Origin of the sequence: Hyphomonas pacifica, assembly GCF_000682675.1 — a bacterium.
In the GTDB taxonomy this organism is placed as follows: domain Bacteria; phylum Pseudomonadota; class Alphaproteobacteria; order Caulobacterales; family Hyphomonadaceae; genus Hyphomonas; species Hyphomonas pacifica.
In genome coordinates this window covers 1-54885 of record NZ_AWFA01000010.1, presented here as the reverse complement: position 1 = coordinate 54885, position 54885 = coordinate 1, and the positions used below count along the sequence as shown (strand labels likewise).

The 54885-nt window shown below is 56.7% G+C and carries 60 protein-coding genes, 2 tRNA genes and 1 other RNA gene (1 of these 63 only partly in view); 34 read left to right on the top strand and 29 right to left on the bottom strand.

The window, feature by feature from the left end:
* The 3 genes in view from thrC to HY2_RS04660 are tightly spaced (at most 3 nt apart) and all read left to right on the top strand, a layout consistent with a single transcriptional unit that may run on beyond the window.
* Positions 1-664, top strand: partial view of a threonine synthase gene (gene thrC, locus HY2_RS04670; RefSeq protein WP_034825176.1) — the 3' end only. 713 nt of this gene lie to the left of the window's left edge; 664 of the gene's 1377 nt are visible here — the last part of the coding sequence; the start codon falls outside the window, past its left edge; its stop codon occupies positions 662-664.
* 3 nt (positions 665-667) lie between these two features.
* Positions 668-1228, top strand: coding sequence for a GNAT family N-acetyltransferase (locus tag HY2_RS04665; RefSeq protein WP_034825174.1), 561 nt, complete (start codon positions 668-670; stop codon positions 1226-1228).
* Positions 1155-2276, top strand: a complete 1122-nt coding sequence (locus HY2_RS04660) for an EAL domain-containing protein (RefSeq protein ID WP_081814926.1) — start codon at positions 1155-1157, stop codon at positions 2274-2276. The genes HY2_RS04665 and HY2_RS04660 overlap by 74 nt, the downstream gene beginning before the upstream one ends.
* On the opposite strand, the gene HY2_RS04655 is transcribed toward HY2_RS04660, so the two are convergent.
* Positions 2277-2837 (bottom strand): YqgE/AlgH family protein, encoded by a 561-nt coding sequence (locus HY2_RS04655; RefSeq protein ID WP_034825172.1) that lies wholly within the window; start codon positions 2835-2837, stop codon positions 2277-2279.
* Between the two features lie 123 nt (positions 2838-2960).
* Between HY2_RS04655 and HY2_RS04650 the strand changes: the two genes are divergently transcribed.
* From HY2_RS04650 to HY2_RS04640, 3 genes are all read left to right on the top strand, one after another.
* Entirely contained in the window at positions 2961-3443 is a 483-nt protein-coding gene (locus HY2_RS04650) for a peroxiredoxin (RefSeq protein ID WP_034825222.1), read from the top strand.
* A 166-nt stretch (positions 3444-3609) separates the two neighbouring features.
* Complete coding sequence (locus HY2_RS04645; protein ID WP_407066578.1) at positions 3610-4503, top strand: SPFH domain-containing protein; 894 nt, start codon at positions 3610-3612, stop codon at positions 4501-4503.
* Between the two features lie 3 nt (positions 4504-4506).
* A complete protein-coding gene (locus HY2_RS04640; RefSeq protein WP_034825170.1) occupies positions 4507-4977 on the top strand; it encodes an NfeD family protein in 471 nt (156 codons plus the stop codon).
* Between the two features lie 6 nt (positions 4978-4983).
* Here the strand turns inward: HY2_RS04640 and HY2_RS04635 are convergent, their stop codons facing one another.
* The 4 genes from HY2_RS04635 to HY2_RS04620 form a co-directional block, all read right to left on the bottom strand.
* Positions 4984-6495 carry a S10 family peptidase gene (locus HY2_RS04635; protein WP_051594721.1) on the bottom strand — a complete coding sequence of 504 codons (1512 nt, stop codon included), beginning with the start codon at positions 6493-6495 and terminating at the stop codon, positions 4984-4986.
* Between the two features lie 149 nt (positions 6496-6644).
* A complete protein-coding gene (locus HY2_RS04630) occupies positions 6645-7118 on the bottom strand; it encodes a bactofilin family protein (RefSeq protein WP_241762390.1) in 474 nt (157 codons plus the stop codon).
* 34 nt (positions 7119-7152) lie between these two features.
* Positions 7153-8379 (bottom strand): peptidoglycan DD-metalloendopeptidase family protein, encoded by a 1227-nt coding sequence (locus HY2_RS04625; RefSeq protein ID WP_034825164.1) that lies wholly within the window; start codon positions 8377-8379, stop codon positions 7153-7155.
* 206 nt (positions 8380-8585) lie between these two features.
* A complete protein-coding gene (locus HY2_RS04620) occupies positions 8586-9050 on the bottom strand; it encodes a peroxiredoxin (RefSeq protein ID WP_034825162.1) in 465 nt (154 codons plus the stop codon).
* A gap of 99 nt (positions 9051-9149) precedes the next feature.
* On the opposite strand from HY2_RS04620, the gene HY2_RS04615 reads away from it, so the two are divergent.
* Positions 9150-12533, top strand: coding sequence for a YhdP family protein (locus tag HY2_RS04615; RefSeq protein ID WP_034825160.1), 3384 nt, complete (start codon positions 9150-9152; stop codon positions 12531-12533).
* Here the strand turns inward: HY2_RS04615 and tyrS are convergent.
* Positions 12530-13780 (bottom strand): tyrosine--tRNA ligase, encoded by a 1251-nt coding sequence (gene tyrS, locus HY2_RS04610; protein WP_034825158.1) that lies wholly within the window; start codon positions 13778-13780, stop codon positions 12530-12532. The genes HY2_RS04615 and tyrS overlap by 4 nt on opposite strands.
* Before the next feature lie 59 nt (positions 13781-13839).
* Between tyrS and HY2_RS04605 the strand changes: the two genes are divergently transcribed.
* Positions 13840-14958: an anhydro-N-acetylmuramic acid kinase gene (locus HY2_RS04605; RefSeq protein ID WP_233346716.1), complete on the top strand. Its 1119-nt coding sequence runs from the start codon at positions 13840-13842 to the stop codon at positions 14956-14958.
* On the opposite strand, the gene HY2_RS04600 is transcribed toward HY2_RS04605, so the two are convergent.
* Entirely contained in the window at positions 14955-15632 is a 678-nt protein-coding gene (locus tag HY2_RS04600) for an alpha/beta hydrolase (RefSeq protein ID WP_034794151.1), read from the bottom strand. The genes HY2_RS04605 and HY2_RS04600 overlap by 4 nt on opposite strands.
* Positions 15633-15741: 109 nt before the next feature.
* Between HY2_RS04600 and HY2_RS04595 the strand changes: the two genes are divergently transcribed.
* From HY2_RS04595 to HY2_RS04550, 10 genes are all read left to right on the top strand, one after another.
* A complete protein-coding gene (locus HY2_RS04595) occupies positions 15742-16887 on the top strand; it encodes a cysteine desulfurase family protein (RefSeq protein WP_034825157.1) in 1146 nt (381 codons plus the stop codon).
* A gap of 51 nt (positions 16888-16938) precedes the next feature.
* A complete protein-coding gene (sufB, locus tag HY2_RS04590) occupies positions 16939-18501 on the top strand; it encodes a Fe-S cluster assembly protein SufB (RefSeq protein WP_051594720.1) in 1563 nt (520 codons plus the stop codon).
* The gene (locus HY2_RS04585; protein WP_034825155.1) at positions 18494-18889 is read left to right on the top strand and encodes a nuclear transport factor 2 family protein; all 396 of its coding nucleotides are present in this window, start codon (positions 18494-18496) and stop codon (positions 18887-18889) included. The genes sufB and HY2_RS04585 overlap by 8 nt, the downstream gene beginning before the upstream one ends.
* Before the next feature lie 82 nt (positions 18890-18971).
* Complete coding sequence (gene sufC, locus HY2_RS04580) at positions 18972-19733, top strand: Fe-S cluster assembly ATPase SufC (RefSeq protein ID WP_034825214.1); 762 nt, start codon at positions 18972-18974, stop codon at positions 19731-19733.
* Complete coding sequence (locus HY2_RS04575; protein WP_034825154.1) at positions 19730-20956, top strand: SufB/SufD family protein; 1227 nt, start codon at positions 19730-19732, stop codon at positions 20954-20956. The genes sufC and HY2_RS04575 overlap by 4 nt, the downstream gene beginning before the upstream one ends.
* On the top strand, positions 20953-22176 hold the full coding sequence (locus HY2_RS04570; protein ID WP_034825152.1) for a cysteine desulfurase: 1224 nt from the start codon (positions 20953-20955) through the stop codon (positions 22174-22176). Before HY2_RS04575 ends, HY2_RS04570 begins: the two co-directional genes overlap by 4 nt.
* A gap of 8 nt (positions 22177-22184) precedes the next feature.
* Positions 22185-22568 (top strand): SUF system Fe-S cluster assembly protein, encoded by a 384-nt coding sequence (locus HY2_RS04565; protein ID WP_064773873.1) that lies wholly within the window; start codon positions 22185-22187, stop codon positions 22566-22568.
* Between the two features lie 35 nt (positions 22569-22603).
* On the top strand, positions 22604-22963 hold the full coding sequence (locus tag HY2_RS04560) for a HesB/IscA family protein (RefSeq protein ID WP_034825150.1): 360 nt from the start codon (positions 22604-22606) through the stop codon (positions 22961-22963).
* 28 nt (positions 22964-22991) lie between these two features.
* On the top strand, positions 22992-23486 hold the full coding sequence (locus HY2_RS04555) for a DNA-deoxyinosine glycosylase (RefSeq protein WP_034825148.1): 495 nt from the start codon (positions 22992-22994) through the stop codon (positions 23484-23486).
* 27 nt (positions 23487-23513) lie between these two features.
* Positions 23514-24119, top strand: coding sequence for an inorganic diphosphatase (locus HY2_RS04550; RefSeq protein ID WP_034825145.1), 606 nt, complete (start codon positions 23514-23516; stop codon positions 24117-24119).
* Positions 24120-24125: 6 nt separating this feature from the next.
* On the opposite strand, the gene HY2_RS04545 is transcribed toward HY2_RS04550, so the two are convergent.
* The 4 genes from HY2_RS04545 to purC form a co-directional block, all read right to left on the bottom strand.
* Positions 24126-24932, bottom strand: a complete 807-nt coding sequence (locus tag HY2_RS04545) for a lysophospholipid acyltransferase family protein (protein WP_034825143.1) — start codon at positions 24930-24932, stop codon at positions 24126-24128.
* Between the two features lie 23 nt (positions 24933-24955).
* Complete coding sequence (locus HY2_RS04540; RefSeq protein ID WP_051594719.1) at positions 24956-25564, bottom strand: TetR/AcrR family transcriptional regulator; 609 nt, start codon at positions 25562-25564, stop codon at positions 24956-24958.
* 183 nt (positions 25565-25747) lie between these two features.
* Positions 25748-25993 carry a phosphoribosylformylglycinamidine synthase subunit PurS gene (purS, locus tag HY2_RS04535; protein ID WP_034825141.1) on the bottom strand — a complete coding sequence of 82 codons (246 nt, stop codon included), beginning with the start codon at positions 25991-25993 and terminating at the stop codon, positions 25748-25750.
* A 113-nt stretch (positions 25994-26106) separates the two neighbouring features.
* Positions 26107-26880 (bottom strand): phosphoribosylaminoimidazolesuccinocarboxamide synthase, encoded by a 774-nt coding sequence (gene purC / locus HY2_RS04530; RefSeq protein WP_034825139.1) that lies wholly within the window; start codon positions 26878-26880, stop codon positions 26107-26109.
* Between the two features lie 174 nt (positions 26881-27054).
* Between purC and HY2_RS04525 the strand changes: the two genes are divergently transcribed.
* Entirely contained in the window at positions 27055-27378 is a 324-nt protein-coding gene (locus tag HY2_RS04525) for a DUF1476 domain-containing protein (RefSeq protein ID WP_034825137.1), read from the top strand.
* Between the two features lie 33 nt (positions 27379-27411).
* On the opposite strand, the gene HY2_RS16630 is transcribed toward HY2_RS04525, so the two are convergent.
* The 4 genes from HY2_RS16630 to HY2_RS04510 all read right to left on the bottom strand — a co-directional run bounded on the left by HY2_RS16630 (position 27412) and on the right by HY2_RS04510 (position 30466).
* Entirely contained in the window at positions 27412-28266 is an 855-nt protein-coding gene (locus HY2_RS16630; protein WP_206740993.1) for a family 16 glycosylhydrolase, read from the bottom strand.
* Positions 28267-28476: 210 nt separating this feature from the next.
* Complete coding sequence (locus HY2_RS04515; protein ID WP_034825135.1) at positions 28477-29079, bottom strand: 5-formyltetrahydrofolate cyclo-ligase; 603 nt, start codon at positions 29077-29079, stop codon at positions 28477-28479.
* 51 nt (positions 29080-29130) lie between these two features.
* Positions 29131-29290: non-coding RNA, 6S RNA (gene ssrS, locus HY2_RS17015), on the bottom strand.
* Positions 29291-29359: 69 nt separating this feature from the next.
* Positions 29360-30466, bottom strand: a complete 1107-nt coding sequence (locus HY2_RS04510; protein WP_034825133.1) for an esterase-like activity of phytase family protein — start codon at positions 30464-30466, stop codon at positions 29360-29362.
* 104 nt (positions 30467-30570) lie between these two features.
* Between HY2_RS04510 and HY2_RS04505 the strand changes: the two genes are divergently transcribed.
* Both HY2_RS04505 and HY2_RS04500 read left to right on the top strand, forming a co-directional pair.
* Complete coding sequence (locus HY2_RS04505) at positions 30571-31035, top strand: winged helix-turn-helix transcriptional regulator (protein ID WP_034825131.1); 465 nt, start codon at positions 30571-30573, stop codon at positions 31033-31035.
* A gap of 128 nt (positions 31036-31163) precedes the next feature.
* Positions 31164-31238, top strand: a tRNA-Gly gene (locus HY2_RS04500).
* 106 nt (positions 31239-31344) lie between these two features.
* On the opposite strand, the gene HY2_RS17840 is transcribed toward HY2_RS04500, so the two are convergent.
* The 3 genes from HY2_RS17840 to HY2_RS17010 all read right to left on the bottom strand — a co-directional run bounded on the left by HY2_RS17840 (position 31345) and on the right by HY2_RS17010 (position 32020).
* Positions 31345-31515 (bottom strand): integrase core domain-containing protein, encoded by a 171-nt coding sequence (locus tag HY2_RS17840; protein ID WP_407066577.1) that lies wholly within the window; start codon positions 31513-31515, stop codon positions 31345-31347.
* Between the two features lie 28 nt (positions 31516-31543).
* Positions 31544-31738 carry a hypothetical protein gene (locus tag HY2_RS17450; protein WP_034825129.1) on the bottom strand — a complete coding sequence of 65 codons (195 nt, stop codon included), beginning with the start codon at positions 31736-31738 and terminating at the stop codon, positions 31544-31546.
* 84 nt (positions 31739-31822) lie between these two features.
* Positions 31823-32020 carry a transposase gene (locus tag HY2_RS17010; RefSeq protein ID WP_081814921.1) on the bottom strand — a complete coding sequence of 66 codons (198 nt, stop codon included), beginning with the start codon at positions 32018-32020 and terminating at the stop codon, positions 31823-31825.
* Between the two features lie 238 nt (positions 32021-32258).
* Here HY2_RS17010 and pabB point away from each other — a divergent pair, with 238 nt between their 5' ends.
* Positions 32259-34406, top strand: coding sequence for an aminodeoxychorismate synthase component I (gene pabB, locus HY2_RS17005; protein ID WP_081814920.1), 2148 nt, complete (start codon positions 32259-32261; stop codon positions 34404-34406).
* Between the two features lie 19 nt (positions 34407-34425).
* On the opposite strand, the gene HY2_RS04480 is transcribed toward pabB, so the two are convergent.
* The 4 genes from HY2_RS04480 to rfbF all read right to left on the bottom strand — a co-directional run bounded on the left by HY2_RS04480 (position 34426) and on the right by rfbF (position 39164).
* Positions 34426-35760, bottom strand: coding sequence for a UDP-glucose dehydrogenase family protein (locus tag HY2_RS04480; RefSeq protein ID WP_034825127.1), 1335 nt, complete (start codon positions 35758-35760; stop codon positions 34426-34428).
* 1 nt (position 35761) lies between these two features.
* Complete coding sequence (locus HY2_RS04475; protein ID WP_034825125.1) at positions 35762-36871, bottom strand: NAD-dependent epimerase/dehydratase family protein; 1110 nt, start codon at positions 36869-36871, stop codon at positions 35762-35764.
* 29 nt (positions 36872-36900) lie between these two features.
* On the bottom strand, positions 36901-38193 hold the full coding sequence (locus HY2_RS04470) for an NAD(P)H-dependent oxidoreductase (RefSeq protein ID WP_034825123.1): 1293 nt from the start codon (positions 38191-38193) through the stop codon (positions 36901-36903).
* 194 nt (positions 38194-38387) lie between these two features.
* Complete coding sequence (gene rfbF / locus HY2_RS04465) at positions 38388-39164, bottom strand: glucose-1-phosphate cytidylyltransferase (protein ID WP_034825121.1); 777 nt, start codon at positions 39162-39164, stop codon at positions 38388-38390.
* Between the two features lie 111 nt (positions 39165-39275).
* Here rfbF and rfbC point away from each other — a divergent pair, with 111 nt between their 5' ends.
* Positions 39276-39821: a dTDP-4-dehydrorhamnose 3,5-epimerase gene (gene rfbC, locus HY2_RS04460; protein ID WP_034825119.1), complete on the top strand. Its 546-nt coding sequence runs from the start codon at positions 39276-39278 to the stop codon at positions 39819-39821.
* Between the two features lie 7 nt (positions 39822-39828).
* Here the strand turns inward: rfbC and HY2_RS04455 are convergent, their stop codons facing one another.
* From HY2_RS04455 to HY2_RS04445, 3 genes are read right to left on the bottom strand one after another with little or no spacing between them, the layout of a single operon-like run.
* Positions 39829-40062, bottom strand: a complete 234-nt coding sequence (locus HY2_RS04455) for an acyl carrier protein (protein ID WP_034825117.1) — start codon at positions 40060-40062, stop codon at positions 39829-39831.
* Between the two features lie 2 nt (positions 40063-40064).
* A complete protein-coding gene (locus tag HY2_RS04450; RefSeq protein ID WP_051594716.1) occupies positions 40065-42050 on the bottom strand; it encodes an HAD-IIIC family phosphatase in 1986 nt (661 codons plus the stop codon).
* A gap of 1 nt (position 42051) precedes the next feature.
* Positions 42052-42642: a serine O-acetyltransferase gene (locus HY2_RS04445; protein ID WP_081814929.1), complete on the bottom strand. Its 591-nt coding sequence runs from the start codon at positions 42640-42642 to the stop codon at positions 42052-42054.
* A 204-nt stretch (positions 42643-42846) separates the two neighbouring features.
* On the opposite strand from HY2_RS04445, the gene HY2_RS04440 reads away from it, so the two are divergent.
* The 3 genes from HY2_RS04440 to HY2_RS04430 all read left to right on the top strand — a co-directional run bounded on the left by HY2_RS04440 (position 42847) and on the right by HY2_RS04430 (position 45798).
* A complete protein-coding gene (locus HY2_RS04440) occupies positions 42847-43812 on the top strand; it encodes a glycosyltransferase family 2 protein (RefSeq protein ID WP_034825115.1) in 966 nt (321 codons plus the stop codon).
* 80 nt (positions 43813-43892) lie between these two features.
* Positions 43893-44492, top strand: a complete 600-nt coding sequence (locus HY2_RS04435; protein ID WP_034825113.1) for a hypothetical protein — start codon at positions 43893-43895, stop codon at positions 44490-44492.
* 139 nt (positions 44493-44631) lie between these two features.
* A complete protein-coding gene (locus HY2_RS04430) occupies positions 44632-45798 on the top strand; it encodes a CaiB/BaiF CoA transferase family protein (RefSeq protein WP_034825111.1) in 1167 nt (388 codons plus the stop codon).
* Here the strand turns inward: HY2_RS04430 and HY2_RS04425 are convergent.
* From HY2_RS04425 to HY2_RS04415, 3 genes are all read right to left on the bottom strand, one after another.
* Positions 45795-46751, bottom strand: coding sequence for an alpha/beta hydrolase (locus HY2_RS04425; protein WP_034825109.1), 957 nt, complete (start codon positions 46749-46751; stop codon positions 45795-45797). The genes HY2_RS04430 and HY2_RS04425 overlap by 4 nt on opposite strands.
* A 12-nt stretch (positions 46752-46763) precedes the next feature.
* A complete protein-coding gene (locus HY2_RS04420) occupies positions 46764-47504 on the bottom strand; it encodes an SDR family NAD(P)-dependent oxidoreductase (RefSeq protein ID WP_034825107.1) in 741 nt (246 codons plus the stop codon).
* 95 nt (positions 47505-47599) lie between these two features.
* Positions 47600-48466 (bottom strand): alpha/beta fold hydrolase, encoded by an 867-nt coding sequence (locus HY2_RS04415; RefSeq protein ID WP_034825105.1) that lies wholly within the window; start codon positions 48464-48466, stop codon positions 47600-47602.
* 143 nt (positions 48467-48609) lie between these two features.
* Here HY2_RS04415 and HY2_RS04410 point away from each other — a divergent pair, with 143 nt between their 5' ends.
* Together HY2_RS04410 and HY2_RS17285 are read left to right on the top strand one after the other, a co-directional pair.
* On the top strand, positions 48610-49836 hold the full coding sequence (locus HY2_RS04410) for an alpha/beta fold hydrolase (protein WP_034825103.1): 1227 nt from the start codon (positions 48610-48612) through the stop codon (positions 49834-49836).
* Positions 49837-50000: 164 nt separating this feature from the next.
* Positions 50001-50201 (top strand): NepR family anti-sigma factor, encoded by a 201-nt coding sequence (locus tag HY2_RS17285; RefSeq protein ID WP_146617163.1) that lies wholly within the window; start codon positions 50001-50003, stop codon positions 50199-50201.
* A gap of 440 nt (positions 50202-50641) precedes the next feature.
* On the opposite strand, the gene HY2_RS04400 is transcribed toward HY2_RS17285, so the two are convergent.
* Positions 50642-51118 (bottom strand): outer membrane protein assembly factor BamE, encoded by a 477-nt coding sequence (locus HY2_RS04400; protein ID WP_034825099.1) that lies wholly within the window; start codon positions 51116-51118, stop codon positions 50642-50644.
* Between the two features lie 67 nt (positions 51119-51185).
* Between HY2_RS04400 and HY2_RS04395 the strand changes: the two genes are divergently transcribed.
* The 6 genes from HY2_RS04395 to HY2_RS04370 all read left to right on the top strand — a co-directional run bounded on the left by HY2_RS04395 (position 51186) and on the right by HY2_RS04370 (position 54884).
* Entirely contained in the window at positions 51186-51743 is a 558-nt protein-coding gene (locus HY2_RS04395) for a ubiquinol-cytochrome C chaperone family protein (protein WP_081814919.1), read from the top strand.
* 97 nt (positions 51744-51840) lie between these two features.
* Entirely contained in the window at positions 51841-52875 is a 1035-nt protein-coding gene (plsX, locus tag HY2_RS04390; RefSeq protein ID WP_081814918.1) for a phosphate acyltransferase PlsX, read from the top strand.
* 22 nt (positions 52876-52897) lie between these two features.
* On the top strand, positions 52898-53869 hold the full coding sequence (locus tag HY2_RS04385) for a beta-ketoacyl-ACP synthase III (protein ID WP_034825093.1): 972 nt from the start codon (positions 52898-52900) through the stop codon (positions 53867-53869).
* A 103-nt stretch (positions 53870-53972) separates the two neighbouring features.
* A complete protein-coding gene (locus HY2_RS04380) occupies positions 53973-54266 on the top strand; it encodes an integration host factor subunit alpha (protein ID WP_034825090.1) in 294 nt (97 codons plus the stop codon).
* Between the two features lie 17 nt (positions 54267-54283).
* Positions 54284-54757 carry a MerR family transcriptional regulator gene (locus HY2_RS04375; RefSeq protein ID WP_034825089.1) on the top strand — a complete coding sequence of 158 codons (474 nt, stop codon included), beginning with the start codon at positions 54284-54286 and terminating at the stop codon, positions 54755-54757.
* 53 nt (positions 54758-54810) lie between these two features.
* A tRNA-Pro gene (locus tag HY2_RS04370) sits at positions 54811-54884 on the top strand.
* The last annotated feature ends 1 nt before the right edge of the window (position 54885 follow it).

Genomic DNA, 54885 nt, shown 5'->3' with positions numbered 1-54885 from the left:
CCAGCCCATCCGGTTCGTAGTGCCGAGCGGGAATATGGGCGATGCCCTCGCAGGTTACGTGGCCGCACGTTGCGGAATGCTGACAGGTGGCCTGGAAATCGTCTGTGCTGTGAACGAAAATGATTCCCTGGCACGCATTTTCAATACGGGCATCATGGCGAGGGAGGCTGCGGTTTCCACGCCCAGTCCCGCTATGGATATCTCCATCCCGTCCAATTTCGAGCGCCTGCTGTTTGAACTGTCCGGACGTGACAGCGATGTCGTGCGTGTGGCCTATAATACGTTTGCCCAGTCCGGAGAGGCCATGTTGCCGGAAAACGTGACCAGTAGGCTTGCCTGTTCCGGCATGAAGGCGGCGAGTGTCAGTAATCTGGACACAATGGCCGAGATGAAAAGAGTTGAAGCCGAAACCGGCTGGCTAATTTGTCCGCACACGGCCGTTGGAACGCATGTTGCGCGCTCCTTGCCGACGGCTGATGTGGCGACAGTTGTGTTGGCAACGGCATCTCCTGCGAAATTCCCTGAAACGGTTCTTGAGGCGACGGGCCGTGACTGTCCGTTGCCGGATCGTGTCAAAGGACTGCGCGATCAGGAAGAGGTGTTTGAGCGTATCGAAGCAAATCTTGGTGCGGTTCGCGCGCGCGTGGAAGAGATCACCGGGTAGGTCATGCCTCCGAGAAGAAAGGATACGGTCCTTGTTTCAGAACGTCTTGTGATCACACCGGCGCGGAAATCTGACTTTGAAGACTGGTCTGACTTACGCAAATCAAGCCGCAAGCATCTGGAGCGATGGGAGCCGCTATGGGCCAAGGATGCCAATTCCAAGGCAGACTGGACGCGGCGCACGCATGCCTGGAAAAATGGATGGAAGTCTGGCCGGGCTTTTGTATTCCTGATGCGGCGTCTGAAGGATGACCGTCTTGTGGGCGGAATCTCTCTCACCAATGTTCGCCCATGGCCCGCAAGCGCAGCCAGCATGGGCTATTGGCTCGGCAAAGACTTTCAGGGCCATGGTTATATGGCCGAAGGCGTAGGGGCCGTTTGCCGGTGGTCTTTCAGTGAATTGGGGCTTTATCGCATAGAGGCAGGCATTCTGGCATCAAACCTGCGTTCCCGGAAAGTATTGGAAACAAACGGATTTCAGGAAGAGGGACATGCAAAGGCTTATCTCGAAATCGCGGGCGAACGCCGCGATCATGTCCTTTTCGCCCTCGTCAGGCCGGAGTGATAGCGATACATATGGTTACATGACCCTGGCCCCGACCACTCAGCCCCAAGGCAGTTGGCATTGGTTTGCCCCTACGCGGCGGCTGGTCATTGAGGCGGGTAATGGCAGCGCATTGTCTGAATTGGCCGGGGACTGGACGCTGGATGCCATCGAGCAAATGTTTGAGGGCCTGAGCCGAGGACGTCTGGCCCAAGCCTTTGCGGATAATGACGGCCCCGTCAGATGCGCGCTGCGCCTGTCGCGTGGTGAGGACATTCATCTTGTTGGGGCGTTTATTGGCGATGTCGAGGCGCATGGCCTGCTGCTCAGCGGCTCTGAGTTTTCGGACATGGATCCGTCGGACCTGAAGCCTGGCCCGGATTTGCATCCCGTGTTCCAGCCCATTGTCTCGCTTGCCAATGGCAAGATCGCCGGGTTTGAGGCCTTGGCGCGCTGGGATGATGGTGACGTGAAAGCGCCCCCAAGTCGGTATGAGGATGAGGCACTTGCGTCCAACATGCTGATCCGCTCGGCGGAGACATTGTCAAACTTGCGCGAAGCCTCCGGACGCGATGATCTGTTCATGCATGTGAATTTGACGGCGCGGGATCTGGCGAGAAATGCCCTGCCTGCACTGGTTGAGGCATTGATGAATGGCTATGGCTTGCCTGAGCGCGCTATCCGTATCGAGCTGACGGAGCAGGCGGCGCTGCGCGACGAGAATCATGCCCTGGCCGCTGTCATGGCATTGAAGGCCGTGGGGGCGGGGTTGGTACTGGATGACTTTGGGACAGGGCATTCATCCTTTGCCTGGCTGGCGGATTTCCCGGCAGACAGTCTAAAAGTGGATCATGGCCTGACGCGCCGTCTCGGTCAGTATCGTACTGACACCATCCTTGGCGCAATCACTCTGCTGGCCAGCCGACTGGGCATGACGACAACGGCAGAGGGCGTTGAGAACAAGGAAGACGCGGCGCGCCTGCGCAGCCTTGGTTTTGACTATGCGCAAGGATTTGCGTTCGCGCGGCCAATGGATGAAGAGGCCGCCTTGAAGTTCCTCGTCAGCTAATCAGGCGCGGCCCGGATCGACCTGCAGGCGCCCCGTATCAATGCCCAGGCTGCTCAATGCCTTATGCCACTTTTCTTCATGGTTTTCGCCGAACACCAATTCAGGGTCCGGATCGGCGACGAGCCAGGCGTTTTCCGCCAGTTCATATTCCAGCTGTCCGGCACCCCAGCCGGAATAGCCTAGAGCGAGCACAGAGCGCCGCGGTGCTGCCTCAGACGCAATAGCGTGCAGGATGTCTCGTGTCGCGGTCATGCAGAGGTCGTCATTGACCTCCAGCGTTGCGCCTTCGCTCATCACGTCTTCAGTATGAAGGACGAAGCCGCGATCACTGCTGACCGGACCGCCATCGAGCACGTAGGTATCGGATACCTCGATCTCGAGGGGGACATCCAGTTGCTCAAGAAGCTGGGGCAGCTTCAGGCCGACCATTGGTTTATTGAGAACAATTCCCATCGCAAATTCCGGCGAGTGGGCACACAGCAGGATGACTGACCGGGCAAATCTCGGGTCCCCGATGCCCGGCAAGGCAATCAATACTTTTCCTGTCAGCTCAGCATCCATACGTCCGTATACCTTTATGCCATGATGCTGAGGCAAATGCAGGGCCTTGGCAAGGGATAGCGCGCTTGTCGCATGAGTGTGGAAGACCTATCTCAGCTACACGATGATCAAGGAGAGAAAGATATGAGCATCAAGGTCGGCGACAAGCTTCCCGAGGCTACCTTCATGGAAATGACGGCAGATGGCCCGCAACCCCGTACAACGGCGGACGTTTTTGGCGGCAAGACTGTCGCGCTGTTCGCGGTTCCGGGCGCTTACACACCGACTTGTTCGGCACGTCACCTGCCGGGCTTTGTCGACAAGGCCGGTGACCTGAAAGCCAAAGGCGTGGACGAGATTGTCTGTACCTCGGTCAACGATGTGTTCGTCATGGGCGCATGGGGCAAGGATGCCGACGCAAATGAAAGCGTGCGCATGCTGGCGGATGGCAATGGCGCCTTCGCAAAGGCTGTTGGCCTGGAAATGGACGCGACCGGCTTCGGCATGGGCCAGCGCTCCCAGCGTTACTCCATGATCGTGAAAGATGGCGTGGTGTCTGAGCTCAATGTGGAAGACGGCGGTGAGTTTAAGGTGTCCAGCGTGGATTACATGCTGAGCCAGCTCTAATTCCGGCGAGATTTTTCAAGCAAACTGAGACATAAAGGGTGCGTCTGGTGGGGCCGGGCGCACCTTTTTTTCGCTCAAAATTTATTGAATAACGGAAAACTCTCCCCACCTTAAATACAAGTAATAATAAAGGAGAGGGACCGTGGACCCGATTTTTGCTGTCGTTATTCTGGTTGCTATTGTCGGTCTGATCGGCCTGACATCTGCCTTTAAGTTTGTGCCACAGGGCTACAACTACACGGTTGAACGGTTTGGTCGTTACACGCGCACGCTCGGGCCGGGCATGTCCATCATCACGCCGTTCTTTGATCGTGTCGGTCGCAAGATGAACATGATGGAGACGGTTCTGGATGTGCCACAGCAGGAGGTGATCACCAAGGATAACGCCATGGTTTCCTGCGACGCGGTGGTCTTCATCCAGGTCGTGGATGCCGTGTCTGCGGCTTATGAAGTCAACAATTTGCATCACGCCATTACAAATCTGGCACTGACGAACATCCGTACGGTTGTCGGCTCAATGGATCTGGATGAAGTGCTGTCGAATCGCGACGACATCAATGCGCGCCTGCTGACGGTTATTGATGCGGCAACCAATCCGTGGGGCGTGAAGGTCACCCGTATAGAGATCGCAGACCTCAGCCCGCCGGCGGATATTACCGAGGCCATGGCTCGCCAGATGAAGGCAGAGCGCCTGAAGCGTGCGGAAATCCTCACCGCAGAAGGCGACAAGCAGTCTGCCATTCTGAAGGCTGAGGGTCAGAAACAGGCGCAAATTCTGGAGGCCGAAGGCCGCCGGGAAGCTGCCTTCCGGGACGCTGAAGCCCGCGAACGTGAAGCCGAAGCCGAAGCCAAGGCGACCGAAATGGTCAGCCAAGCCATAGCAGCCGGTGACGTAAACGCCATCAACTACTTCCTCGGCCAGGCCTATGTTCAGGCCTTTGAGAAACTGGCGTCCTCCAACCAGCAGAAGACGGTCATCATTCCGGCGGAGTTCTCCAGCATCATTGGCACAATTGAAGGCATAAAGGGACTGACGGACGCTAAGAAGAAGGAGGACTGACGCATGGAACAGATCTTCACTGAGCTGACATTCTGGCACTGGCTTGCGATTGGTCTACTGTTGTTTGGTATCGAGATGATGACCGGTACATTCGACCTGCTGATGGTCTCCATCGCAGCCTGGCTGACGGCCGCCTTTGCCTATTTCGCACCGGACAGCCTGTCGGCCTGGCAGGGCCAGCTTATTGTGTTCGGCATAGTGGCGTTCGCGCTTGTTATCTTGGGCCGCACTGTTCTCTCGGGCATGCGTAACACAGGGGAAGAACACCCCACACTCAATAAGCGTATGGCCAGCCTGGTTGGCCAGCGCGGCATTGCAACCTCTGACTTTTCTGCAGCCGGTAGCGGCCGCATCAAGATCGGCGATACTGTCTGGGGGGCAGAGACGTCAGACGGCTCCACCATCAGCGAAGGTGAAGCCGTGATTGTCGAGGGCGCGCGCATGAATACGGCCCTCGTTCGCAAGGCGGTCTAGGACTTATCAGTGCGCGGCTTCGATAAAGTCGCGCACATCCTGGGACAGCTTCTCACCATCCTTTTCCTTCAGATACATCATGTGGCCCGCATCGTAATAGTCGAACTGCACACGGTCCAGTACTACGCCATTCTTGTAGAGGGACATTTCTGCGCCAAAGAATGGCGTGGCCAGATCATACCAGCCTGAAGCCAGCAGAACCTTCAGATCAGGATTTTCCCGCATACCTTTGCCCAGCCATGGCGTGACATTCACATAGGATGGCCAGCCACGATTATTCATATCCCAGTTCCACTGGGACCCTGGCTCTCCGGTCAGAACCTTGTAAGGCCGAGTGAAATCAACTTTCAGCTCTCTCGTCAGATAGTCATTGATGGCAGCCACATAGGCGACATCCATTCCGTATCCGGATGGATCGTTTTCCGGCATGTCGCTGGTGCCTTCACTGTCAATGCCTTTGTAGCGTCCGTCGAAGCGACCAACCGTGTAGCCTTCGCGGCGCAGCAATTCCTTGCGAAAACGTGTTGGGTCCACACGCAGATTGGCCAGCTTGATCCACTCAGCCGAGACACCAAGATAGGCGCTCATCTCATTGGCGATTTGAGTTTCCTCTGCATCGGATAGAGTGGAGCCGCGGATCAGGGCAGGGGCCAGCGTCTCAATGGCATAGGTACGCGCATCGATGACGAAGGCGGCAAAATCATTGTTCCATTTCGCCTTGTCGGCCTTGCCGTGATACCAGGCGATGGCAGCTTCTGTCGGGAAGAAGGAGAGGTGAGCAGTGTCATTGCCTGGCGCGAAACGCGCAGTCTGGAAGTCCAGGATCGCGGAGATCAGGATAACGCCATTCAGGCCAATGCCATTCCAACCGCCTTGCAACTTTTCCGTCAGTGCCGCGGCGCGTGTTGTGCCATAGCTTTCGCCGGCAAGAAATTTCGGGCTGTTCCAGCGACCATTCTCGGTCAGCCAGAGGCGGATGAATTCGGCAATGCTCTCTGCGTCTTCATTGACGCCGTAGAACTCCTTGCCTTCGGTATCGCCGAGCGGGCGGGAATAGCCGGTGCCCACAGGATCAATGAAAACGAGGTCTGTTACGTCGAGCAGGGAATTCTGGTTGTCGCGGATCGTATAGGGCGGTGCGCCAACCCCTTCGGCATCAGACGGGGTGATAACTTGTTTCGGGCCAAAGGCCCCCATGTGCAGCCAAAGCGATGCAGAGCCTGGGCCGCCATTGAACACGAAGGTGACGGGGCGCTGCGTAGCATCGTTTAATCCATCGCGTACGTAAGAGACGGAGAAGATGGAGGCCATTGGCTCATCCTTCTCGTCGCGCAGATAGGTCTCGCTCGCGACAGTCTTGTATTTGATCGTTGTTTCCTTGAGACGAAGGGTGTGATCCGAGGCAAAAGTGCTTGGGTCCGGAATCTCCGCAGTTTTTTTGTCGTCTTTTGGAGCTTCTTGGGCAAAGGCCGCCCCGGAAGAGACAACAAGGCAAATAGCAAATAACCAGCCACGCATGACACACCTCAAACTTGTTTCTGTTTGAGGTGGACCCTAGCCAGCCATTGCAAGTGTCGCAAGGGCACGGGCATGCAAGTGTTTGTTCTGAATAGAAAAACAGCGGCCTCCGGAGAAGCCGCTGCCAGTATTTCCGGTTGGGGAATGAATCAGGATGCGTTCGGCGAGATGCCGAAATTCGCATTCGCGGCTGGCGGCGTAACGCTGGCGGATGGTCTGTTTTCGGCTGCTGCGCGAGGGGCTGCGTCTTTAAGCGGATCTTCTGCGTGCTTTACCTGACCTTCAAATACAGCATTGGACTGAATCTGCAGAGAAGAGTGAACGATGTCGCCTTTGACATGTGCGCCGGTTTCCAGCTCGACCTTGCGGGCGCGAATGGAGCCCTTGATGCGGCCTTTCACTTTGACCACTTCGGCTTTCACTTCGCCGGTAATGTGACCGCTCGCACCGATCGTGATGTCGGTCGCGGTAACATCGCCATCGACAACGCCGTCGATCTGAAGCGCGCCTTCAGAGCTGACTGAGCCATTGATTTTCATGTCGGCGCAAATGATGGAGGCCGCGCGGGCTGCGGGTTTCGAGGAAGCACCGCGAATGGCTTCCTGCGTGGGAGCAGCTTTCATGGGTTCGGCCTGCGGTGGGGTCGAGGCTGAGGATTTATTGCTTTTGGTGAACATGACGGCCTGCTTTCAAGAATTTAATAGGATCATATGGTTTGCCGTTGAACCACACTTCGAAATGAAGGTGGTCGCCGGTGCTTCGCCCAGTCGTGCCCATCTTCCCCACAAGGTCACCGACGTTGACGATGTCCCCTTTTTTTACCGTAATGGAGCGCAGGTGGCCATAGCGGGACTTGAAACCATGTCCATGGTCAATTTCCACCAACCGCCCGTACCCTGAGCGTGCCCCAGCATAGCTCACAACACCCGGCCCTGAAGCCACGATGGGTGCGTTACGGTAAGCTGCCAGATCAAGGCCATTATGCCAGCCGGGACGCTTGGTAAAAGGATCGACCCGAACGCCATAATCACTGGTCAGACGGTATGGCACACCGACTGGCCGATTGATCGGCAGACTTTCAAGAATTTGCTCATAATACTGCATTTCAGCGACACGCGCCTGCGTTTCGGCAAGTCGCTGATAGAAGGCGGCGCTTTGATCGGAAACGCCATTTGCGCCGGAAGTCAGATTGGCCATGGAAACAAGCGGTCCGCCCATTTCCGTGCCTGAGAGGATACGGTCACTGCCAACGGAAGTCAGCTGGATAACACTGCGCGCACGCTCTGCGCGGTCAATGGCCATCTCTTCTGCTTCGTTTAGCATACGCTCTTGATTGTATTTCAGGTTGCGGACACTGACGCGTGTTCCGCTGGTATCCAAGGAGGCTGTGATCCGGAAACTGTCGCGGGACTGGCGTGTATCAGCTTCCTCAATGGATGCCTGGACGAGAAGATTTGCGCCATCACCCTTCAGAGCGGAGACTTCCAGGTCTTCTTCGCCTTTGAGTTGTTCGAACAGATCTTCCAGAGCTTTCTGGCGATCTTCCCATTCGGCAGTTTCTTTTTGAAAGGCATCGGTTCGCTCTTCCAGCAGAGATCGGGACAGCGCATCCTTGGCGCGCAGTTCCTGCACCCAACGCTCATACTTTGCCAGTTCGCGATCATCCGGATTGCCTGTCAGTGCGCCAGATGAGCCGCCCAGTGCGAAGGAACCTGTCAGGAAGATTGTCCATCCGGCAACGGCCGCTGCACCCAGTGCAAAAATGGCCTGCTGCCAAGGAGAAATGGAAATGTAACGGACTGTGCCGCCACTACGATGATATATCTGCCGTTCCGGAAATGCGCGATCGAACGTCGCCTTGAGGTTCGCACTCCATTTCGCCATTCACGCCACCCGTCGACTGAAATCACACCGCCTACTGCAACAGTCCTTACAGCAAGTTCCCAAACCCGTTGCCAATATACATACCTTAATCACTTCGAGACGAAACCCCTAGGGAGCATAATTTATGCTAATTTTCGCCTCATAGGGTAAACCTCCCATTAATATTAAATTATTTCGCCTTAGACCTTATATTCAATACGAATTGATCACTCTGGTATCGAGCTTAAAACGTCCTCTGCGTGGCCTTTCACGCGGACTTTTTTCCAAACTTTAATGATTGTTCCCTTCGGATCGATAAGGAATGTCTCGCGGGCGATTCCCATATAAGTACGTCCATACAATTTCTTCTCAACCCAAGTGCCATAGGTTTCGGTGACTTCACCGCTTTCATCGCTGGCCAAGATGACTTTAAGGTCGTGCTTCGCAGCAAAATTTTCATGCTTTTTGAGACTATCGCGAGAGACGCCTACAATTTTTGCGCCCTTCGCCTCAAATGTGTCTGCGAGGGCAGTGAAGTCTTTCGCTTCATTTGTACAGCCGGGGGTGTTGTCTTTCGGGTAGAAGTACAAAACCAGATAATTGCTTGTGAAGTCCTTCAACTTAACCGGGCCTGATGTGGACGGCATGGAGAAGTCCGGAGCCTTTTGGCCCACTTCGAGTGTATCTGCCATGTATTCCTCCTATGGTGCGCTTAGAGTCAGTTGCATATATCGCTATTAAGCCGTTGTTCGGGGTTCAAGTAACCTTCCACACCAAACCGGAGCCGACATTTGGTTCGCAAGAAAGCCTCACTCATCATTCTCGAAATTCTGGGCGGCTTGATTCTTCTGGCGATCGTTCTGGCGGGAATACTGGTCTTCCGTCTCTCTAGTGGCCCAATCAAACTGGAGATCTTCCGGGATGATATCGAGAAAGCCCTTTCCAGCGCCAGGAATGGCAGGCCTGTTACGTTGGATGATGTCTATCTGGAGTGGTCTACCAAAGATCGGCGGGTTCTGGTGACTGGCAACGGCCTTAGCCTGATAGATGATGAGGGCAATGTTACTGCAGAAGCAAAGCACGCCAGGATCGTTCTGGCGGGGTCTGCACTCGTTTTCGGAGATGTCGAAGTTCTCGGGCTCGTGATGCAGGACGGCTGGGTCGATGTCGAGCAGAAAGCTGACGGAACATGGCGCATGGGCGGAGATCCCTTGCCAGAACTGCCGGAAGGCACACTGCCGCAAAATCCTTCCGAATGGCTGGACCGGGCAAACACTGTCTTGCCGCAAGTGCTGACAGCCGTTCAGCAGGCGCAGGAAGAGTTCAGCCTGGAACGTGTGTCTTTCGAGAATTTCGAAATCCGCGTGAAGGATGCCGAGGGCACGCCAATCATGCAGCTGATCGATTCCCGGGGTCTTATGTCGCGTGATGAAGATGGCTTCAGCCTGTCTGTTTCCGGTAGCGGCGTTGGAGAAGGCTTACCAGGCGGTCTTGCCATGGACATCCGCACAAGCGATCGCAGTCAACGCATGTCTGCCGAGTTTGCTGTGGCGGACTGGCCTTTGGCTGACCTTGCCAGCCGCTTTGGTGTCGGCGGAGAAAACCTGAGCGGCCTGCCTGCGAATGTTTCGGTAGAATTCGACACATCGGCCAGTGCCGGTGTGGAGGAGGTTTCTCTCAAAGCGCAGCTGGCTGAAGGCAAACTTCCTTTTGCTGGAGAAGCGCGGGAAGTTTCCGATCTGGACATCACACTCACTTACAAGGCCGGAGAAGACCAGTTGGACCTTGTGGGGACAAGTACCAGAGCAGGCCCGATTTCAGGCGAGCTTGCCCTTACACTGAGCAATGCTTTGAAGGGCACGGGACCAAGGCCTTTCCAGATGGAGAGCAAGGATTTAGTGCTCGATCTGACTCCCGGCTTCGAAAGCGCCCTACGACTTGGAGTCGTTAGCGCAAAGGGAAGTATAGATCTGCCTGAGCGACGCATCGAGAATACGCACGCGACCTTCAGCTATGGCGATACGGTCTTCAAGGCGGACCTGAACCTGGCGCTCACAAAGGACAAGATAGATCAACAGCCCCCCATTCTTGGCACCATCGAATTGGAAAGCGAAGGTGGCGTAACCAAGGACACCGTTCTGGCCTTTTGGCCTGTCGGTTTGGGAACTGGCGCGCGGAATTTTACCATGCAGCGCATCGAAGCAGCAGAAGTTTCCGGCCTTGCTGGACGTCTGGAACTCAAGCGGGACAGCTTTGCAAAAGGTTTTCTGAGGGACGAAGACCTTAACCTCACCTTTAATGTCACCGGCGCGCAAGTGCGCTTTCTGGATGACTTGCCCGCTGTGAAGAATGCGACAGGCAAAGGTCGCCTAACAGGCAACAGCTTTCGGGTAACGGTCGATTCTGCCGACTATGGGGGGTGGGATGTCGGTGAGGCTCTGGTTGATTTTCCGGCCTTCAATCCAAAAGGCGAAGACTTCCGTGTGTTTGCCAAGGGCCAGGGTCCTGTCCAGAATATTATTCGTATTCTCAATGAGTCGCGTCTGAAACTGGACTTTGATGCAGAGCGTCTCAGTGGTGATGCCGAAATGACATTCGAAATGTTTCGTCCGGCGCTAGATGATGTTCCGTATGAAGATGTCCAATTCTCTGCCATCGGGACTTTGGAGAATGGGGGCCTGATGAATGCCGCTTTAGGCTTGAACCTGAAAAAGGCGTCTTCGAAGATTAATGTTGATCAAGACGGGATCATGATTTCAGGCTTTGGGGAACTCGGTCCTGCGCCGGTGCAATATACTTGGCGCGACGGGTTCGGTGATGATGATCAACCCTCAGCGCTATCCGCGAGCGCAATCATTACGGCTGATGTATTGAACCGGTTTGGATTGCCGGGCAGGGCATATCTTACGGGAGAAGTGCCGACGGAGGTCCAGGCCTCCATCCAGGATGAGTCCGTTTCTCTCGCGACGGTCTCTGCAGACCTCACTGAAGCGCGTATTGATCTTTCCGAGCTGGGCTGGATCAAGCCTGCGGGAGATAGTGGCAAAGTTTCGGTCGTTTATTCGAACAAGGATGATGGCTTCTCTTCTGACGTATTGTTCACCAGTGCCGAGGCGTATCTTGACGGCACATTTGCGCTCGGCAAGGATTCCCGCATTATTTCCGCTCAAGTTCGCCGGGCATATCTCGCTGACACGGCTGATGTGAAGGGAGATGTACGCAGGGGGGAGGACGGCAACCTCGTCGTTGGTCTTGAGGGGACGTATCTGGATCTTTCCGGCGCGTTGCCGGGTCTGGGGGCGATTGAGAATGCCGATTCCGATAATGGGACGCCGCTGCGAGTAAATGCCAAGCTTGATACGCTCACACTGGGGCCGGGCCTGAACGTTCGCGGGGCAACCGCGTCGTGGTACTCCACATCTGCGGGGATGCAGCGCTTTGCCGCCAATGGTGCGACCGATGACGGCTCTCCATTTGAGGTGAAGCTTGACGGCACAGGAACGGATGGCACAGACATTCGTGTTGTCAGTGGTGATGCAGGCTTTCTGGCCAGCGCATTCCTCGGCCTGGACTTTCTGGAAGGCGGCAAGCTGGAAGTGGAGGGCAGGCTGGCACCTAAGGGGCAGGCCTCCAAGTTTGATATTGCGATCATAAATGGACGTGTGCAGAATGCCCCTGTGCTAACTCAGATACTTTCGTTGGCATCCTTGCGGGGGCTGGCAGATACCCTTGGCGGGGAGGGCGTGCTCTTCTCACGGATTGATATTCCGCTGACGCTAGCAGCAGACCGCTATGTTGTGACGGGCGGCAAGGCGCAGGGCCCCGCGCTGGGACTGACCGTGAACGGATTTCTTGAGTCCAAGACGAATGAGATCAGCGTAGATGGCGTGCTTGTGCCAAGCTTCGGAATGAATTCCGCGCTGGGCAGCATTCCGATCATCGGCGACCTTGTCGTTGGCCGTGATGGCGAAGGTGTCTTCTCGCTGACCTACAGTGTTCGGGGAAGCCTTGAGAAGGCGAACGTGTCCGTGAACCCGCTATCCGCCCTGGCGCCTGGGGTGATCCGCCGAGTGTTTGAAAACCCGGCGGATACATCCATTCCTGAGGCCAAGCCACGGCCCGAGGACGAGCCGATCCCGTCAGAACTGCCCCCTATTCCTGAAGAGGAATTCTAGACGGCTTTCACCAGGGCGTGGCGCTTCTTGCCGGCTGACAGCTTGATCGTGCCGTCGATAATATTATCAGCTGACAAAGCGGCATTCTGGTCTTTAACCTGAACATCGTTGACTTTGGCGGCGCCTTGCTTGATCAGCCTGCGGGCTTCGCCATTGGAATCGGTCAGGCCAGCTGCCATGAATGCCGCTGCGACCAGCATTCCGCCTTCAATCTCTGCTCTGGCCACTTCGACGGTGGGCAGGGCCTCGGCTGAACCTCCTTGCGCGAAGACGGCGGCAGCGGCAGCTTCGGCTTCCTTCGCGGCGGCCTCGCCATGCAGCAGCGTTGTCGCCTCATTGGCCAGTGTGATTTTCGCCTGATTGATCTCAGCGCCTTCAAGCGTTTCTAGGCGAGCGATCTCTTCCAGCGGCAATTCGGTAAACAGGCGAAGGAAGCGGCCTACGTCAGCGTCCTCTGTATTGCGCCAGAATTGCCAGTATTCATACGGACTCTTGCGGTCAGCGTTCAGCCAGACAGCGCCGTCCGCTGTCTTGCCCATCTTGGCACCCGACGCCGTGGTGATGAGGTGCGCGGTGAGACCGTACACTTCGCCGCCATCGGCCTTGTGGACCAGGTCCACACCGCCAACGATATTGCCCCATTGGTCTGACCCGCCAAACTGCAGGCGGCAATTCTGTCTACGGAACAGTTCAAGAAAGTCATAGGACTGCATCAGCAAATAGTTGAATTCGAGAAACGTGTAGGGCTGCTCAGCCGCGAGGCGGCGGGCGACCGTATCCTGCTTCACCATTGTGTTGATGGTGAAATGCACACCAACTTCGCGTAGCATGTCGATATAACCGAGCTTGCTGAGCCAGTCGTCATTATTGACCATGATGGCGTCTGTTGGGCCGTCCCCGAATTTCAGGAAGGGCTCGAACGCTTTCTTGATGCCGGCAATGTTCGCTTCGATCTGCTCATTGGTGAGCAGGGGCCGGGACTTTTCCTTGTCGGTCGGGTCACCCACTTTCGTGGTGCCGCCGCCCATCAAGACGATCGGCTTGCCGCCAGCCTTTTGCAGCTGGCGTAGCATCATGATCTGCAACAACGAGCCGACGTGAAGGCTGTCCGCCGTCGCGTCGAAGCCGATATAGCCGATCGGAGTCCCCTCGCGGCAATACGCATCCAGTTCCTTTGGATGCGTGACTTGCTTGATGTAACCCCGCTCTGACAGGGTCTTCAGGAATTCCGACTTGTATTCGCTCATTTTCTCGTGTCTCCGTGAGGAAGCCGCGCGTACCATGGAAAGAAGCGATCTTGAACTCTGTGAGTGAAAAATCTGAACCCCAATGGGTCGCGGGCTTCATGTCCGGCACGTCCCTTGATGCCGTGGATGCCGCCTTGATCCTGACAGATGGCGAGAGCGTGCTGGATTTCGGCGCAACAGCGGAGCGCAAATATTTGCCGGAAGAGCGCCGGATTCTGCAGCACGCGACCAAGGCGGCCCGCGCCTGGAACTGGGAGGGCGAGGCGCCTGAAGCCTTGTTCGCGCAGGCGCGAGATGTGATCACTTCAACCCATCAGGCGACTTGGCAGATGCTTCTGGAGGCATGGAGTGGCACCCAGCCGGTTCTCGCCGGGGTGCACGGCCAGACGGTGTTGCATCTGGCACCCAAAGATGGCCGGAAGGGGCAAACGCTTCAGTTGATTGATGGTCCTGCGATGCGTCGCGCGCTCGGTGTGCCGCTCGCCTATGACTTCAGGACTCATGATGTTTCCCAGGGCGGGCAAGGCGCGCCCTTGGCACCAGCCTATCATGCCGCGCTCTTGCGTCGGCTCGGGGATGAAACAGCCTGTGTACTGAATCTGGGGGGCGTCGCTAACATTACCGCGCGCATGTCAGGTGGGGCATTGGTGGCCTTCGATACCGGACCAGCCAACGGCCCGGTCGATGAATGGATAGAAGCCCACGGACAGGGCACGCATGATGTCGATGGCAGGCTCGCTGCGGCAGGTCAGGCCGATGAAGCATTGCTTGCGGGCCTGTTTCAGCGTGATTGGTTCCGCCAGCCGCCTCCAAAGTCTCTGGACCGGTATGATTTCAGTGCTGAAATGGTGCGTGGCCTGTCTCTGGAAGATGGCGCGGCGACGCTGACGCAATTCTCGGCCCGCGCCGTTGCCGCGGGGCTCTCGCAACTGGCCGAATATCCCCGTCGCGTCATTGCCTGCGGGGGTGGACGTCATAATCCAACCATGATGGCAGCCCTGCGCGACGCTGTGAGTTGTCCCGTCCTGACGGCGGAAGAGGTTGGCTGGCGTGGGGACTCAATTGAGGCGGAGGCGTTTGCCTATCTGGCAATGCGAACTGCAAAGGGCCTGCCCATCAGCTGGCCGGATACGACAGGCGTTCCGGGCCCGCTGACAGGCGGCAAATTTCTGGATTAGTCTTTTTCAGCTTCCAGGCGCAGCTTTTCTTCGGCATCGGCGAGGCGTTGCAGAAGATACTCCTCGCAAAGGCCGATCAGCTCTTCGCGCTTGTCCTGATAGAAGTGGTTGGCGCCTTTGATGCGGGCGCGATCAATCTGTTCACCCTTCTGGACGCGAACCTTGGTCAGCGCGCGTTCTACGTCTTCAGGGGAAGAGATCGAATCGGAGTCACCGGAGACGATCAGACCAGACGCCGGGCAGGGTGCCAGGAATGACAGGTCGTAATGGTTGGCCGGAGGGGAGACTGCGAGGAAGCCGTCAATCTCCGGGCGGCGCATCAGCAGCTGAAGTGTGATCCATGCACCGAAGCTGTAGCCTGCACACCATACGAAGCGCGGGCTTTCCGACAGGTTCTCGACATAATCGAGCACATAGGCAGCGTCTTCCAGCTCACCGACGCCTTGGTCGTATTGACCCTGGCTGCGACCGACGCCGCGGGAATTGTACCTCAGGACGCCGAAGCCGTGTCTCTCGAACATCTGATACAGCATGATCGTGATCGGATCCTGCATGGTACCGCCTGCTTTCGGGTGAGGATGCAGGATGAGAGCAATGGGCGCACCTTCATAAGGCGGCTCAGTGTAACGTGCTTCAATGCGGCCCTGTGGGCCAGGAATTATGAGTTCTGCCATGTTATACTCGCTGGTCACGGGGGAAGGGCGCGGTCATAAGCCATTTGGTGTGTGAAAAGCAAATTTTTCTGCACCTGCAAAAAACGCCGGAAGTACGTATATTCATTAGATGATTTACGCAGACCACAATGCAACCTCTCCCCTGAGGCCCGAAGCCAGCGATGCGATGCAGGCTGTTTGGGACATGGGGGCAACCAACCCGTCATCTGTTCATGCATCCGGACGGGCGGCGCGCGCTGTATTGGAAAAAGCACGTTCGGCCATTGGCGGGGCCATTGGCAGCCGCGCCGAGGACGTGGTGCTGACTAGTGGCGGTACGGAAGCTGACAATCTTGCCATTCATGGCATTGTGGCGGCTTTGGAAGGCGAATGCACCTTTCTGGTGTCCGCAATTGAGCATGAGGCGATTGCAAAGCCTGCCGCATTCTCGGGCGCACGTGTTGAGACGGCTTATGTCACGCCGGAGGGCAAGATTGATCTTGAGGACCTCGCCGTGCGGCTCTCGGCTTGGGACCATGAGGCCAAGGGCGTTCCGGTCCTGTGCCTGATGCTGGCGAATAATGAGACAGGCGTGATCCAGCCAGTGGCTGAGGCAGCGGCCCTGGTGCGCGAGGCCGAAGGACTGACTGTGTGTGATGCAGTTCAGGGGCTCGGCAAGATTCCGGTCAATGTGGCCATGCTGGGCGTCGATTATCTCACCCTGTCAGCGCACAAGATTGGCGGGCCGCAGGGCGCGGGCGCCTTGTGGCACCGGGCAGGCGCGCCCTTGAAGGCGGTTCAGCAGGGCGGCGGTCAGGAGCGCGGCCTGCGCTCAGGCACGGAAAACGTAGCGGCGTTTGCCGGATTTCATGCTGCAATCGAAGCGTCCCTGCGCGACATGCCAAAATATGCTAAACTATCGACATATCGTGACGAGATGGAGTGCCTACTGGAAGAACAGGCAGGCGTGACAATCATGGGCAAGGGCGCAGATCGTCTGTCTGGTACGTCCAATTTCGCTCTGCCGGGGTTTGCAGCCGAAACGCAGGTTATGGCGATGGATCTGGCAGGCGTGTGCATCTCAGCCGGGTCTGCATGTTCATCTGGAAAGGTGAAGCGCTCGCTCGTATTGCTGGCTATGGGCGCATCTGATGCCCTTGCGGAATCTGCAATCCGCACCAGCTTTGGATGGAATAGCACGCCGGAAGACTTTAAAGGCGTGGCGGATGCGTGGTTACAGGCGGCCAAACGCACAGTGCTAAAGGAAAAAGCCTGACCTGGTTGCCGGGAGATTACTCCCAGACCCGATTGAGAAGAAAGACTGGATATGGATTGCTGCGGCGGCATCGACGAACACGAAGACGACTGCACCGATGTGAAGGTGAAGGACAGCATTGACGCGGGCACCGTCGAGGCGGCAAAGCGCTTGCAGTCCGAAAACTATTCAGCAGGCTTCTCAACGGACATTGAAATGGACATGGCGCCCAAGGGCCTGTCCGAAGACACGATCCGTTTCATTTCGGCCAAGAAGAACGAGCCTGAATGGCTGCTCGAATGGCGCCTGGCCGCTTACAAGCGCTGGCTGACGATGGAAGAGCCGACCTGGGCGATGGTTCGCTATCCCAAGATCAACTATCAGGACTATTATTACTACGCGGCCCCTAAAACCGGCGCGAAGTATGAATCGATTGATGACGTGCCCAAGGAAATCCTCGAAACCTATGAGAAGCTGGGCATCCCGCTTCGTGAGGCTGAGGTTCTGCTGGGCGTCGAGGGGGCGGCCGAAACGGCCGCGACAGCTCGCGAGACGCCGCGCGTTGCCGTCGATGCCGTGTTCGATTCCGTATCGGTCGCGACCACCTTCCGGAAGGAACTGGAAAAGGCTGGTGTAATTTTCATGTCGATTTCCGAAGCCGTGCATGAATATCCAGATCTGGTGAAGAAGTATCTGGGCACTGTGGTGCCGCAATCCGACAATTTCTTCGCGACGCTGAACAGCGCGGTTTTCTCTGACGGGACGTTTGTCTACGTGCCCAAAGGCGTGCGCTGCCCGATGGAGCTGTCGACCTATTTCCGCATGAATGCCGAGAATACTGGCCAGTTCGAGCGCACGCTGATCGTGTGCGACGAGGGGGCTTATGTCTCTTATCTGGAAGGCTGTACGGCGCCGATGCGCGACGAGAACCAACTACACGCCGCTGTGGTGGAGCTGGTCGCGCTGGAAGATGCCGAGATTAAGTATTCCACGGTCCAGAACTGGTGGCCTGGCGATGAAGATGGCAAGGGCGGCATCTACAATTTCGTGACCAAGCGTGGTGATTGCCGCGGGGATCGTTCCAAGATCAGCTGGACGCAGGTCGAGACGGGCTCGGCTGTGACATGGAAATACCCGTCCTGCATTCTGCGCGGGGATGACAGTGTCGGTGAGTTCTACTCCATCGCCGTCACCAATGGTCGCCAGCAGGCCGATACCGGCACAAAGATGATCCACCTTGGCAAGCGCACGCGCAGCCGGATCATTTCCAAGGGTATCTCGGCGGGCAAATCCAACAACACGTATCGCGGCCTCGTTTCTGTGAACAAAAAGGCCGACAAGGCCCGGAACTTCACCCAGTGCGACAGTTTGCTGATCGGTGACCGCTGCGGCGCGCATACAGTGCCCTATGTCGAGAACCGCCGGGCCGATGCCCAGCTGGAGCATGAAGCCACGACCACCAAGCTGTCTGACGACCAGCTCTTCTATGTCCGCCAGCGCGGCATTGGAGAGGAAGAGGCGGTTGCCCTGCTCGTGAACGGCTTTGTCCGTGAGGTTTTGCAGGAGCTGCCCATGGAGTTCGCCGTGGAAGCCCAGAGCCTTCTCAAGGTCAGCCTGGAGGGCAGTGTTGGCTGATCCGGACGCGTTCCAGACATGGGTCAACGCCTATTCCCGGGCTGTTGAGGCCCAGGACTCCGATCAGCTGGCGAAAGTGTTCTCCACTTCCGCGCACTTCCTCAAAAGCCCTTTTGATCGTGCCATTGAGGGCCGGGACGCGATTTGTCGCGAATATGAGGCGCAGTGGTGCCGCGTGGAGCGTAGTGTCTTCGAGATCGAGCGGATTGGTGATGGCTGGGCGCACTGGTCTGAAGGGGGCACAATCAGTGCCCTGGATGAGCCGTGGCGCGCAGACGGTATCCTGAAGGTTGAGCTGGATATGGTCGGCCTATGCACTCGTTTGACCCTGTGGACAGAAACCCTGTCAGTCCGCGAATCCGACATGCTGGCCCAGCGCGACGCTTGAAGCGGCGCTCAGCGTCCACCTAAACCACCTTTTCCTGCATCAGGGGCTTTTCCCGGGCCTCATGCCCGCTTACATGCGCACCATGTTGAAGATTGAGAATCTGACCGCGACTGTCGGCGAAGAAGACGAGGCCAAAACCATTATCAATGGTCTCGACCTGGAAGTGCCTGCTGGGGAAGTCCATGCCATTATGGGACCCAATGGTGCCGGCAAATCGACCCTGTCCTATGTGTTGACCGGCCGCGATGGCTATGAGGTGACCGGGGGAAGCGCCACTCTGAACGGCGAAGACATTCTGGACATGGATCCGGAAGAGCGGGCCGCGAAGGGCCTGTTCCTGTCCTTCCAGTATCCTGTAGAGATTCCGGGCGTACCCGTGATGACCTTTGTGCGCGCGGCCATGAATGCGCAGCGTAAGGCGCGCGGCGAAGACGAGATTTCCGCACCGGATTTCATCAAAAAGTCCCGCGAGTTGGGGCAAAAGCTGAAACTGGACGCCGAGATGCTCAAGCGACCGCTGAATGTCGGGTTTTCCGGCGGAGAGAAGAAGCGGCTTGAAATCTATCAGATGATGATGCTGGAGCCGAAATTTCTGATCCTGGACGAGACCGATTCCGGCCTTGATATAGATGCCCTGAAAACCGTATCCGACGGCGTGAACGCTATGCGTTCGCCCGATCGCGGCATGCTGGTGATCACGCACTATCAGCGCCTGCTGGACCATATCAAGCCGGACAAGGTGCACGTGCTGGCCAAGGGCCGTATTATCGCGACGGGTGGCCCTGAGCTGGCCCATCGTCTGGAAAAGGAAGGTTATGATGGAGTGCTGGGAGAAGTGGTGTGACCACAGCTCTCCGCGCTCTCATTTCTAACCCGAATACTGCAGAGCTTGAGCTGATTGCCCGTTATGGCATGCAGCCTGAGGATCCGCGCCGTGAGCGGCTGTTCCAGGCGTTCGCGCAGACCGGTCTGCCTACCCGCCGCATGGAAGCCTGGAAGTGGACGGATTTCAAAGCCGCGCTCGGCGCACTTGATCGTCCAGGCAGCCAGAGTGCGTGTGACCCGTTGGCATCTGATGAAGCATTGTGCTTCCGGTTCTCGCCAGATGGTTTTGAATATCCCAAGGACTTGCCGGAAGGCATCCATCTGTTTGTGAAGCCTGAACCGCAAGCGCTTGGGTCCGCTGAAGATGTGCCGCTTGGTGCGCTCGCAGCAGCGCTCGCCGGCTCCAAGACTCGTCCAGGTACGCTGATGATTGAAGTGACGGCGACAGATTTGCCTCGTCTTCATTTCGCGTTCGGTGGCGAAGGTGAAGCGAGTTTCGCCCGCGTGACGATTGTTGTGCGTCCGGGCGCTGAGTTGACGGTCTCGGAAAGTTACCTTGGTGGCGCAGGCTTCCTTTCATCTGTCTTCGAATACAGTCTTCAGGGTGATGCGAAGATGAACCGGACGGTTTATCAGCGTGGTGCGGACAAGGAGACGATGGCAGCGACGGCGCTTGTCCAGCTGGAAGGCGAGTCCGAATATACTCAGACCAGTCTGGCTTTCGGGGCAAAGCTGGCCCGTCTGGAAACACGCCTTGTCCACAAGGAAGCCGACGCTAAAGCGACGATGAATGCAGCCTATCTGGTTGGAAAAGGTTTGCATGCAGATATTACCACGCATGTGCGCCATGGTGCACAGTCTTGTGTCACACGGCAGATGACCAAGGGTGCTGTACTCGATGGCGGCACAGGTGTTTTTCAGGGCAAGTTCCATGTGCCCCGTACGGCCGGGCAGTACACCGATGCCGACATGCAGCATAAAGCCTTGCTTCTGGAAGAAGGCGCAGTTGTGTTCGCCAAGCCAGAGCTTGAGATCTATGCTGACGATGTCGAATGCGCGCACGGCAATACGTGCGGTGCGCTGGATGGGGACCAGCTGTTCTACATGCGTCAGCGCGGCATTCCGGAACGCACGGCGCGTGCTTTGCTGACAGAAGCCTTCATTGCCGAAGCTTTGGAAACGGCTGGTGATCTTAAAGACATCCTGCGCCATGAAGCCAGTAACTGGTTGGCACAGTCATGAGTAGGGCGCTGGACATAGATGCCATTCGAGCAGAATTTCCGATTCTGTCGCGTGAGGTGAACGGCAAGCCTCTGGTCTATCTGGACAATGCTGCCAGTGCCCAGAAGCCGAATGCCGTGATTGATGCAATCGCCAATCAGTGCCGCACGGCCTACGCAAATGTTCACCGGGGCATCCACACGTTGTCCAATGAAACCACAGAAGCCTATGAGGCAGCTCGCGAGACGTCGCGTGCTTATTTGAATGCGGTGTCTACGGATAATATTGTTTTCACCAAGGGTTCGACAGAGGGCATCAACCTTGTTGCTTCTGCCCTGGGGGGCGAGATTCAACCCGGTGACGAGATTGTGCTCTCCATAATGGAGCATCACTCTAACATTATCCCGTGGCATTTCCTGCGTGAGCGCCATGGTGCGGTCTTGAAATGGGTTGGCCTTCATGAGGATGGCTCGCTCAATATGGAAGAGTTGGCCGAAGCCATTGGGCCAAAGACCCGTATGGTTGCCATCACGCATATGAGCAACGTGTTGGGCACGGTCACCGATATGGCCAGGATCTGCGAATTGGCCCACGCTGCCGGCGCGCAGGTACTGGCCGATGGCAGCCAGGCCGCCGTTCATGTTCCGGTTGATGTGCAGGCGCTGGACGTCGACTGGTATGTCATGACCGGCCACAAGCTCTACGGCCCCAGCGGCATTGGTGTGCTGTATGGCACGGACGAAGCACTGGAGCGGGCGCGGCCCTATCAGGGCGGCGGAGAGATGATCGAGGTCGTGACCCGTGACCGTGTTACCTACAATACTGCCCCGCACAAGTTCGAAGCCGGCACACCGCCAATTCTGGAGGCCATTGGTCTTGGCGTTGCGCTCAAATGGATCAATGCGTTTGATCATGTCGAGATCGAAGCGCACGAGATGGCGCTTTATGAACGCGCCTATGAGGGACTGCGCGGCGTGAATGGCATCACGGTTCATGGTACGACACCAGACAAGGGCGCTGTCCTGACGTTCAGCCTGCAAGGAGCTCATCCCCATGATCTGGCGCAGATCCTGGATCAGTATGGAGTGGCCATCCGTGCAGGCCATCACTGTGCCCAGCCGCTGATGGAGCATCTGGGGGTCAGCGCGACGGCGCGGGCAAGTTTCGCAATTTATAACACTGAGGCCGAGGTGGACGCTTTCATTGAAGCGCTCGCCAAGGCCCGGGAAATGCTGGTATAGAGGGCACCATGGCAGATGATATGACATCTCGCGACATGGTCGATGCTTCAGAGGATGCGGCGCCTTCGGCGATTCCGCAGGATGAGCTGAATCGGATCACTGATGCGCTGATCGAGGCATTCAAGACGGTGTTCGACCCGGAAATCCCGGTCGATATCTATGAATTGGGCCTGATCTACAAGGTCGACATTGATGATGACCGTAAAGTGGACGTGGAAATGACCCTCACAGCCCCAGGCTGCCCCGTGGCGGGCGATATGCCGGGCTGGGTGGAGACGGCTGCGCGCACTGTGGAGGGCATCAAGGACGTCGAGGTGCATCTCACCTTCGATCCGCCGTGGGATCCGTCCCGCATGTCGGATGAAGCGCGTCTTGCGCTGAACATGCTTTAATTGAACCTGAACACGATCCTTCCTATCTAGTTAGTATGGCCAGAAGACCGAGACCCAAGCCCGTAATGCTCACTGACGCTGCTGCAGAGCGCGTTAAGGAGATCATGCACGAAAAAGGCGCCGGCTATTTGCGCGTGGGCGTGAAGAATGGCGGCTGCGCGGGCATGGAATATGTCATGGACTACGCCACTGAGCCGGAAGTCCTGGATGAAGTTGTTGAGGATAATGGCGTAACCATCCTAATTGATGCAAAGGCCGTCTTGTTTCTATTGGGCAGCGAAGTCGACTACGAAGTCACGCCGCTGCATGAGAAGTTCGTGTTCCGGAACCCAAACCAGACAGATGCTTGTGGATGCGGTGAAAGCGTTACGATTGTTCCGGTTGTAGACGCCTGAGGCATTTGATGGCCGGAGCAGGGGCCGAATGATCATTCAGAGCTTTGATCCGATCGCGGCCCCTAATGCTGAAATTCTTGTTCTTGGAAGCATGCCAGGCATCGCCTCTCTAGAGGCGGGGCAATATTATGCCCACCCTCGCAACGCATTCTGGCCCATCATGGGAGAATTGTACGGCGCGGGACCGGACAAGCCATATCAGGTGCGGGTGGAGACCCTGAAGGTGCAAGGCGTCGCCGTTTGGGACGTGCTTCAGTTCTGCCAGCGGGAAGGCAGTCTCGATTCCAATATCAAGGCCGAAGTGCCAAATGATTTTTCGACTTTCTTCACGCAGTATCCGAATATTCGGCGCATCGCCTTGAATGGTGGCAAGGCGGCAAAGAGTTTTGAGCGTTTCGCGCGTGATCATGTTCCTGGATCTGCGCAGATCGTGCCGGCTCCCTCCACCAGCCCAGCCTATGCGGCCATGCGGTTTGAACAAAAGTGCGCGCTATGGCGTGCGGCGCTTCTGGGCGATAAGTGATCAGAGGTAAATGACGGGAGGTCTGGGATGAGCAAACTTATGAGCTTGCTGATGGGGGCAGTGTCCCTGACTGCAATGGAGGCAATTGCCGAGCCCGTGCATCCCTTTGCGATACCGCAACCTGTGGAGATAGACAGTTTCTATGCGATTATAGAAATTCCGGCGGGCAGCTTCACCAAATATGAGATTGATGAAGAGACCGGCCATGTGCGCGTCGACCGCTTCCTGTCCGCGCCTGTCGGATATCCAGCCAATTACGGATCAATTCCGTCATCTTTGGCGGGCGATGGAGACCCTCTGGATGCACTCGTACTGACACGACAGCCTGTTATTCCGGGAGCGTATCTTGAAGTACGCGCTATCGGCGTGCTGCGGATGACGGATGCGGGACACCCTGACGACAAAATCATTTCCGTGCCGTCCGATGAGGTTGACCCATTCTACAAGGAAGTCCGTGATCTCTCAGACCTGCCTGAAGCACAGCGGGACCAGATCGAGGCTTTCTTCCTGACCTATAAGCAGGTTCCTGCTGGCGGTAACCAAGTTGTGCTAAGTGGCTATGGGGATGCTGCGGAGGCACAAGTCATGGTGGAAGCCGCTTTTGAGGCTTACGGGGCGCGGCTAGCCGACTAGACCTTCTCAGGGCTTGCCATAAGCCGCGAGGTTATTTGGTGTAGGTTTGGCTTCCATGCCCTTTGGTGGGTCCGGGATAAGGATGGCAGGTGTCACGGGAGCGCCAGTGGCCTCGGCGACGAGTTCCGCAGTGCGCGCCTCAACGACTTCTGTCAGCCGATTCATGAACTCATCCTTGGGCAGATCGTATGGGATTGGCTCAAGAAATTCGATCACAGCCTTGCCGGGGCGCTTCTCTTTTTCCTGTTGGCTCCAGAAGACGCCGATATTCGTGGCAACAGGTACGACCGGAACCTGCATGGCTTGCGCCATGTGCCAGATGCCGGGTTTATAGCGGAAATAATAGCCGACCGGGGCGAGGTGCCCCTCCGGATAAATCAGGACACGGCGACCTTCCTTGCGGGCGACTTCCATTCCTTCGCGCAAGGAGGCTGCCTTGCGTTCCCCGCCACCGCATGTGTCGATGACAATTGCGCCAAGCTTTCGCAGGATGCCACCGACAAGCGGAAACTTTTCCAGATGGTCTCCGGTTACAAAGGAAAGGCTCTTCACTTCAGGATAGATGAGATATCCATCGCCCCAACTTTGATGTTTGGCGCCGATGACGAATGCGCCTTCTGGCAGGTTTTCCTGGCCGCGCACCTCTTTGCGTATGCCCGCAACAATGCGTAAATTCCAGTTCATTGCGCGCGTATAGCTGCGGATGATCACACTGACCGGGCCGCGGCCAGGAAGGATAAGGAACGGGACAGATACCAGCACATAGAGGACTGACAGCATATAGTAGACAATTGTGAAGAGCATGGCGCGCATGGCGTCGTTCTCCTGAAAAGGAACTATTCCGACTTCAGAACACAGAGGACTGCGCGGGCCATGGCTTCAGCATGCTGGGAGAGTGGGCCGGGCAGGCGATTGTAGATCTTGTTCTGTCCGGCCTGCATCACGACGCCCAGTGCCATGGCGGCTTTGAGCGCTGGGTCGCCCTTCGGCAGCACGCCTTCCTGCATCAGGTTGGAGATGATCTTCTCTGTGATCGAGACCGGATCATCCTCGCGGCGTTTATCGTAGGGCAGAAAGCGGTTCAGCGAAACGAGGTGGAAGGAAAAGAGCAGGAAATCCTCATCGGCCAGTTCGCAGTAGGCTGTAACGGCGGCGAGCACTTTTTCGTCCAGATTGCCTTCACCGGAAAGCGCCTCAGCCATCATCGCGCCGAGACGATTGTGAGTTTCCATGAACAAGGACAGTGCAAGTTCGTCCTTGCCTTTGTAGTGCCGGTAAAGTGCGCCTTCAGAGACGCCAGCCTTTTCCGCAATCTCGCGTGTCGTGGCTGCATCAATCCCTTCATGGATGAAGAGCTTGAGGGCAGCGCGTTCGATTTTGGGGCGTGCATTGCGCGCCCGGGGCTTTTTGGCCGTGTCTTTGGTTTTACTGGCTTGCCGCGCCATGGTGCATTCCCCTATCTCTCTGGCTTCAATATAGCTTTAGCGAGGAACTCTTGCAAGTGAATGCTTGCTCACTTTTGGAGTTTGTATGTCTTGCGTCAGAGAGTGGCGGCTTTATTGGCAAAATGTCTTTCAGAAATACGAAAGAGTGGCGGCCCCTATGACATGAGCCTTGAGGGCCGGGGCCTATTCCGCCAGTTCGTAGCGGTAGCTTTCGATCACAGTATTTGCCAGAAGCTTCTCGCACATTTCCTTGACCCGGGCATCCGCCGCATCCTTCGAGAGGCCGTCTTCAAGGTCCAGTTCGATGACCTTGCCAATGCGAGCCGCTTCGACTTCCTTGTAGCCCATGCGCGTCAAAGTATCCGCAACGGCTTTGCCCTGAGGGTCCAGAACACCATTCTTAAGTGCGATGTGAACGATGGCCTTCATATAAATGATCTCCTGGCGAAGTCTGAGTCGGGCTCCGTTTAGCCCAATTGCGTTGTCATTGGAACAGACAGGCAGCGCGGGTATGCAGGTTGTTGCCCCAGGGCGATTGGGGGCTATTTGCCCCCGTTGAAGCTGACCACATTGTCCGTTTCACCAGACTCCTTAAGGATGCCCAAACGGCGTGCGACTTCGGCATATGCCTCTGTCACACCGCCCATGTCACGGCGGAAGCGGTCCTTGTCCAGCTTGTTGCCCGTCTCAAAATCCCAGAGACGGCAGCTATCCGGGCTGATCTCGTCAGCCAGCAGGATGCGCGGCACTTCGCTGTCACCATCATAATGGCGGCCAAACTCAAGTTTGAAGTCGATAAGGCGAATGCCGACAGCTGCAAACAGGCCAGACATGAAATCATTCACGCGCAACGCCAGAGAGATCAGGTCATCATATTCCTGCGGACCGGCCCACCCGAACGCAGCGATATGCTCTTCGGTGACCAACGGATCACCCAAGGCATCGTCCTTATAATAGAATTCGACCATCGGGCGGGGAAGAACCTGCCCCTCTTCAATGCCGAGGCGCTTGGAGAGCGTGCCAGCGGCAACGTTACGCACAACGACCTCCAGAGGAATGATGTCCACTTTCTTGATCAGCTGCTCACGCATATTGAGGCGGCGGATGAAGTGTGTCGGGATACCTACGGCGGAAAGGCGCGTCATCATGAATTCGCTGATGCGATTGTTCAGGACACCCTTGCCATCCAGGACGGCGCGTTTTTCTGCGTTAAATGCGGTCGCATCGTCCTTGAAGTACTGGATCAGCGTACCGGGTTCCGGGCCTTCATAGAGAATCTTGGCCTTGCCCTCATAGATTACGCGTTTCTTGTTCATACGTACCGGGCCTCCTGCAAAAGGATCTGGTTCGCCTGTAACGAGAATCGTGAACAGCAACCCCAGAAAGCGCGACTGTTACGCCAATCTGCCCAAAGAAACAATTATTGCGCACACCTCATGTCAGCCCCTATATGCACCCAGAAGAAGACCACCTTTCAGAAAGGCCATTTCATGAGCACATTTGATGATCGCGAGCGCGCAGAAGAGGCACGCTATGCATTGGATCAGGAAACCCAGTTCAAAGTGATGGCACGCCGCAACAAGCTGCTTGGCATTTGGGCTGCGGACCTGATGGGGCTGAGCGGTGCTGACGCTGAGGCCTATGCAAAATCTGTTGTCCTGGCAGACTTGGAAGAGGCTGGCGATGAGGACGTGTTTCGCAAGGTTCGCAAGGATTTTGATGAAGCTGGAATTGACCGGACTGATGCGCGTATTCGCGAACAGATGGCGCAATTGCTGCCCATCGCCCGTGAGCAAATCCTCAAAGATAAATAACATTTCTGTCTCCTGAGCCTCCGCAAGGGCGGCTCAGGAGTTTTTCTTTTCCTTGTAGACATCACTGCAAGACCGTTTGTCTTCGCCCATGGGGGTGAAAGACGAGCAGCTGACTGTCGTGACAGCCTCAGTACCGAAATCAGGCTTGCCATGCCATTCCCGCATCTTGGGAATGCCGGTCCAGTGACTGAAATGAACCTTCCCGGCTGTTTTGGGAATGAAGGGGTCATTCAGCTCGCTCGCATAATAGGGCACGCCATCGACGTACCAGGTAATGCGGTCCGGCAGCCATTCGAACGCATAAAGGTGTGGGCCTTCAGAGGCATCAAAGGGCAGATCGAAGGTGGCGAACTTGCCACGCTTTCCATTGCGCCAGTAGTTGAAGTGGATCTTGGTCGTGTCCTTACCCAGAAACTCGATATCCACTTCGTCATGCGGGTCCCCGAAATAGGGGCCGGTATAGGTGAAGAAAGCAGATACGAGGCCTGATCCCTTGCCAATCTGCATGATCGCTTCATAGCGCCCATAGCCATAGCGCTTGTAAGTGCTGGCCTCCGCGATCGAGAAGGGCACGTCTGTATTGCCCTCCTTCTTCACGCTGAACGTTGTGCCATTTGCGGTGCTTTCAATGTTTTCGGGGGCCCAACGGCCACCATAAAAGTCCCGAGGGGCTTTGCTCTGGGATAGATAGTAAGAGGCCTCAAGACGATCGTCTCCCAAGAGCGAGATAAAGGCCGGGCTAGAATTGGCGAGTTGCTTTGCCTGGGGCTGGTCCGGCGCAGGAGCGGGCTGAGGCGCAGCCTCTGGTGCCAGTTTATCCGCGGCATCTGACGGCGCAGGCGCAGCCTCTGGAGGTGCGACAGGATAGTAAATGGGCACGTCTGCCACGACGGTGAGATTACGAGTGTCTTTGGAAGAGAACGCGGCTGCAATCCCGAAAAGGAACACTGCGAGTACGCAAAGTCCCGTTATGGCATCAATATTACTGAAACGGCCGAGCCATCTCTTTTCGTCTGTTTTGTCTGAAGACTGCATTTCACTGCTTTGCGTTTACCTTTTGAGGTGTTTCGCAAGAAATGCGCCAAGTTTTTGGACGTCCTAGCTGTCTGTCAGGCTTTTCATGTTTCGCATCATGAAGAGCGGAATTGAGCCGATTGGGGTAACTGCCCAGTCCAGGGGTTGGTCATGATCTTCAGCAGGAACTTGATCGATCTGTTGCGCTGGATAGGCCAGGGCGCAGGCGAACGCTCTGCCATTTGCCCGCAGTTTTTCAAATGCACGATCATAATGGCCTTTGCCATAGCCGAGGCGGTTGCCCATGCCGTCGAACGCCAACAAGGGCGTCAGGATAAGAGTGGGCGTGGCAACGGGCGCATCTTCAGCAGGCTCAAGCAGGCCAAAGGGACGGCGTTCGAGTGTTTCGCCGGCAGACCACAGGCGCCAGGTTAATTCTCCGCCATCCTCAATGCGGGGCAGACAAAGCTCTGCGCCAGCCTTCGCCAGGCGCTTCATCAGGGGGGCTGGGTCGATCTCTTCATTGATCGCCACATAGCCTGCGACGACAGGCCCGTAGCGCTCTAACAATTTCATGGGAAATTGCTCGGCCAGGGTCTCGGCGGCATCGGGATCGCGCGCAGCAGCCTCAGCCCTCAGGGTGCGCATACGGTGTCGCAGATCGGTTTTGTCTATGGTCTCGGTCATCTACAGCAGCCTTAGCGGCCATATGCTCTGGCGTCACCAGATTATATGCGCACAAGAACCACCAACGCCGCTGGGCATATTCACTCCCGTCAACCTAGAGACTAGGTGGGTGCCAGGTGAGCCCGGACCACGGTCCGGACCAGATTGCCAGCTCCCTGACGGTAAGTAAGGTCGCCGGAGATCAGTCCCATTGCAAACGCAGCAGCCCTTGTGCTGGGTATGATGTAATCCGCCCCGCATCCCTTTGTAAGAGGGATTGATGCGCCGTGGTGCAAATGCTTCACGGCAGGGTGATATCAAAGGCGTATAGCAAGGTTCTTTGTCTGGGGCTGAAATTGTTGTCAGAGATTAGCCATAGCCGATAGCTGCCGTCCGACTGCAGCTTTGCGGTAATGCCTTCAAAATTGTCGACGTTCATCGGTGGAGACAGTTTGAGCAGCGGCTGGCCGTTAGCCGAGAGCGCGTGCCCATCGGCATCTGAATAACGTGCCTCAATGGTCAGGCGGTTGCCAAAGAGGGGATTGAACTGCCGACGTAATGCGAAAGTGACTTGCTGGCCGTCATCTGAGGCCCTTGGCGAGGCATCTGACATGCCCACCAAGGGGCCGCCATAGCCGGAAGCGACAGGATCGAGCATCTCGATAGAGGATGTTTCAACGGATGAAATGGCCACCGCCGAACGGCCATTGATGACCTGTTCAAAGCCTGCCTGTAGTGTGCGTTTGTTCAGGGCTAGTGCCTCTGCCCCGGCATTCTCATGTATACGTGTGCCATCGATCTCTCTTGGTAAGGTGCTGACCAAGACGGATCGGGCCTCTGCGCCACAAGCCTCCAGCGCAAACGCCTCAATGCGATGGCGCCGTTCAAAGCTGACATAGGCTATGCCGCCATCCAGAGCGAGCCCCTCGGAATCTCCGTCCGTTTTGCCGCGCAGATAGCTCCCATCGGGACCGCGCATATAGGCAAATTTGCCGCTTCCAGCTGGCGCATCATTGCTCATGTCTATCCATACGAACGCGCCCTCGTCAGACACGGTCAGCAGGCTGCCATCAGACAGCAAGTCTATGCCCGACAGTCCGCCAAAACCCTGATGTGATGATGTCAGCACCCACCCGCCAAGGAAACGTATTCCGGTGGGCAGGTCATCGGTCTTGTCCTCTGGCCAAAGAGGTATGGATGTGGCCTGAATGTCGATGGGCGTGGGCGCAATCTTTTGGGCGCCAGTTGGACAGCTGTTTTCGATAATCTTCAAAGAGGCTGCATTGCCAGTCGATTCCGTAATGCCCGAGCTGCTTAATGTCGGATGTGGGCGTTCTGACTCGGATGGCGCAGTGCAACTGATCGGCAAGGTCGGCAGCATCAAAAGGCATAGCAAAATGGTGCGCATGAATCGGTTTCCTCTTCTGGCGAGAGGCAGCTTATCGCTGAAATTTGCGACAGAGTCGTCAAAGACTCTGGATTTAAAAAGCGAACTTATCCAAGACATATGTCATGTCACAGATACCTCTTGCCCGCCGCTCGCCTGTTCCGCCTGACTCCTGCAATCTTGCCCGGGCGATTGATACTATCGGAGATCGCTGGACGCTGCTCATCCTACGCGCCGCCCTTTATGGTGTCCGGCGGTTCGATGACTTTCAGGCCGAACTTGGCTGTCCGCGTACAGTCCTGTCAGGGCGCCTAAAGAATCTTGTCGAAGCTGGTCTGCTGACCAAGCGATCCTACAAGTCGCCAGGCAAGCGCGCGAGGCCGGAATACACACTTTCTTCCATGGGGCTCTCCCTGCGGCCGATCCTAATCGGGTTGACGCAGTGGGGTGACGCGTGGCTGGGGCAGGGTGAGACACCGCCCATCAGTTTTACCAAGGCGGGCTCAAAGAGCGCGATTCGCGCCGCTTTTGTGGACTTGGAGGGCCGTGAAGTGCGTCCGGATCAGATCCGCGCTGTGTTGAGAGGCTAGCGGATAAAGGGGGTTTTGGCATCCATCTGCATTTTGTGCAGATTTGCCGAAATTCCACCTTGCAAAGGCCAGCGTGATGCGCTTTATCACGCCTCTCGGCGGAGACGTCGTGACATACCCTATAGGACGCGGGCGTAGCTCAGGGGTAGAGCACAACCTTGCCAAGGTTGGGGTCGTGAGTTCGAATCTCATCGCCCGCTCCAATAAAAACTACCGAAAAACAAGGTCTTGCCAGTAGCCGCAAATTGCGGCTACGAGGCCAAGTAAGTTCGGAGTAAGCTTTTCCCTCCAAAGATGCAGCGGCTTGCGCTAGCCTCCGTGTCCAGCCCCCAGTTTATGGGCCATTTTGCAATCGAGTTTCTGGCGCGGGTGTCGCATGCTGAGGGTCTGGTGAGGCCGGACACGATTGTATTGTCTGAGCCAGGTGTTGATGGCGGTCTGGGCCTGGTGGAGTGAGGTAAACCATTCAGCGTTCAGCACCTCTCGCCTGAGGGGTCGTTCGAAGCGTTCATTGTACCCCTTTTCCAAGGTGGCTCCCGGTATAGATATGCAACGGTCGGATACCCACACGTACCAGCCAGTCCTGCAGGCCTGAGGCAACAAACTCCGGGCCATTGTCAGATCGAATGTGTATCATGGCCAGGCGCAGCGTTTCATCATCGTCTGCCTTGCGGGCTTTGTACTGCTGTGTAGAGCGCGCCATGCCGACCGCCTGAAGGCGCGCCGCTCTGTGAGGTGTCGAGCCTCTGGCGCACATGGATCACGCCCTGACGCACTTCAGCGGGCTTCAGGCCTTGGGCTTTAGGTAATCAAGTGTCTCTTGGGGGATCAGCTTGTCCAGTTCCAGATCCACCACGATCCGCTCCAGCCGCGCATTCTCTTTCTCCAGAGCTTTATTCTCGGCCAGTTGCGTGCGCCCAACCCCACCAAACTTCTTGCGCCAGTTATAAAAGGTCGCATCCGACACGTGCCTTGCGTCACGCACTCACTACATCAAGACCTTCTGCAAGCAAAACCTCTATCTCACGTCACAGCCGCAGCACGTCCTCATCTGAATATCGCTTCCTAGCCATAAAAAAACCTCCTGAACCGCCTAAACCACCAGGCTCAACTTGGCCCAGTTTTAAGGGGGGGGGGAGGATAACGGCCCACCCTCTGCTTTCGTCTTTGCGTCTTCCCGGCTAATACAGGCAATCTGGTTGATTTGGTGACGTCAGGAATGGGTGAAGACAGTGTTTAGCCGCGATCTCATACCATGGCGCGATCCACTTGAGGCATTTGTGCCCTTGCGTGACAGCGCCTATGCGCTGCTGTTTTACAGCCCTGGCGGACAATGGAGCTATATCTGCGCAAATCCGGTTTGCGTGGTGACTACGCAAATGGCGGCGGACGCTCGGCATATCGACGAAGTTCGCGCCCTTACACACCAGTTGAAGTTTCAGCGCCCAGCGGATGCGCCTCCCTTTTGTGGTGGTTGGGCTGGCTTGCTGTCGTACGAGTATGGACGAGTCTTGGTCCCAAACCTCAAGGCGCAGCCAGTTCGGGAAGCGTGGCCTGATGTTGCCCTGGGTCTTTATTCAGAGGTTATCGCGTTTAACCATGCTACGCGAAAGGCGGAATATTGGCGATGGCATTGGGGGAAGAAAGATGGGCCTCCATTGTCCCAGCTGATTTGCGTGTCTGATGCGCCGACACGTAGTTGCGCCTTGGCTTCCGGTATGCCCCACCCAATCATAGCGGATACGCAGTATAAGGAAAGTATCGCTCGCACCGTAGCCTACATCCATGCTGGGGATTGCTTTCAGGCAAACATATCTCAGCGTTTCGATTTTGAGCTGGAGGATGACGCGCACCCTTATGACCTGATGCGCCGTCTATCGGAAAACAGTCCAGCGCCGTTCTCGGCCTATTATCGTTTGCCGGGGCATGCGCTTGTCTCGAACTCGCCCGAACGTTTCTTGAAGGTGCAAGTGACCCCCGCTGGCGTACACCAGGTAACAACCCAGCCCATCAAAGGCACACGCCCTCGTGGTAGAACACCGGATGAAGACAAACGCCTGGCCGACGACCTGTTGAACTCGGAAAAGGACCGGGCGGAAAACCTGATGATTGTGGATCTGATGCGCAACGATCTCTCGCGCGTCTCCAAACCGGGTAGCGTTAAGGTGCCAAAACTTAATGCGCTTGAGAGCTATGCGAATGTCCACCACCTTGTCTCGACGGTGACGAGCGAATTGCAAGAAGGGCGTGATGCGCTGGATGTGATCCGGGTGGCTTTTCCAGGTGGATCAATCACAGGCGCGCCAAAAGTTCGGGCCATGCAGATTATCACCGAGCTGGAGCAGGAGGCGCGCGGTCCCTATTGTGGATCACTTCTCTGGATGAGCCCTGATGGAAATATGGATTCCTCCATCCTGATCCGATCAGTTGCCCTGTCAGAACAGGGCGCTAGTCGATGGAAGGGGCATTTCCGTTCTGGTGGTGGAATTGTATCGGATTCCATTCCGTCTCAGGAATATCAGGAAACTTTGGATAAGGCATCTGCAATGACACGCGCCCTGATGGAGTATGCAATACCCGAAACCATGGATATTGCCTTCAAGGGAGCGGCCTGGATGGCCTCGCCCGAAGTTTCCGTACGGGACAGGGCCTTTCTGCTTGGCGATGGATGCTTTGAGACCCTGCGCCTGTCAGACGGCAGCATTGAAGGTCTCGATGAACACATCGCTCTCCTGCGGTGCTCTCTTTCCGTTCTCGGAATAAATGGAGTGCCCGAGGACGAGGCTTTAAGGCAGGCTTTTCTGGAGCTGGCGGAGCGTGTTGCAGGCGATGCCGCCCTGAGGATTACCGTCAGTCGCGGGGCAGGTGGTCGCGGGGCGGTGGCAGCAGGCAGTGAGCCTCTCACCGTGCTGAGTGTCACGCCGCTATCGGACACGCGGCCCTACGCGCCCATGAAGACGATCACCGCATCCATTCGCAGAAACGAAACGTCTCCTCTGTCGCAGATTAAATCAACCAGCTATGGCGAAAATCTTGTCGCGCGACGGCAGGCAAGTGAGGCGGGGGCTGATGAATCCCTGATGCTTAATATGGCGGGGCGGCCTGCCTGCTTTGCAATGGGAAACTTGTTCCTCGTAACGGCGGATGGTGTGTGGGTGACGCCGCCGGAAGAAGAGGGCGTACGCCCTGGCTATATGCGCGCCAGCATTCTTCGTCGTCTCCAGGAAGAGGGAACGCCCTGTGAGATACGGGCCATTGAATATGCTGAGCTGATACAGCCGGGTGCTCAGATTTTCGGCGCAAATTCCCTGTGGGGGCTTCGCGATGTCGCAAGTTTGGACGGACGGGAGCTCGCCCAGCCTCATCGCTGAACAAGCTTGTCCGCTCCATTTACTGAAGGCCGATGCCGGCATAGTTTGGCACGCTGTCCTTTTCGATCATCCTGCGCCCGTCCACAAGGAGGGGCGCGCCAGGCAGTTTCGATATCATCTCCGGCAGGGCCTTGAATTCAGGCCATGCTGTCATGATTAGGATCGCTTCGGCATCTGCAATGGCCTCGTCCAGCGTGTCGCGGAAACTAAGTTTGTCGCCCAGTTCCCGCTCCGCTTCATGTCTTGCGATCGGGTCAAAGGCTGTCAAAAGGGCGCCCTTATCTGCAAGCTGACGAATAACGGGGATGGCAGGGCTCTCGCGGATGTCATCCGTGCCCGGCTTGAAAGCTACACCCAGTACGGTCACCTTGCGTCCGGAGATATCGCCAAGGCGATCCTCCAGCATGTCCACCATTTTCTGGGGCTGGCGATTGTTCACATCAATCACAGATTTGAGCAGCTGCATCGGCACGCCGCCATTTTCGCCATGCGCCACAAGCGCCTTCACATCCTTCGGGAAGCATGAGCCCCCAAAACCCGCGCCTGGCCAGACATAGGATACAAAGCCAGGTGAAACGCGCTCACCCGACGGCAGGATGGGTGAGAAGCGGCGGTCCAGGTGAACACCATGCATTGCTTCAGCCACATCAACTTTCTGTGCAGCGCAGAGATTGGCAATCTCGTTGGAGAAGGAGATCAGAGTCGCAAGTAGCGAGTTCGCCGTGTACTTGATCATTTCCGCCGTGCGCGGATCGGTGCGCACCTTGTCTGACTTGTCGAACACCTCATAGAGGGCCGCAAGGGAGTCGATGGATCGCTCATCAATACCCCCGAACACAATCCGGTCAGGCTGCATGAAGTCCTCGATCGCTTCGCCTTCACGCAGGAATTCCGGGTTCATGCCAACGCCGAAATCAACCCCAGCCGTCTTGCCTGACGCCTCTTCCAGAATGGGCAGAACCACATCGGTCGTTGTGCCGGGCACCACTGTGCTCTTCACGACAACCATGTGATAATCAGGTTTGTCCTTCAGGGCTTCGCCGATTTCCTTTGCGACCTGACGGATGTATTTGAGGTCAATAATCTGGCCGTCAAAGGGCGTGCCGACAGCGATGAGCGACAGGTCGGACTCCAGCACTGCTTTGCGCAAATCTGTCGTCGCGGTCAGACGCGCAGGGACGTTCTCGTCCAGTAATTCCTGAAGGCCCTTCTCATAGATGGGCGGGTTCTTTTCCATGATCATGTCGACCTTGCGCGGATCGACATCCACGCAAACGACTGTATGCCCCAAGTGCGATAGGCAGGCCCCGGAAACGAGACCAACATAGCCTGTGCCGATTACGGATACTTTCATATCAGGCGTCCTCTGCCACCATGTTTCCGGAATACCAGATCAGGGCGCGTTCAAGGCCCTCTTCGAAATGAACTTTCGGCTCATAGCCAAGCTGGCTGCGGGCTTTGTCAATGACGGGGCAGCGGCGGTTTGGATTATCGGTCAGATATTCCTTGTCGCTGGAGGTCTTCCGGATGACCTGTCCTTTATAGTCCCAGTTCGCTGTGGCGACCTTCACAACTTCATCGGCCAGTTTTGCCATCGAGACTTCTTCCGCATCCGTCCCGATATTGTAGCTCTCGCCTGGCTCGCCTTTGACCAGCACCTTGTAGTATCCGACAATCGCATCCGCGATGTAGCAGAAAGTGCGCGTCGGAGAGCCATCAGACAGCATCACGATGTCACGACCTTCGAACACATCGCGGGCAAAGTCCGGCAGCACGCGGCGATCGGTGATCTTCAGGCCCGGGCCATAATTATTGAACGGGCGGGCAATCGTTATGTGCAGGCCATGCTGACGCGCAAAGTTCACGCACAGCGTTTCACCATAGCGTTTGGACTCATCATAACATGCGCGGGGGCCGGTGCAGGAGACATTGCCGCGATAGGTCTCCGGTGTCGGAATATTCTCCGGTGTCGGATCACCATAGATCTCGCTCGTGGAGTAGAACAGAAAACCTGACAGCGGATTGCCGGCGGCTTGTTTCTTCATCGCGAAGTTCAGCAGGTGGCGCAGGCCATCGACATTCGCATCCATCGTTTCGATAGGGTATTTCCGGTAATAGATCGGAGAGGCAATCGAGGCGGCGTGGATGATGTAATCAAAGTCTTCCGCATCTTCCGGCATCGGATGGGTGATGTCATGCGTAACCAATTTGAGGTGCTCATCGCCTTCCAGCACCTGTATCCAGTCAGGCTTTCCCCGGATCCAGTTGTCATAAACGGTCACGTCAATCGGTGCGCCCTTGCCGGTCTTGTTCCAGGCCAGTGGGGCTTGTACCAGATAATAGCCAAGAAAGCCGGCGCCGCCGACAATCAACAGCTTTTTTCCTGCCATTTCACCAAATTCTGTAGACAGACGGTCGCCAATGTCAGCCAGGTCTTCCTGCACAATATCGTTTGCGGTTTTCATGAGTGGTGTCCCGTCAGTCTAATCAACCATCAATTATAGAGAGCGTCCTGCTCAGCGCGCAGCGCATGAGACAGGCTGTCTGTCGGCGCTTCCACATCGTCCCAGGTCAGAACCTGATCCTTCGGAACATCGCGCTTCAGCTTGCAATTTTCTGCCAGCCCCATGGGCAGCAGGTTTTCGGCAACGGCCGTGTCGTAATTTTCGCATTGGCCATAGGTCATGTAATAGCCCAGCCCGTCCAGCGTCTCGCCAGCCTTGAGGTCAATCTTCGCACTGGCTACGCATTCGACTGTCGGTCGGCCAATCGGCGCGATGACGGTGTCAGTGCACAAGGCTACGCGCGCAGCCGAGATATGAACCTCCAAGGCCGTAAGATGCCATGGTACGTAGAAGGAATAAACCGGGCCTTCGCCCAGCTTGCCATAATTCAGATAATGCGCCTGGGTTTTGTCCTGCGCTTCGGCGAATACATAGATGCCAGGGCTAGGTTTCGCGCCGACGACATAGTCGACGATCCCGCCCAGTTCGCGCATCTGGTCCAGATCGTACATGTCGACCATCTCGTCGACATGGCCCTTGTATTCGATGCCAATCATGCCGCGCTGCGCCACTTTCATGCCGGTCGCGTTGCCGACAATAGCCTGCTCCATGGAAATTTTGGTGCCGTCCGCAAAGGAGGTGACCATGTTAGGTGTCTGGCCCCATTGCTTGGCAAAGGCGGCCTGTGTGGTCGGGTTACGATAGCGATCCTGCAGACCCTTGATGTTGCCGCAGAGCAGGGGCTTCAGGCCCAGCGTCTGCACATAGCGCAACAGGTTCATCTGCACGCCCGGCTGATCACCGTCACAACCTGACAAGATGACGCCTGCCTTGTCGGCCTTGTCCTTAAGGATGGAGCCAACCGTTGCGTCCAGCTCTACATTCATGGATACCATATGCTTGCCGGCATTGATGGAGGCGATCGTGGCCTTGGCGCCATATTCGACATGGCCGGTTGACTCGATCACGACTTCGATGCCTGCGGCCTCGACCATAACCTGGATGTCCGATGTGATCGCGAACTTGCCTGCGCGGATCGCGTCGTCCAGCTGCGCAGCGGTCGTACACTCGACAATCATGTCATCCGGCACTCCGGCTACATGGTAGGCGTCACGGGCGGCGCTCAGTGTGCGGTTGCAGATCGTGGCGATCCGCATACCCGGTGTGTAGCGCGTTACCTGGTTGACGATGCCCTTGGCCATGAAGCCTGCACCGAACAGACCGACCTGCAAAGGTTTCAGTTCCTCGGCGCGTTTTGCGAGAGCGGTATCGACAATGATCATGAGTATACTCCAGAGGCACAATCCCAAAGCAAGAAACATGCCCGGATTGTCAGGGTCTGACTGACTAAAACGGCCATCCTTAAACGCTTGTCAAATGGAAGCGTCGTGTATTCAGAACTTCTTGCACGAATGAGGCAAAGCTTGATCTTTCTGTCTCAAAAGGATCCGCATTCTAATGGCTTTCCGACATCAATTCAGAGCCACGGAGCCCACGGGGCCTTGCCGCTCTCCCACAGCTGTTCCAACACGTTTCGGTCACGCAGCGTGTCCATAGCCTGCCAGAAGCCGCGATGGCGATAGGCTGCCAGCTGGCCGGCATCGACCAGCCTGCGCAGGGGCTCCTGTTCCCATACCGTATCGTCCCCGTCGATCAGGTCGAAGACAGATGGCTCACAGACAAAGAAGCCGCCATTGATCATGCCGACATCTTCCTTGTCCTTTTCGCGGAAGGCCTCGACCTTTTCGCCGGACTCGTCAAAGGCCAGCACACCAAAGCGGCCAGGCGGCACAACGGCTGTCACGGTGCAGGCCATGCCTTTCTCTCTATGGAACTCGACCAGCTTGGCGATGTCCACATCCGAGACACCATCGCCATAGGTCAGGCAGAATGTTTCATCTCCGACAATCTCGCGCGCGCGGCGAATACGCCCGCCAGTCATGGAATCTGCGCCGGTATCAAGCACCGTCACCTTCCACGGCTCGGCGTTATGGCGCTGCCAGACCAGTTCCCCGGTTTGCAAATCCACAGTAAAATCGCTGGAGGTGCGGGTGTAATTCAGGAAGTAATCCCGAATGAATTCAACCTTGTATCCGCCCAAAACGACGAACTCGTTAAAACCGTAATGGGAGTAACTTTTCATGATGTGCCACAGAATGGGACGGGCGCCGACCTCCACCATAGGTTTCGGACGGATCGTCGTTTCTTCGCTGAGGCGCGTACCAAATCCACCGGCAAGGATCAGGACTTTCATGAAAATGTCTCCCTTTGTCTGTCCGGTTATGCAGACATTGTTCCAGTTTTAAGCTTGAACCCACCCGCACAGGCAATCAATCTGCGATCATCTAGTAGAGGATAAGTTTACATGCTGTTTCACAAGACAGATCTATTGGGCGCATTCCTGATAAAGCTGGAGGCGCGCGGGGACGAGCGGGGCATGTTTGCCCGGACATTCTGCATCAATGAGTTCGCCGCCCATGGCCTGGAAACCCGCTTTGTAAACCAGAACATGTCTGTTTCGGCTGAGCAGGGCACGCTGCGCGGCATGCACTGCCAGATTGAGCCAAGCGCCGAAGTGAAAGTAATCCGCTGCGTCCGCGGCGCGATTTTTGACGTGATCGTAGACATCCGCCCGGACAGCCCGACCTATCTTAAATGGCAGGGCTTTGAATTGACTGAGCAAAACAAGGATCAGCTCTACATCCCGAAAGGTTTCCTTCACGGCTTCCAAACTCTGCTGAATGATACCGAGGTCAGCTATCTCGTGTCGGAATTCTACGCACCAGAAGCAGAGCGCGGCGCGCGCCATGATGACCCGGCCTTCGGTATTGAATGGCCGGTGCCGGTCACGGTGCTGTCAGACAAGGATGCGTCCTGGGCAGACTATAAAGCATCAGCTTTCAAGGCATGAAGATGCGTTAGCGGGTCTTGCTGTCGATAAAGGCTTTCAACGCGCCAATATTCGGCAGCTCGGCCAGCTCGTTTCCGGGGAACTGAAAGCCGAACTCCTGCTCGATCGCAAACATCAGATTGATGTGGGCCAGGCTGTCCCATCCGTCGACATCCGCGGCGGTCATATCATCTGACAGTTCCAGATCATCATCCAGGAAAACAGTCTGGAAGACTTCATTCAAACGGGTTTCAGTAGACATGATCAGGCCTCAACGCGTGTATTGACAGCAATATAGGGGCTCGAAATATCGCCCTGTTTTTCAATGTCGTATTCCCAAATTGTCTTGCCGTCGTCCAGTTTTGCGATGCAATCAAATCCGAAATCGGCATATTTCGTTTCAACCAGCGCGTTTTTGGCGGTGGGAATGTAACTCCCGCGCAGCTTCTTCAGGCCTTGCGCACGGGCCTGCAGGCACAGCTCTCCCAACAATGCATCTTCCACCGTGCGCCCGATTACCCGGCAACTCATCAGCCATAGGTGAATGTCCATCGCGCTTTCCACCAGTCGCGCCATGATCATGCTGACCAGCCCGTGGTCAGTAAATTTGTCGGCCAGTTTCAGGGATAGGTTCACCGCACCATCCTGTTGCATGAAGTCGCGAATGTCGGCCTCCGAATAGCGATAGGTCGTCAAATTGAACTGGTTGGACTTGCCAATCAGCTGCACGATGCGCGGCATATTGAAGTCGTTGAATGGCTCGATCTCGGCCTTCATGTGCAGGGATTTGTAGAAGTCAGGCAGGGAGGCCGTCGTCGCCTGCATCTCCGCGATGCGGGACTTGGCCCGGTATTGCTCGGTCTTGTTGGCATCTTCTCGCGTATAGCTGACCGTCTCGAAGCCGAGATAGTCGCCCAGCACGCGCACATAACCGGCCGGGTCTTCCGGCATCGGTAGCACGTCCACCTCCGGCACAAGCTCGCGAACCGTTGCGCGTTCGACCGGATTGTCATCAGCAAAGACCAGGCTGTCGAGGCCGATATTCAGCGTCTTGGCTATATGTTTGATGTTCTCGGCCTTGTTCGTCCAGTTAGCGACGAACATGGCGAAATCGTCCAGCTTCAGCACCATGTCCGGATGTTTCTCGAACGGCTCGCGTGCATCGGCATCATTGTTCTTGGAGCAGACTGCCAGAATGACGCCGCGCTGTTGCAGGCGCTTCACAGCCATCTGGAAAGCCAGGAAGGCTTCGCTCTTTGCATCCCCCTGGCCGATCTTGATCCCTGCCAGCCCGTCTTCCCCGATCACACCACCCCAGCACGTATTATCCAAATCCAGCACGAGGCATTTCTTCGTCAGCCCGAACTCGGCTGCGATAAGCGCCGCCATATGACGCGCCAGCAGAGGCAGGGCTTTAAAGCTGACGCCTTGCTTGGAGAGGTGCCAGTAGCGATCATCAAACCAAGCGCGCTTACCGATTTGGGCTGATATTGCCTCGACATCCACCAGCGTGACGCCACCCAGCTCATTCGCCTTTCGGGCCAAATCATTATTCACTGCATGAATGATCGTGCGGCGGCTTTCCGGCACGCGGGAAGACAGGTGCCCGAAGGCTTCATCCAGTGGTGCGGCAATATTGGTGCACAGGATGCGCGCCTTGCAGTTCTGGCGGATGGACTGCCAGATCATCGAGACATCCTGCGTTGCTTCCGTGACAGTTTCCTGAACAGACAGATCACTGACGGATCGTTCCAGATCGCTATGGTGCAGGGCGATCACGATAACGTCCGGGTCAAAAGCATACATCTGTGAATCGGGCGACAGCGCGTCCTGGCGATGCTGCCCATAATCGGCAACAGCCACTTCGATATTCACATTTACGGCCAGCGCGGCCAGCTGCAGTAACGGCGCCAATTGGGCCAGCGTATAGCTGCCGGTCAGCCACACGCGCCCCGTCCGCTTGGCATGCGGCGCGGAAAGGCCGGGATTGTCCTTCAGCAATTTGCGCAACAGGCCGCTGGCGGCTTGCCAGGCGGGGAAGTCATCTCCGCCACGGGTCAGCAGTGCCAGCCAGTCAAGGGCCTTGTCCTTTTGTCCCGTGCCAGCATGACATTGTGCGACCGCCAGGCAGGTTTTCTCATCGGGTGCTTCGACATTGGCGAGCGCCGCGTCATAGGCGGCGATGGCGCCTTGGTAATTCTTTTCGCGTTTCAGGGCAGCGGCTTCGGCCAGCTTGTCTGATGCGGTCATTCTACTCGACGTCCTGGACAGGTGTTGGTGCCGGTTTCGGCTTAGGCATGGTAATCACGCGGGAGGCTGGCGCAAAGACGGTTGAGCCCGGCTTGATATGGGTCTGCACTACAGCATTGGGGCCGACCTTGGTGTCATCGCCCAGCTGGACCGGTCCGATCACGACACTACCGGCACCCAGCGTCACGCGGCTGCCCAGCACAGGGGCTTCGCTTATGTCATAGGTTGCGCCTGCACCAATCGTTACACATTGGCGGATCATGCAGTCATCGCCGATTGTTGCATGGCGGTGGATCACAATGCCGCCCTGGTGCGCAATCACCAGCCGACGGCCCACCTTTGCGGTATCGTGCAGCTCAATCCCGTACACTGTACGTACACGGTGGTTCATCAAATAGTAGAGCAAGCCCATCACCTTGCGCAGCGGGGAAAATTTGATCACTTTGCGCCATGTGCCAAAGCGATGCACGGCCACCGCGCGAAAGCCTGGCTCGGCCCAGCGGCGATTATTTGCCGCATAATCCTCTTTCAGGATCGTCCAGAAGCCATGCTTGCCAATCAGGTCAGGTCCGTACAGGACCGGCTCGTCCATGCACGTATCTGAGTGATTTTCATCTTTGTTCATTGACACTTTGCCCACCCCTGGAAGAAGAGGTGTGCCGTGCCGGGCGAACACCCCTTTTAGTAGAACACTTTCTTTTCACGCCTTTTAAAACGCCTGCTGCACTGGTATGCAACTTGCGTTCCGTCAGGGTCTTCGCACCGAACTATACCCTCTAATTGATCGACTGTCTCAATGAGTGACCCCGCCGCTTACCCGCTCGTAACCGTGATTACGCCAGCTTACAATGCCGAAGCCTATTTGCGTGAGACAATGGAGTGTGTTCAGGCGCAAACTTGGCCAAATCTGGTACACTTGGTCATTGAGAATGCGTCAACTGACGCTACGGCAAGCATCATTGCCGAGTTTGAGAACGCCCGTGTTCCCGTCAAAGTCGTACGGCACGAGAATTTGCTGCCTCAGGTGGAAAACTGGAACTCCGCTTTCGCCCATCTGCCTGAAGGCGCGGAATGGTTTCGCCTGCTATGTGCCGATGACACCATGACGCCAGATGCCATCGAAAAGATGATGCAGGTGGCCCAACTGGATGACCAGATTGGCCTTGTGGCGTGCAAGGTCAATTATGGTGGGGATCTGGAAACTTACCAATGGCCTGACGGGCTTGCAGTTATGGAGGGCAAGGAAGCCATTCGCCGCTTCTTTCTCAATCAGGGCCATTTCCGCGCTCCGCATGTGCTAGTCAATGTGAAGGCCATTCCGGAAGATGGTGTCTATTTCGATTCCTGTGTGAATGCCTTCGATACGGACTCAGTCCTGCGTACACTGACGAAATGGCGATTTGGTTTTGTCCATGAATACATTGCCAATACACGCGTTCACGAAGACACGGTGACCTCCCGCTTCGTTGCGCCGAAACGTCTGCACCTTCTGGACTGGTATCACTACCTTCTGCGCTATGCCGCCGTGGCCTTTCCGGAGGATGACGGCCGCACCATCCTCCAGCATTACAAGCGCCACTATCTGCGCCGACTGATCGCGCTGCGGCGTGAGGATGAGAATGGCAAGATCTGGGAAGAGCATATGACCCGGCTGGACAGGCTGGATGCGCGTCCCACCGTGCTGGACTTTATAGATGCCATGGCAGATCGCTTGCTGATCGCCGTCGGCATGCGTCCGAAATGGTATGCCTATCCCTGGTAAGGCGATGTATGGCAGGTTGACTGCGCCTGAATTTCTTTGCCTGAATCCGTCGCATAGGCTGCGCCTTCATTCTGTCTGGCATGAGCAATCCAGACTTCATCAATCAAGGCTTTGAACAGGCGCGTTATGCCCTGACCAACATCATTGGCATGACGAACGCACAGCTGCAGCCGAAAACCTTGCCACGTAGCCTGAAACAGCGCGCGTCAGGTCGATTGTCCCAACTTGAAACCATTGTTCGCCGTTTGCTCTACCTGATGGCGCTGATGCTAGGCCTGCCTGAGCGGCAGGTCTCGCGCCAGACATATCCACGCCAATTGCCGGAAGGGGCTGAGATCGTTTCCTTTCCCGCCCAGCGTCGCTTTGCCCTGTCTGCAAAGAAGGTGGCTGTTGCGACGGGGGCGCTGCCCCAGAAGATGCCATTCCGAGATGGCCAGCCGATTCCGGCAGCGCCTTTTCTCGCACGCCTTGCGGCGCTCTATCGTGTCCTGAAAGACCCGGATACTCATGCAAAGCGCCTGGCGCACGCCATCGCTCGGCAAAGAGAGAAGGGAGAGCCTGTGCCGCACGTTTTGCCCCTTGCCAGCGCGTTCCGCCTTCGGCCGGAACTCGGCATTGTGTCGGCGGCTTTGCCAGGCATGATCCGCGCGCGGCTTCAGGATGCCTGGAATACCAGCTGAGCGAGCCTCGCAATCACGCCATCTGCCGTGCCTTCACCAGAGGGCGCGGATACAGGTGCAGGCCAATCAATCACGCGAAACGTCTTGTCTGTCCCAGCGACAACCGCATTATGAGCAGGAAAAATCCGGAGGAAACCACATGCCCGCAACGAATGTCCTGTCTGACCTGCGCATCGCCGATATGACGACCGTCATCTTCGGCCCGTACTGCACGCAGACCCTGGCAGACATGGGGGCTGAAGTGGTTAAGGTCGAACCGAAAAATGGCGATGATTTCCGCAATGTCGGCAAGCCTGCCAACACCAAGGGTATGGGGCCGTGCCACCTGACCATGAATCGCGGCAAGCGTTCTGTGGTCTGGGACATGAAATCTGATGAAGGGCAGGCCGCCATCCGCAAGCTGATCCAAAACAGCGATGTCTTCATCCACAATATCCGCGCCGATGCTGTGGCTCGCCTCGGCCTCACTTTTGAGGAGGTGAAGAAGATCAAGCCGGATATCGTTTATGTCCATTGCGTCGGCTTTGGCTCGGAAGGGCCTTATGCGGGGCGCCCGGCCTATGATGACCTGATCCAGGGCCTGTCCGGCGCGACCATGCTGTTGCCAAAGGTAGACGGCAATGAGCGTCCGCGCTTCATCCCGACCGCTTTTGCCGACAAGGTCTCAGGCTTGCATGCCGTCTACGCAACGCTTGCTGCCCTGCGCCAGCGGGACCGGACAGGTGAGGCCGTGCATGTCGAAGTGCCGATGTTTGAATGCATCACGCACTTCCTGCTGGAAGAGCATTTCTATGAGGCGGTCTTCGATCCGGCTGTCGGGCCATTCTGCTACCAGCGCCAGGTGGACCCGTGCCGGCAGCCGCTGAAAACGTCCAATGGTTATATCGTCATCGCGCCTTATGTAGACGCGCGCTGGGTCAAACTGTTCGATGTGATTGGCGCACCGCAGGAGCTTGAAGACGAACGCATCAATGATTATCGCGGCCGTTATTTCAACATGGACTATATGATGGATCGGGTTCAGCACTACTTTAAGGATCAAACAACGGAGCATTGGCTGGAGGTGCTAGCCGGCGCGGACATTCCTGCCGCCAAGGCGAATGACTTCCCGGACCTTCAGGAAGACCCGCACCTCAAGGCGGTCAATTTCTTCCAGCGGCGAGAGCATCCAACCGAAGGCGGCTATTGGGAAACCCAGCCGCCGGTACACTTTATCGGGGCGCCGAAAAAGGAAATCCGCCCTGCGCCGAGGATTGGAGAGCATACGGAAGAAGTTCTCGCAGAGCTTGGCCTGTCACTGGACTAGATCGCGCCGATCCCCCGCGCGAGCGCATTCCAAGCATCGCGATTGTACTGCTTGGTAACGCGGGCATCTGTCACCCACATGAAGCCATGCGGTGCGCCGGGATAGACGTGCAGCTCAACCGGAACGCCTGCGGCCATCAGACGGCGGGCATATTCCAGGTTCTCCTCCGTGAAGAGGTCCATCGCGCCGGTTGCCATGAAAACTGGAGGAAGGTCGGAAAGGTCTTCCGCCCGCGCCGCGGCGGCATAAGGCGAAATGCCATCTGATCCGGGGGCTGCGCCGAGAAGACATGACCAGCCGAAATGGTTCATCTCATTGGTCCATACCAATTCCCCGAACATCGAGGATAGGTCGGTCCGCGTGGCTGTCCGGTCGTCAATCATCGGGAAGATCAGTTGTTGGTGACAGAATGAAAATTCCTTCCGATCACGCACCAACAGGGCCAGCGCCGCCGCCAGCCCTCCGCCCGCACTTTCCCCGGCCACCGCAATACGGGAAGTATCAATGCCCAGCTGACCCGCATTATCATGCATCCACGCCAGCGCCGCATAGGCATCCTCAACATTGCCTGGATAGCTCGTTTCCGGCCCCAGCCGGTAAGCTGGCGCCACAACAATGGCGTCCATCCCCTTCGCCCAGGCTGTGCATTGCGGTGCCATCGTGTCGGGATTGCCGAGAACATAACCTCCGCCATGAAGGTGCAGAATGGCCGGACGGTCTGTCCGGTCAGATCCGGTGCGATAGATTTTCATCCGTACATCCGGGTCGCCGTTTCGTCCCGGCGCCATTTCCTGAACAATGCTGACCTCTGGCGGCAGCGACGGCATTGTGGCCATTGCAAAGTCCGTGCGCACTTTGCGAATTTCAGGCAAGGCTTCGCGGGTCAATTCCGTTGGGGGCAGCGCTTCGAAAAAGGCTTTCAGTTCAGGGTCGAGCAGATACTTGGAAGACATGGCTTTTCCTCCTCAGGGGCCGCCATCCACGCGAAGGATGACGCCTGTCGTGAAGCTGGAGGAATCCGTCGCCAGATACAAGGCGGCCGTCACAATCTCTTCCGGGCGGCCAGGGCGATGAAGTGCGTTATTCGCCGTCTGACGGGCTTCATCGGTCCAGGCTTTGGAAATATCCGTCAGGAAAGGCCCTGCGGCGATGCAATTCACCCGCACTTCCGGGCCATATTCGCGGGCCATCGACGTCGTCATCGCATTTAGCGCCGCTTTAGCACCTGCATAGGGAACAACCGCCGGCATCGGCACCAGCGATGCAATGGAGGAAATATTGATAATACACCCACGTCCGGCCTTTTTCATCCGATCACCGATGATGGATGAAAGGCGGAAAGGGCCTTTGAAATTCAGATTCATGACGCTATCGAACAAATTTTCCGGCACTTCATGGCTCGGCACCATCGGGCCCATGCCGGCATTGTTGACCAGAATGTCGACCCGGCCATATTCAGTATAGGCCTTCTCAATCAGCGCATCTATGTCGTCCCAGCGTCCGCAATGCGCGCCCACGGCCAGTGCTTTTCGCCCCATCGCGCGCACTTCCTCGGCCACTTCTTCGCAGGCGTCCTGATTGCGGCTGGCAATGATCACATCCGCGCCGCGCTCTGCAAACGCCTTGACCATTTGGTAGCCAAGCCCGCGGCTGCCGCCCGTAATCAGCGCAATTTTTCCCTCAAGACTGAAAAGCGGATCTGTCATGCGTTCCTCCTGTTTTGCCAGCCACTGTACTGGCGTGTTCAGGACGCACCAGACATGTCGCGGCGGCAGGTGGCCAGCAATACAGAGCCAGAAAATCAGAGAAACGCTTTCAGGTCCGTCAGGAACTCATCCAGCTTGTCATGGTGAAGCCAGTGCCCGGCATCCTTGTAGAGTTTCACGCGCGCATTCCTGAAATGCTGGACGCGGCCATCTTCTGCGGGATTGGACGCCCAGCTCTTGTCACCATACATCAGCAGGGTCGGGCAGGTGATGTTCTGCCACAACTGCTCCACATCTTCCTGCGGCATGTCATACGGCGTGAAGATCCGCATGTAATTGTCGAACTTCCAGGAATAGGTGCCATCCTCATTCTGGCTGATGCCATGGATTGTCAGGTGGCGCGCCTGGGCATCGGAGAGGTAGGTATTCTCCTCCTTCATCCGCGTGTAGGCCTCATCCAGGCTCTCATATTTCCGGGGCAGACGACCCGCGCTGGCGCGCTTGGATTCGATCCACTCCTTCATCCGGTCTGCCGGTGTGACCTTGGCGCGCTCTTCCATCATCTTGGGCGAGGGACCGAGGCCCTCAATCGCGACGATCTTCTTCACCATGTCCGGATAGATCCCGGCATAGCGAAGCGCGATATTACCGCCATAGGAATGGGCCACGATCGTCACCGGCCCGGCATTCAACTGGTGGATCAGCTGCGCAAGATCATAGACGCAGGCGCGCGGCGAATATTCGCCATCGGCCGACCAGGCGCTGTCGCCATGACCGCGTAGATCCGGCGCAATGACGTGCCAGTCCTCGCGCAATTCCTGCGCAACCCAGTCCCAGCTGCGGCAATGATCGCGCCCGCCATGCAGCAGAATTAGAATGGGCGCGCCTTCATTTCCCCAGTCCACATAATGAAGCCGGAGGCGCTGCGAATAGTATGAGTGTGATGTTGGCCCTGTAATCATAAAGGCGAGTTTCGGCCCCTGAACACGGCTTGTCCAGATACTCCGCAGCGGCAAGCGCTGGCAGGCCTCAACAGGCCCGCTCTCGACACTTGGGGTCAGCGGGATAAATGAAAGGGAAGCGCGAAGCTCAGTCAGGACAATTCATGCACGACATCAGTTTCAAGGGATTTGCCGGAGTTGCTCTCAAAGGAGATGTTTCCGGTGATGAGAACGACCCCTCTGTGCTTCTGGTTCATGGGGTGGGCCAGAGCCGGGACGACTGGAATGATGTGGCCGATGCCCTACGTCAGGCAGGTCGGCGCGTTCTGAGAGTGGATTTGCGCGGTCATGGCGAAAGCGAATGGCCCGAAGATGGTCGCTATGATTTTGACGCCTGTGTTGAAGACCTTCGCTGCGTTCTGGCGCAGATGGCTTCGCGGCCCGTTGTGGTGGCTTCATCTCTGGCGGGCTGGATTGCGACCGCAGCGATCGGCGAAGATGGCGCGCATCTGGCATCTGGTCTGGTTCTGGTCGATGCACCGCCTGATTCCGAAACCGGCTCTGCCGAAAGGTCTGATGCGGCTATCAAGACCGTTGCGGAAGCAGCCTTGTCGTCGGGGCGATTTGATCCGCGCTTTCAAGAGACGTTCCATTCTAATGACCTGGTCCACAGAGTTCAGGCTGCGGCCAGTGATATTCGCTTGCCGGTTCTGTTCGTGCGCGGTGCGCTCAGCCGGATTACGCCCGCCGAAGAGGCAGGCCGGTTTGCCGGGCGCTTTGCCGATGCGGAATATGCCGAAGTCAGCGAAGCAGGCCACGTGGTCGCGACAGATTCTGCTGATCTGTTCAACGCGACTCTTCTGGATTTTCTGGAGAGACGCGTGCCACGTTCGGTGCCGGAATATCGCTCAGGTTCTGATGCGCGGACGCTGCGCGATGCGATGGGCTGCTTTGCCACCGGCGTGACAGTTGTGACGGCAAAGGCCGCAGATGGAACGCCAATCGGGCTGACCGCGAATTCGTTCACATCGGTCTCCCTCGACCCGCCTCTGCTGCTGGTCTGTATTGCGAATACGTCGAAGAGTCGCGCTGCGCTGGAGGAGGCAGAAACCTTTGCTGTCAATGTACTGCATATCGGTCAGCAACCGACTTCGAACCTCTTTGCCAAGCCCGGAGAAGACCGGTTCTCACAAACTCCCTGGGAGACTGGCCAGCATGATGTTCCGCTACTTTCTGGAGCACTGGCGAATTTTGAATGCCGGCGGCATGCGGTCCATAAGGGCGGAGATCATATCATTCTGATAGGTGAGGTGATGAGGGCAAAATTCGACCCCAGACGCGATCCCCTCCTTTATTTTAATGGCAAGTATCGCCGTCTTCACTTCGCATGAAAAATGTGGAACGGTTTCGTCAGGATATGAATATATCTCTAAATCGGACTGTTTATACCCCCAAAGGGGCAGTGTGGTAATTGCCTATTAAAGGTTTAATGCAAGTATAGACACTGGCTTATATTTGGTTGCGGGGGCTGGCGATCAGATGCGAGGGGGCTTAGATGAAAAAGGATGCACGTAATACGGCTAAGCCGACGTCATCTGCTTATCCGCCCGCCCGTTATACTGACAATCGTCATGAGTCGCTCGAAAAGGGCCTGAAGGACGTCTATAATGAGACGCTTAAGCAGCCTATTCCTGACAAGCTTCTCAGGCTGATGCAGCAATTGAAGGAAGCTGAAGACCTTAAAACCAGGAAGTAGGGCAGAGCCTGACCATTCAGCTAGCGGGCTGAGCGGTTTCGTCTTCCATTGGATTTTCAGCCATTTCCAGTCTCTTTCGAGCCAGATCCCTGACGCGCTGGTATCTTTTCTGAGCTGCTTCTGTTGCTGATGAATTTTGCGGTATACGCCGGGACGCTTGCCCAAGCGATTTTACCGTCCTGTTCAAAAGTGGCACTTTCCAAGCCATCACCATCCTCCTGCCTTGCCTGGTTTGCAGTATGGGGAAATACGCCCCGTGGTTTGCACACCTGTTCCGACTGGATGAGCCTGACTTCTGGGGACAGGGCCGTGTCCAGTGCGGCAGTAATGTCACACTAACGGGTAAACGCGTCTCAGGCGAGTTACTTTTTTATAATGACGGGCGAATCCCTTTCGCAAGGGAGGGGATGTCCGGAACTCAGGCAGGAACGCTGAAAAGACTAGCGGCGGCCGGTTGGATTGTCTGGTGTGGCTTCGTCCGTTCGGGGCAGCTGAACTGCGCCGATCGTACCGAAGATCTGTTCCCAGAAGCCAAGTTCGCGACCGCGCGTTGGTGTTTCACGCGATGCGTAGTTGATGATTTGCCCCGCATCGGCATCGTACTCAACCACGTCTTCAACCTTATCGTCCGTGCCGAAGCGGATGGCGACAACGCTGCGCTTGGTGATCTTTGGTTTCAGGAAGGCAATGCGCTCCTGAATGTCGGACATGTAGATCCAAGTATTTTCATCGAAAACGCTGATCGTAGACGGGGAGCCGAGTTTGGCAAGGACTGTGGAGCGCGTGTCTTCGCCGGGTGCCATGTCCCGCGGTTGCGCCTCGTCAGCGACATAGCCATGATAATCCCGTGACGGAGTGAGACAGGCCGTCAGAGGCAGGGCCAGTACCGATAAGGCCAGAATCGCGCATCGCGACATCGGAATACTCCTGATAACTCGTTGGCAAAGACCTAGCGTTTGCGAGTATGGCTTGGCAAGCGCAGGTATGCAGGAGGCGAAGGGTTTTCCTATGTTATGGGCCAAGCGAAAACGCACGAACATCAAGCGCACAGCGGGTGCGCTTCACTCCGGCATGGTCATGGCCTCTCTTGAGCCCGTGCTGTATGAGCGTGGCTTGGCCATTGATACGTTTGAGGGTCGGGCGGCGATGGTGACCGCGCATGCAAGTCTGCTGATTCCCCGCCTGAAGGTCATGGAAAACCGCGAAGGTGACCGTCTGGCCGAAGCCGTAAACTCACTGATCCTGGATGGTTTTGACGCCTCATTCCGTGAAAAAGGCGTCGGGGATTCGTCTATCGCCCGCAAAATGCGCAAGCTGGCGGAGGTCCATTACGGTCTTGGGAAGTCTCTGGCGGAGGCGTATTCTATAGAAAATGGTGCACGTCACGCGGCGGTTGAGGCCTGCGTTCTGCGTAACGCAATCTGTATGCCGGACAAGCAGACTGAGCTGGCAGACTATATGCTGGCACAGCGCCAATGGCTGGCGGAGCAGCCGGATGAGGCGTTTGTCTCCGGCGCGCTGATCTGGCCACATCCGGCCTGAGTTGCAATTCCTTCGCATGCGCGGCGTTGCCAAGGTGCGGGGCGCGCCTTAAACACCGCTGGGTAATCCGGACAAACTCGGTGGAGCTGGAAGGCCCGTGGCTAAAGGCACAATCCTGGCAGTTGATGCAATGGGCGGCGATAATGCCCCTGACGTGACCGTAGAGGGCGCTACAGCGTTCCTGTCGGCGCGCAAGGACGCATTTGTGCGCCTGCACGGCGATGAAGCGAAGCTGAAGCCTATTCTGGCAAAGTATTCTTCCGTAGCCGACAGAATGGAAATCGTTCACACGGAAGATATCATCACGGGTGACATGAAGCCCAGCCAGGCTCTGCGCCGTGGACGGAATTCCTCCATGTGGAACGCGCTGGAAGATGTGAAGGAAGGCCGGGCGAATGCCGCCGTGTCCGCAGGGAATACAGGCGCACTGATGGCCATTTCCATGCTGGTGCTACGCAAGATGGACGGCGTTCACCGCCCCGCCATGACGGCTGCCTGGCCGACCCTGCGTGGGCGCAGTGTGGTACTGGATGTAGGTGCGAATCTGGAGGCAGACGCCGCTCAGCTTGTTACCTTTGCGATCATGGGTGAAGCCTATGCGCGGGCGATTCTGGGAATTAAGCGCCCGACGATTGGCCTGCTGAATATCGGCTCTGAAGAGATGAAAGGCCATGACGAAATCCGCGAGGCCCATGAGTGGCTACGCGGTAGCGATCTGGAACTGGACTATCAGGGCTTTGTTGAGGGTGACGATATTTCCAGCGGCAAGGTGGATGTCATCGTCACGGATGGCTTTACAGGCAATGTTGCCCTGAAGGCCGGTGAAGGCGTCGCGCGCATGCTTGGGGTGCGGGTGCGCGAGGCCCTGACGGGAAACCTGTTCTCAAAGCTGGGTGCCGTGCTTGCCATGGGCGGCCTGAAGAATCTGCGCGCTCAGATGGATCCGAGCAATGTGAATGGCGGCGTACTGCTGGGGCTGGGCGGTGTATCCGTCAAAAGCCATGGCGGTACAGATGGCCGCGGCTTTGCCCGTGCTTGCCAGCTTGCAGCAGACCTCGCGACCAGCCATTATCGGGATGAGGTTGCCACGAACCTCGCAAAAATCCGGCAAAAAGGGATAGCAGCCGAATAACCGGCTCTATGAAAGGCATTTAATGGCACGGCGAAGCTTTATCCGTGGGACGGGCAGTTATCTTCCCACAAAGGTGCTGACCAATAACGATCTCTCCAAAATGGTCGATACATCTGATGAATGGATTGTCGAGCGCACGGGCATCCGCCAGCGACACGTAGCCGCCGAAGGCGAGATGACATCCGACATTGCCACGGCAGCCGCGCGGGATGCGCTGGCGGCGGCGGGTCTGACACCAGCGGATGTGGACCTGATCGTGCTGGGCACGACGACACCGGACCAGACTTTCCCGGCAACGGCTACGGCAGTTCAGGCGAAACTGGGCATGACCGGCGGCGCGGCCTTTGACGTTCAGGCTGTCTGTTCCGGATTCCTGTTCGCGCTGTCGACGGCAGATGCCATGCTGAAGCAGGGCCTCTTCAATACAGCGATTGTGATCGGCGCGGAAACCTTCACCCGCCTGTTGGACTGGTCTGATCGTGGCACCTGCGTGCTGTTCGGCGATGGCGGCGGAGCAGTCGTGCTGCAAGCGGAAGAGTGGGACGGCGCAGAAGATCAGGGCGTCATCACACACCATATCCGCACAGATGGCACCAAATCCGATCTGCTTTATGTTGATGGCGGCGTCAGCTCTACGGGCACGATTGGTCATGTCCGCATGGAAGGTAATCGTGTATTTCGTCATGCCGTGACGAATATTTCCGCGGCCATTCAGGCTGTGCTGGACGAGACCGGCCTGACCATTGAGGATATTGACTGGTTCGTACCACATCAGGCCAACAAGCGCATTTTGGATGCGGTGGCCAAGAAGATGAATATTGATGATGAGAAGGTTATCATCACAGTGGACAAGCACGCTAATACATCCGCTGCCTCCATTCCTCTTGCCCTGAATCATGCCGTGCGCACGGGGCGCGCCAAGAAGGGCGATCTGGTCCTGTCAGAAGCAATGGGCGGCGGCTTTTCGTGGGGCGCGAGCCTTTTCCGCCTCTAGCCTCACAGGCGAAAATCAGCATTATCAAAGTTCAGAAGGAACGCGGGCGCTAGGATTCCGTTAACAATCCTTGGCTATCCATTAACCAAAGCGGGAGAATCCCATGAGTAACCAGACCATCACACGCGCCGAAGTTACCGACGCAATTGTTCGTGAAGTAGGGGTTACGCGTCAGGAATCGTCTGATCTGCTGGACAAGACGCTGGAGCTGATAGGCTCTGCGCTTGAGAAGGAAGATGAGGTGAAGCTTTCTCGTTTTGGAAACTTTGTGGTGCGGTCGAAATCCGCGCGCGAAGGCCGTAACCCAAAAACCGGGGAAGAAGCCGTGATCGCGGCGCGCCGTGTCGTCACCTTCCGCCCCTCACCAATGCTCAAGGCGTTGGTCGACAAAAATTAGCCAGGAAGGATCCGCTTATGTCTGCAAGCCGCGCTCGTGTTGAAAAATCCGCCAAAGCATTCCGGTCAATCGGAGAAGCGGCAGCAGAGCTGGGGTTGGAGACACATGTGATCCGCTACTGGGAAACCAAGTTCACGCGCGATGTGCGGCCGGTAAAGCGCGCCGATGGACGCCGCATGTTCCGGCCACAAGACCTGGAAGCGCTGAGGGCGATCCAGATTCTGGTTCACGAAAAGGGTTTGACCCTGAAAGGCGCAAAGGCGCTGCTGGCTGAGCAGGGCGTGCTGGCCGTGCTGGCAGGCGAGGCTACTCTGGGTGCAGCAGCCCCGAGCCCGGCGCGGGAACTGCAGAAGAGCGTCGCCAAGGCTTTTGAGGCCGAGATCGAGGACACGGCAAAGACCGGCAGCCGTGAGCGCTTGGAAGATGCTCTGGTCGGCCTGACCGACCTGAAAGCCCGCCTGGATGCCGTCCGCCAGAAACGCGCAGCCTAATCCCACATAACGCATTGCGGAAAAGCGGAGGCTTGGTTACAAGCCGCCGGTGTCGGAGCGTGGCGCAGCCCGGTAGCGCACTCGCCTGGGGGGCGAGGGGTCGTAGGTTCGAATCCTATCGCTCCGAC

Excerpts from the sequence above, each read along its gene's own strand:
- HY2_RS04665 (WP_034825174.1), top strand. The coding sequence starts at position 668 with ATGCCTCCGAGAAGAAAGGATACGGTCCTTGTTTCAGAACGTCTTGTG.
- HY2_RS04660 (WP_081814926.1), top strand. The coding sequence starts at position 1,155 with ATGCAAAGGCTTATCTCGAAATCGCGGGCGAACGCCGCGATCATGTCC.
- HY2_RS04655 (WP_034825172.1), bottom strand. The coding sequence starts at position 2,837 with ATGGATGCTGAGCTGACAGGAAAAGTATTGATTGCCTTGCCGGGCATC.
- HY2_RS04650 (WP_034825222.1), top strand. The coding sequence starts at position 2,961 with ATGAGCATCAAGGTCGGCGACAAGCTTCCCGAGGCTACCTTCATGGAA.
- HY2_RS04640 (WP_034825170.1), top strand. The coding sequence starts at position 4,507 with ATGGAACAGATCTTCACTGAGCTGACATTCTGGCACTGGCTTGCGATT.
- HY2_RS04635 (WP_051594721.1), bottom strand. The coding sequence starts at position 6,495 with ATGCGTGGCTGGTTATTTGCTATTTGCCTTGTTGTCTCTTCCGGGGCG.
- HY2_RS04630 (WP_241762390.1), bottom strand. The coding sequence starts at position 7,118 with ATGAAAGCTGCTCCCACGCAGGAAGCCATTCGCGGTGCTTCCTCGAAA.
- HY2_RS04625 (WP_034825164.1), bottom strand. The coding sequence starts at position 8,379 with ATGGCGAAATGGAGTGCGAACCTCAAGGCGACGTTCGATCGCGCATTT.
- HY2_RS04620 (WP_034825162.1), bottom strand. The coding sequence starts at position 9,050 with ATGGCAGATACACTCGAAGTGGGCCAAAAGGCTCCGGACTTCTCCATG.
- tyrS (WP_034825158.1), bottom strand. The coding sequence starts at position 13,780 with ATGAGCGAATACAAGTCGGAATTCCTGAAGACCCTGTCAGAGCGGGGT.
- HY2_RS04600 (WP_034794151.1), bottom strand. The coding sequence starts at position 15,632 with ATGGCAGAACTCATAATTCCTGGCCCACAGGGCCGCATTGAAGCACGT.
- HY2_RS04595 (WP_034825157.1), top strand. The coding sequence starts at position 15,742 with ATGATTTACGCAGACCACAATGCAACCTCTCCCCTGAGGCCCGAAGCC.
- sufB (WP_051594720.1), top strand. The coding sequence starts at position 16,939 with ATGGATTGCTGCGGCGGCATCGACGAACACGAAGACGACTGCACCGAT.
- sufC (WP_034825214.1), top strand. The coding sequence starts at position 18,972 with ATGTTGAAGATTGAGAATCTGACCGCGACTGTCGGCGAAGAAGACGAG.
- HY2_RS04570 (WP_034825152.1), top strand. The coding sequence starts at position 20,953 with ATGAGTAGGGCGCTGGACATAGATGCCATTCGAGCAGAATTTCCGATT.
- HY2_RS04565 (WP_064773873.1), top strand. The coding sequence starts at position 22,185 with ATGGCAGATGATATGACATCTCGCGACATGGTCGATGCTTCAGAGGAT.
- HY2_RS04560 (WP_034825150.1), top strand. The coding sequence starts at position 22,604 with ATGGCCAGAAGACCGAGACCCAAGCCCGTAATGCTCACTGACGCTGCT.
- HY2_RS04555 (WP_034825148.1), top strand. The coding sequence starts at position 22,992 with ATGATCATTCAGAGCTTTGATCCGATCGCGGCCCCTAATGCTGAAATT.
- HY2_RS04550 (WP_034825145.1), top strand. The coding sequence starts at position 23,514 with ATGAGCAAACTTATGAGCTTGCTGATGGGGGCAGTGTCCCTGACTGCA.
- HY2_RS04545 (WP_034825143.1), bottom strand. The coding sequence starts at position 24,932 with ATGCGCGCCATGCTCTTCACAATTGTCTACTATATGCTGTCAGTCCTC.
- HY2_RS04540 (WP_051594719.1), bottom strand. The coding sequence starts at position 25,564 with ATGGCGCGGCAAGCCAGTAAAACCAAAGACACGGCCAAAAAGCCCCGG.
- purS (WP_034825141.1), bottom strand. The coding sequence starts at position 25,993 with ATGAAGGCCATCGTTCACATCGCACTTAAGAATGGTGTTCTGGACCCT.
- purC (WP_034825139.1), bottom strand. The coding sequence starts at position 26,880 with ATGAACAAGAAACGCGTAATCTATGAGGGCAAGGCCAAGATTCTCTAT.
- HY2_RS04525 (WP_034825137.1), top strand. The coding sequence starts at position 27,055 with ATGAGCACATTTGATGATCGCGAGCGCGCAGAAGAGGCACGCTATGCA.
- HY2_RS04515 (WP_034825135.1), bottom strand. The coding sequence starts at position 29,079 with ATGACCGAGACCATAGACAAAACCGATCTGCGACACCGTATGCGCACC.
- HY2_RS04510 (WP_034825133.1), bottom strand. The coding sequence starts at position 30,466 with ATGCGCACCATTTTGCTATGCCTTTTGATGCTGCCGACCTTGCCGATC.
- HY2_RS04505 (WP_034825131.1), top strand. The coding sequence starts at position 30,571 with ATGTCACAGATACCTCTTGCCCGCCGCTCGCCTGTTCCGCCTGACTCC.
- HY2_RS17450 (WP_034825129.1), bottom strand. The coding sequence starts at position 31,738 with ATGGCGCGCTCTACACAGCAGTACAAAGCCCGCAAGGCAGACGATGAT.
- HY2_RS04480 (WP_034825127.1), bottom strand. The coding sequence starts at position 35,760 with ATGAAAGTATCCGTAATCGGCACAGGCTATGTTGGTCTCGTTTCCGGG.
- HY2_RS04475 (WP_034825125.1), bottom strand. The coding sequence starts at position 36,871 with ATGAAAACCGCAAACGATATTGTGCAGGAAGACCTGGCTGACATTGGC.
- HY2_RS04470 (WP_034825123.1), bottom strand. The coding sequence starts at position 38,193 with ATGATCATTGTCGATACCGCTCTCGCAAAACGCGCCGAGGAACTGAAA.
- rfbF (WP_034825121.1), bottom strand. The coding sequence starts at position 39,164 with ATGAAAGTCCTGATCCTTGCCGGTGGATTTGGTACGCGCCTCAGCGAA.
- rfbC (WP_034825119.1), top strand. The coding sequence starts at position 39,276 with ATGCTGTTTCACAAGACAGATCTATTGGGCGCATTCCTGATAAAGCTG.
- HY2_RS04455 (WP_034825117.1), bottom strand. The coding sequence starts at position 40,062 with ATGTCTACTGAAACCCGTTTGAATGAAGTCTTCCAGACTGTTTTCCTG.
- HY2_RS04450 (WP_051594716.1), bottom strand. The coding sequence starts at position 42,050 with ATGACCGCATCAGACAAGCTGGCCGAAGCCGCTGCCCTGAAACGCGAA.
- HY2_RS04445 (WP_081814929.1), bottom strand. The coding sequence starts at position 42,642 with ATGGACGAGCCGGTCCTGTACGGACCTGACCTGATTGGCAAGCATGGC.
- HY2_RS04440 (WP_034825115.1), top strand. The coding sequence starts at position 42,847 with ATGAGTGACCCCGCCGCTTACCCGCTCGTAACCGTGATTACGCCAGCT.
- HY2_RS04435 (WP_034825113.1), top strand. The coding sequence starts at position 43,893 with ATGAGCAATCCAGACTTCATCAATCAAGGCTTTGAACAGGCGCGTTAT.
- HY2_RS04430 (WP_034825111.1), top strand. The coding sequence starts at position 44,632 with ATGCCCGCAACGAATGTCCTGTCTGACCTGCGCATCGCCGATATGACG.
- HY2_RS04425 (WP_034825109.1), bottom strand. The coding sequence starts at position 46,751 with ATGTCTTCCAAGTATCTGCTCGACCCTGAACTGAAAGCCTTTTTCGAA.
- HY2_RS04420 (WP_034825107.1), bottom strand. The coding sequence starts at position 47,504 with ATGACAGATCCGCTTTTCAGTCTTGAGGGAAAAATTGCGCTGATTACG.
- HY2_RS04415 (WP_034825105.1), bottom strand. The coding sequence starts at position 48,466 with ATGATTACAGGGCCAACATCACACTCATACTATTCGCAGCGCCTCCGG.
- HY2_RS04410 (WP_034825103.1), top strand. The coding sequence starts at position 48,610 with ATGCACGACATCAGTTTCAAGGGATTTGCCGGAGTTGCTCTCAAAGGA.
- HY2_RS17285 (WP_146617163.1), top strand. The coding sequence starts at position 50,001 with ATGAAAAAGGATGCACGTAATACGGCTAAGCCGACGTCATCTGCTTAT.
- HY2_RS04400 (WP_034825099.1), bottom strand. The coding sequence starts at position 51,118 with ATGTCGCGATGCGCGATTCTGGCCTTATCGGTACTGGCCCTGCCTCTG.
- HY2_RS04395 (WP_081814919.1), top strand. The coding sequence starts at position 51,186 with ATGCAGGAGGCGAAGGGTTTTCCTATGTTATGGGCCAAGCGAAAACGC.
- HY2_RS04385 (WP_034825093.1), top strand. The coding sequence starts at position 52,898 with ATGGCACGGCGAAGCTTTATCCGTGGGACGGGCAGTTATCTTCCCACA.
- HY2_RS04380 (WP_034825090.1), top strand. The coding sequence starts at position 53,973 with ATGAGTAACCAGACCATCACACGCGCCGAAGTTACCGACGCAATTGTT.
- HY2_RS04375 (WP_034825089.1), top strand. The coding sequence starts at position 54,284 with ATGTCTGCAAGCCGCGCTCGTGTTGAAAAATCCGCCAAAGCATTCCGG.